The organism is Myxacorys chilensis, assembly GCF_059505265.1.
In genome coordinates this window covers 1-57,671 of record NZ_JCACKG010000213.1, presented here as the reverse complement: position 1 = coordinate 57,671, position 57,671 = coordinate 1, and the positions used below count along the sequence as shown (strand labels likewise).

Annotated in this window: 55 protein-coding genes (1 of these 55 running past the window's edge); 25 read left to right on the top strand and 30 right to left on the bottom strand. The window is 48.9% G+C overall.

Features of this window, described 5'->3' with window-relative positions; genetic code table 11:
- From AC5JLB_RS21325 to AC5JLB_RS21300, 6 genes are all read right to left on the bottom strand, one after another.
- Positions 1 to 233 carry the 5' portion of a hypothetical protein gene (locus tag AC5JLB_RS21325; protein WP_495875831.1) on the bottom strand. The gene continues 13 nt to the left of window position 1, outside the view, so the window shows 233 of its 246 coding nt (coding positions 1-233); the start codon lies at positions 231 to 233; its stop codon lies off the left edge, out of view.
- 99 nt (positions 234 to 332) lie between these two features.
- Positions 333 to 842 carry an NUDIX hydrolase gene (locus tag AC5JLB_RS21320; RefSeq protein WP_495875830.1) on the bottom strand — a complete coding sequence of 170 codons (510 nt, stop codon included), beginning with the start codon at positions 840 to 842 and terminating at the stop codon, positions 333 to 335.
- 78 nt (positions 843 to 920) lie between these two features.
- Positions 921 to 1,379, bottom strand: a complete 459-nt coding sequence (gene bcp, locus AC5JLB_RS21315; RefSeq protein ID WP_495875829.1) for a thioredoxin-dependent thiol peroxidase — start codon at positions 1,377 to 1,379, stop codon at positions 921 to 923.
- Between the two features lie 7 nt (positions 1,380 to 1,386).
- The gene (gene argH, locus AC5JLB_RS21310; protein ID WP_495875828.1) at positions 1,387 to 2,796 is read right to left on the bottom strand and encodes an argininosuccinate lyase; all 1,410 of its coding nucleotides are present in this window, start codon (positions 2,794 to 2,796) and stop codon (positions 1,387 to 1,389) included.
- Positions 2,797 to 2,911: 115 nt separating this feature from the next.
- Positions 2,912 to 3,160: a hypothetical protein gene (locus AC5JLB_RS21305; RefSeq protein WP_495875827.1), complete on the bottom strand. Its 249-nt coding sequence runs from the start codon at positions 3,158 to 3,160 to the stop codon at positions 2,912 to 2,914.
- 126 nt (positions 3,161 to 3,286) lie between these two features.
- Positions 3,287 to 4,015: a response regulator gene (locus AC5JLB_RS21300; RefSeq protein WP_495875826.1), complete on the bottom strand. Its 729-nt coding sequence runs from the start codon at positions 4,013 to 4,015 to the stop codon at positions 3,287 to 3,289.
- 276 nt (positions 4,016 to 4,291) lie between these two features.
- On the opposite strand from AC5JLB_RS21300, the gene AC5JLB_RS21295 reads away from it, so the two are divergent.
- The gene (locus AC5JLB_RS21295) at positions 4,292 to 5,836 is read left to right on the top strand and encodes a dolichyl-phosphate-mannose--protein mannosyltransferase (RefSeq protein ID WP_495875825.1); all 1,545 of its coding nucleotides are present in this window, start codon (positions 4,292 to 4,294) and stop codon (positions 5,834 to 5,836) included.
- A gap of 16 nt (positions 5,837 to 5,852) precedes the next feature.
- On the opposite strand, the gene trmB is transcribed toward AC5JLB_RS21295, so the two are convergent.
- A complete protein-coding gene (gene trmB / locus AC5JLB_RS21290; protein WP_495875824.1) occupies positions 5,853 to 6,497 on the bottom strand; it encodes a tRNA (guanosine(46)-N7)-methyltransferase TrmB in 645 nt (214 codons plus the stop codon).
- A gap of 35 nt (positions 6,498 to 6,532) precedes the next feature.
- Positions 6,533 to 7,801, bottom strand: coding sequence for an FIST signal transduction protein (locus AC5JLB_RS21285; RefSeq protein WP_495875823.1), 1,269 nt, complete (start codon positions 7,799 to 7,801; stop codon positions 6,533 to 6,535).
- 427 nt (positions 7,802 to 8,228) lie between these two features.
- On the opposite strand from AC5JLB_RS21285, the gene AC5JLB_RS21280 reads away from it, so the two are divergent.
- The 5 genes from AC5JLB_RS21280 (at position 8,229) to AC5JLB_RS21260 (ending at position 12,081) form a co-directional block, all read left to right on the top strand.
- Positions 8,229 to 8,456, top strand: coding sequence for a Calvin cycle protein CP12 (locus AC5JLB_RS21280; protein WP_495875822.1), 228 nt, complete (start codon positions 8,229 to 8,231; stop codon positions 8,454 to 8,456).
- Between the two features lie 122 nt (positions 8,457 to 8,578).
- Positions 8,579 to 9,415: an ATP-dependent sacrificial sulfur transferase LarE gene (larE, locus tag AC5JLB_RS21275; protein WP_495875821.1), complete on the top strand. Its 837-nt coding sequence runs from the start codon at positions 8,579 to 8,581 to the stop codon at positions 9,413 to 9,415.
- A 32-nt stretch (positions 9,416 to 9,447) separates the two neighbouring features.
- Positions 9,448 to 9,927: a GNAT family N-acetyltransferase gene (locus AC5JLB_RS21270; protein ID WP_495875820.1), complete on the top strand. Its 480-nt coding sequence runs from the start codon at positions 9,448 to 9,450 to the stop codon at positions 9,925 to 9,927.
- Positions 9,928 to 10,219: 292 nt separating this feature from the next.
- A complete protein-coding gene (locus AC5JLB_RS21265; RefSeq protein ID WP_495875819.1) occupies positions 10,220 to 11,320 on the top strand; it encodes a tetratricopeptide repeat protein in 1,101 nt (366 codons plus the stop codon).
- A gap of 179 nt (positions 11,321 to 11,499) precedes the next feature.
- Positions 11,500 to 12,081 carry an Npun_F5749 family FMN-dependent PPOX-type flavoprotein gene (locus tag AC5JLB_RS21260; RefSeq protein WP_495875818.1) on the top strand — a complete coding sequence of 194 codons (582 nt, stop codon included), beginning with the start codon at positions 11,500 to 11,502 and terminating at the stop codon, positions 12,079 to 12,081.
- Positions 12,082 to 12,180: 99 nt separating this feature from the next.
- On the opposite strand, the gene cysE is transcribed toward AC5JLB_RS21260, so the two are convergent.
- The gene (gene cysE, locus AC5JLB_RS21255) at positions 12,181 to 12,996 is read right to left on the bottom strand and encodes a serine O-acetyltransferase (protein ID WP_495875843.1); all 816 of its coding nucleotides are present in this window, start codon (positions 12,994 to 12,996) and stop codon (positions 12,181 to 12,183) included.
- A 65-nt stretch (positions 12,997 to 13,061) separates the two neighbouring features.
- On the bottom strand, positions 13,062 to 17,267 hold the full coding sequence (locus tag AC5JLB_RS21250) for a DEAD/DEAH box helicase (RefSeq protein WP_495875817.1): 4,206 nt from the start codon (positions 17,265 to 17,267) through the stop codon (positions 13,062 to 13,064).
- Positions 17,268 to 17,446: 179 nt separating this feature from the next.
- On the opposite strand from AC5JLB_RS21250, the gene lnt reads away from it, so the two are divergent.
- The gene (gene lnt / locus AC5JLB_RS21245; protein WP_495875816.1) at positions 17,447 to 19,027 is read left to right on the top strand and encodes an apolipoprotein N-acyltransferase; all 1,581 of its coding nucleotides are present in this window, start codon (positions 17,447 to 17,449) and stop codon (positions 19,025 to 19,027) included.
- On the opposite strand, the gene AC5JLB_RS21240 is transcribed toward lnt, so the two are convergent.
- The 4 genes from AC5JLB_RS21240 to AC5JLB_RS21225 all read right to left on the bottom strand — a co-directional run bounded on the left by AC5JLB_RS21240 (position 19,001) and on the right by AC5JLB_RS21225 (position 22,597).
- Positions 19,001 to 19,909, bottom strand: coding sequence for a bestrophin family protein (locus AC5JLB_RS21240; RefSeq protein ID WP_495875815.1), 909 nt, complete (start codon positions 19,907 to 19,909; stop codon positions 19,001 to 19,003). The two genes, lnt and AC5JLB_RS21240, sit on opposite strands and share 27 nt — an antisense overlap.
- Positions 19,910 to 20,072: 163 nt before the next feature.
- A complete protein-coding gene (locus AC5JLB_RS21235) occupies positions 20,073 to 20,525 on the bottom strand; it encodes a hypothetical protein (protein ID WP_495875814.1) in 453 nt (150 codons plus the stop codon).
- An 89-nt stretch (positions 20,526 to 20,614) separates the two neighbouring features.
- Complete coding sequence (locus AC5JLB_RS21230; protein ID WP_495875813.1) at positions 20,615 to 21,841, bottom strand: hypothetical protein; 1,227 nt, start codon at positions 21,839 to 21,841, stop codon at positions 20,615 to 20,617.
- 39 nt (positions 21,842 to 21,880) lie between these two features.
- Positions 21,881 to 22,597: a precorrin-2 C(20)-methyltransferase gene (locus tag AC5JLB_RS21225; protein ID WP_495875812.1), complete on the bottom strand. Its 717-nt coding sequence runs from the start codon at positions 22,595 to 22,597 to the stop codon at positions 21,881 to 21,883.
- A 56-nt stretch (positions 22,598 to 22,653) separates the two neighbouring features.
- On the opposite strand from AC5JLB_RS21225, the gene AC5JLB_RS21220 reads away from it, so the two are divergent.
- Together AC5JLB_RS21220 and AC5JLB_RS21215 are read left to right on the top strand one after the other, a co-directional pair.
- The gene (locus AC5JLB_RS21220) at positions 22,654 to 23,370 is read left to right on the top strand and encodes an esterase/lipase family protein (RefSeq protein ID WP_495875811.1); all 717 of its coding nucleotides are present in this window, start codon (positions 22,654 to 22,656) and stop codon (positions 23,368 to 23,370) included.
- A 241-nt stretch (positions 23,371 to 23,611) separates the two neighbouring features.
- Positions 23,612 to 24,262, top strand: a complete 651-nt coding sequence (locus AC5JLB_RS21215) for a cytochrome b N-terminal domain-containing protein (RefSeq protein ID WP_495875810.1) — start codon at positions 23,612 to 23,614, stop codon at positions 24,260 to 24,262.
- 14 nt (positions 24,263 to 24,276) lie between these two features.
- Here AC5JLB_RS21215 and AC5JLB_RS21210 read toward each other — a convergent pair whose 3' ends face one another.
- Complete coding sequence (locus AC5JLB_RS21210) at positions 24,277 to 25,254, bottom strand: tetratricopeptide repeat protein (RefSeq protein ID WP_495875809.1); 978 nt, start codon at positions 25,252 to 25,254, stop codon at positions 24,277 to 24,279.
- 9 nt (positions 25,255 to 25,263) lie between these two features.
- Positions 25,264 to 25,509, bottom strand: coding sequence for a glycosyltransferase (locus AC5JLB_RS21205; protein ID WP_495875808.1), 246 nt, complete (start codon positions 25,507 to 25,509; stop codon positions 25,264 to 25,266).
- Between the two features lie 265 nt (positions 25,510 to 25,774).
- On the opposite strand from AC5JLB_RS21205, the gene AC5JLB_RS21200 reads away from it, so the two are divergent.
- Complete coding sequence (locus tag AC5JLB_RS21200) at positions 25,775 to 26,680, top strand: tetratricopeptide repeat protein (protein WP_495875807.1); 906 nt, start codon at positions 25,775 to 25,777, stop codon at positions 26,678 to 26,680.
- Between the two features lie 228 nt (positions 26,681 to 26,908).
- Here AC5JLB_RS21200 and AC5JLB_RS21195 read toward each other — a convergent pair whose 3' ends face one another.
- From AC5JLB_RS21195 to AC5JLB_RS21140, 12 genes are all read right to left on the bottom strand, one after another.
- Positions 26,909 to 27,436 (bottom strand): YqeG family HAD IIIA-type phosphatase, encoded by a 528-nt coding sequence (locus tag AC5JLB_RS21195; RefSeq protein WP_495875806.1) that lies wholly within the window; start codon positions 27,434 to 27,436, stop codon positions 26,909 to 26,911.
- 219 nt (positions 27,437 to 27,655) lie between these two features.
- Entirely contained in the window at positions 27,656 to 28,777 is a 1,122-nt protein-coding gene (gene mltG / locus AC5JLB_RS21190; protein ID WP_495875805.1) for an endolytic transglycosylase MltG, read from the bottom strand.
- Between the two features lie 161 nt (positions 28,778 to 28,938).
- On the bottom strand, positions 28,939 to 29,499 hold the full coding sequence (locus tag AC5JLB_RS21185) for a DUF3727 domain-containing protein (RefSeq protein ID WP_495875804.1): 561 nt from the start codon (positions 29,497 to 29,499) through the stop codon (positions 28,939 to 28,941).
- Positions 29,500 to 29,646: 147 nt separating this feature from the next.
- Positions 29,647 to 30,129 carry a Holliday junction resolvase RuvX gene (gene ruvX, locus AC5JLB_RS21180; protein ID WP_495875803.1) on the bottom strand — a complete coding sequence of 161 codons (483 nt, stop codon included), beginning with the start codon at positions 30,127 to 30,129 and terminating at the stop codon, positions 29,647 to 29,649.
- Positions 30,130 to 31,353 (bottom strand): GNAT family N-acetyltransferase, encoded by a 1,224-nt coding sequence (locus tag AC5JLB_RS21175; protein ID WP_495875802.1) that lies wholly within the window; start codon positions 31,351 to 31,353, stop codon positions 30,130 to 30,132.
- A 122-nt stretch (positions 31,354 to 31,475) separates the two neighbouring features.
- Positions 31,476 to 32,678: a F420-0:Gamma-glutamyl ligase gene (locus AC5JLB_RS21170; RefSeq protein ID WP_495875801.1), complete on the bottom strand. Its 1,203-nt coding sequence runs from the start codon at positions 32,676 to 32,678 to the stop codon at positions 31,476 to 31,478.
- A 136-nt stretch (positions 32,679 to 32,814) separates the two neighbouring features.
- Positions 32,815 to 33,750 (bottom strand): NAD-dependent epimerase/dehydratase family protein, encoded by a 936-nt coding sequence (locus AC5JLB_RS21165; RefSeq protein WP_495875800.1) that lies wholly within the window; start codon positions 33,748 to 33,750, stop codon positions 32,815 to 32,817.
- A 65-nt stretch (positions 33,751 to 33,815) separates the two neighbouring features.
- Positions 33,816 to 34,112 carry a hypothetical protein gene (locus tag AC5JLB_RS21160; RefSeq protein ID WP_495875799.1) on the bottom strand — a complete coding sequence of 99 codons (297 nt, stop codon included), beginning with the start codon at positions 34,110 to 34,112 and terminating at the stop codon, positions 33,816 to 33,818.
- Positions 34,109 to 34,516, bottom strand: a complete 408-nt coding sequence (locus tag AC5JLB_RS21155) for a Uma2 family endonuclease (RefSeq protein WP_495875798.1) — start codon at positions 34,514 to 34,516, stop codon at positions 34,109 to 34,111. The genes AC5JLB_RS21160 and AC5JLB_RS21155 overlap by 4 nt, the downstream gene beginning before the upstream one ends.
- Before the next feature lie 62 nt (positions 34,517 to 34,578).
- Positions 34,579 to 35,952, bottom strand: a complete 1,374-nt coding sequence (gene mnmE, locus AC5JLB_RS21150) for a tRNA uridine-5-carboxymethylaminomethyl(34) synthesis GTPase MnmE (RefSeq protein WP_495875797.1) — start codon at positions 35,950 to 35,952, stop codon at positions 34,579 to 34,581.
- Entirely contained in the window at positions 35,952 to 36,518 is a 567-nt protein-coding gene (rimJ, locus tag AC5JLB_RS21145) for a ribosomal protein S5-alanine N-acetyltransferase (protein WP_495875796.1), read from the bottom strand. Before rimJ ends, mnmE begins: the two co-directional genes overlap by 1 nt.
- Positions 36,519 to 36,533: 15 nt before the next feature.
- Positions 36,534 to 37,961 carry a protein adenylyltransferase SelO gene (locus AC5JLB_RS21140; protein ID WP_495875795.1) on the bottom strand — a complete coding sequence of 476 codons (1,428 nt, stop codon included), beginning with the start codon at positions 37,959 to 37,961 and terminating at the stop codon, positions 36,534 to 36,536.
- Between the two features lie 222 nt (positions 37,962 to 38,183).
- Between AC5JLB_RS21140 and AC5JLB_RS21135 the strand changes: the two genes are divergently transcribed.
- Positions 38,184 to 40,001: a ShlB/FhaC/HecB family hemolysin secretion/activation protein gene (locus tag AC5JLB_RS21135; protein ID WP_495875794.1), complete on the top strand. Its 1,818-nt coding sequence runs from the start codon at positions 38,184 to 38,186 to the stop codon at positions 39,999 to 40,001.
- Here AC5JLB_RS21135 and gloB read toward each other — a convergent pair.
- A complete protein-coding gene (gene gloB / locus AC5JLB_RS21130; RefSeq protein ID WP_495875793.1) occupies positions 39,998 to 40,768 on the bottom strand; it encodes a hydroxyacylglutathione hydrolase in 771 nt (256 codons plus the stop codon). The genes AC5JLB_RS21135 and gloB overlap by 4 nt on opposite strands.
- A 186-nt stretch (positions 40,769 to 40,954) precedes the next feature.
- Here gloB and AC5JLB_RS21125 point away from each other — a divergent pair, with 186 nt between their 5' ends.
- From AC5JLB_RS21125 to AC5JLB_RS21080, 10 genes are all read left to right on the top strand, one after another.
- Complete coding sequence (locus tag AC5JLB_RS21125; protein WP_495875792.1) at positions 40,955 to 41,239, top strand: hypothetical protein; 285 nt, start codon at positions 40,955 to 40,957, stop codon at positions 41,237 to 41,239.
- A 43-nt stretch (positions 41,240 to 41,282) separates the two neighbouring features.
- A complete protein-coding gene (locus AC5JLB_RS21120) occupies positions 41,283 to 42,635 on the top strand; it encodes a glycosyltransferase (protein ID WP_495875791.1) in 1,353 nt (450 codons plus the stop codon).
- A 51-nt stretch (positions 42,636 to 42,686) separates the two neighbouring features.
- Positions 42,687 to 43,838 (top strand): glycosyltransferase family 4 protein, encoded by a 1,152-nt coding sequence (locus tag AC5JLB_RS21115; protein ID WP_495875790.1) that lies wholly within the window; start codon positions 42,687 to 42,689, stop codon positions 43,836 to 43,838.
- Between the two features lie 3 nt (positions 43,839 to 43,841).
- Positions 43,842 to 44,027: a hypothetical protein gene (locus tag AC5JLB_RS21110; RefSeq protein ID WP_495875789.1), complete on the top strand. Its 186-nt coding sequence runs from the start codon at positions 43,842 to 43,844 to the stop codon at positions 44,025 to 44,027.
- Between the two features lie 111 nt (positions 44,028 to 44,138).
- Complete coding sequence (locus AC5JLB_RS21105; protein WP_495875788.1) at positions 44,139 to 45,947, top strand: ABC transporter ATP-binding protein; 1,809 nt, start codon at positions 44,139 to 44,141, stop codon at positions 45,945 to 45,947.
- A 42-nt stretch (positions 45,948 to 45,989) separates the two neighbouring features.
- A complete protein-coding gene (locus AC5JLB_RS21100; RefSeq protein WP_495875787.1) occupies positions 45,990 to 46,949 on the top strand; it encodes a glycosyltransferase family 10 domain-containing protein in 960 nt (319 codons plus the stop codon).
- A gap of 24 nt (positions 46,950 to 46,973) precedes the next feature.
- Positions 46,974 to 47,945 carry an Npun_R2821/Npun_R2822 family protein gene (locus AC5JLB_RS21095; RefSeq protein WP_495875786.1) on the top strand — a complete coding sequence of 324 codons (972 nt, stop codon included), beginning with the start codon at positions 46,974 to 46,976 and terminating at the stop codon, positions 47,943 to 47,945.
- A 2-nt stretch (positions 47,946 to 47,947) separates the two neighbouring features.
- The gene (locus AC5JLB_RS21090; RefSeq protein ID WP_495875785.1) at positions 47,948 to 48,826 is read left to right on the top strand and encodes an Npun_R2821/Npun_R2822 family protein; all 879 of its coding nucleotides are present in this window, start codon (positions 47,948 to 47,950) and stop codon (positions 48,824 to 48,826) included.
- Positions 48,826 to 49,863: an Npun_R2821/Npun_R2822 family protein gene (locus AC5JLB_RS21085; protein ID WP_495875784.1), complete on the top strand. Its 1,038-nt coding sequence runs from the start codon at positions 48,826 to 48,828 to the stop codon at positions 49,861 to 49,863. The genes AC5JLB_RS21090 and AC5JLB_RS21085 overlap by 1 nt, the downstream gene beginning before the upstream one ends.
- Before the next feature lie 100 nt (positions 49,864 to 49,963).
- On the top strand, positions 49,964 to 50,914 hold the full coding sequence (locus AC5JLB_RS21080) for an NAD-dependent epimerase/dehydratase family protein (RefSeq protein WP_495875783.1): 951 nt from the start codon (positions 49,964 to 49,966) through the stop codon (positions 50,912 to 50,914).
- A 22-nt stretch (positions 50,915 to 50,936) separates the two neighbouring features.
- On the opposite strand, the gene AC5JLB_RS21075 is transcribed toward AC5JLB_RS21080, so the two are convergent.
- On the bottom strand, positions 50,937 to 52,028 hold the full coding sequence (locus AC5JLB_RS21075) for an ABC transporter ATP-binding protein (protein ID WP_495875782.1): 1,092 nt from the start codon (positions 52,026 to 52,028) through the stop codon (positions 50,937 to 50,939).
- A 181-nt stretch (positions 52,029 to 52,209) separates the two neighbouring features.
- On the opposite strand from AC5JLB_RS21075, the gene AC5JLB_RS21070 reads away from it, so the two are divergent.
- The 4 genes from AC5JLB_RS21070 (at position 52,210) to AC5JLB_RS21055 (ending at position 57,617) form a co-directional block, all read left to right on the top strand.
- Positions 52,210 to 52,617 carry a response regulator gene (locus AC5JLB_RS21070; RefSeq protein WP_495875781.1) on the top strand — a complete coding sequence of 136 codons (408 nt, stop codon included), beginning with the start codon at positions 52,210 to 52,212 and terminating at the stop codon, positions 52,615 to 52,617.
- Between the two features lie 189 nt (positions 52,618 to 52,806).
- Complete coding sequence (locus AC5JLB_RS21065) at positions 52,807 to 53,604, top strand: endonuclease/exonuclease/phosphatase family protein (protein ID WP_495875780.1); 798 nt, start codon at positions 52,807 to 52,809, stop codon at positions 53,602 to 53,604.
- Positions 53,605 to 53,606: 2 nt separating this feature from the next.
- Positions 53,607 to 55,034, top strand: a complete 1,428-nt coding sequence (gene cls, locus AC5JLB_RS21060) for a cardiolipin synthase (protein WP_495875779.1) — start codon at positions 53,607 to 53,609, stop codon at positions 55,032 to 55,034.
- Positions 55,035 to 55,097: 63 nt separating this feature from the next.
- Positions 55,098 to 57,617 carry a U32 family peptidase gene (locus AC5JLB_RS21055; protein WP_495875778.1) on the top strand — a complete coding sequence of 840 codons (2,520 nt, stop codon included), beginning with the start codon at positions 55,098 to 55,100 and terminating at the stop codon, positions 57,615 to 57,617.
- Positions 57,618 to 57,671 lie beyond the last annotated feature (54 nt).

Below are 57,671 nucleotides of genomic sequence, written 5' to 3'. Positions count from 1 at the left end.
CAACCTGGAAAAATGTGATGCAACTGGTCTTCCAGATTCCATCCTTTCGGGCGCTGCCGTTCATCGAACCAAGGTGTTCCTTTTTTTAGCCACTGCTCACGATACGTTGGAGTGTCATCGTAACCATATTCACAACCACAACAGTTGCAAATTTCGTAAGAGTAGCGAACCTTTTCTTCATCGACGCCTTCTCGCCAAGGTAAACCGCAAATTGGACAGTTAAATATTCTCATAATGTAAGAATTGCTTGGTTCTTAAGCATTTGCTTGTCCCCTCACAAATAGCTTTGAAATATAACCCTCACCATTTATCTCAAATCGCCCAACTAGAATTTAAGCAACTGTTGTCAACCCAGCAAAGTAGTCTTCCAACTGTCGCTGATGGTCGTGTGAGAGCCGACCTTCCGGTAGCTGTCCCGGCGGAAATGCTTGCACATCAATCACTTCTAGCGGATCTGTGACTTGCATCATGCCCCTAGCTTCAACCTCAACCACGATGCAAATTGAATGCATTCGCGGATCGCGATCAGGCGCAGAATACACCCCAACCAACCGCCGAATTTTCGCTAACTCTAGCCCGGTTTCTTCTGCAAGCTCGCGCGCGATCGCAGTGGGCAAATCTTCGCCCCAGTCCACAATGCCGCCCGGAAGACCCCACAACCGATTATCCCGTCGTTGAATTAAAACAAGTTTCTCATCCGGTAAAATCGCAATAATACTCGTTCCGGTCACAGGATGCCGAAGGACGACACCCAAAACGTTTTGGAAAAAATGCCACAACCAACGCATAAATTCAGGGAGCAACACCACACTCAAGACCAATGCTTCAAAGCGTGCAGCCAATCAGTCCGAATGCGAGGAACATCTATATCAACCGCAACTTTGATAGAACACCACACGAGCCGCTAAACATTCAAGCCCTTAAGTTAGATCTTGCAGAAGTTGCGCTGCATGAAGTTCAGGCTTAACTTTCTTGTAGATTTTTTCAATCGTACCATTTGGGCTAACCACAACCGTATTTCGGCTAATGCCCACGTATTCTTTGCCCATAAATTTCTTCAGTCCATAGCTATCGTACCTCTCGGCAACTTTTCCACCTTCATCTGACAAGAGTGGAAAGGGCAAGTTGAGCTTGTTGACGAACTTTGCGTGAGATTTAGCATCATCGGTGCTGATGCCTAAGACAACGACATCCTGAGCTTGAAAGTCGGCGTAAGCATCGCGAAAGGCACACGCTTCCTTAATGCATCCCAGCGTGTTGTCGCGTGGATAGAAATACAGAACGACTCGCTTACCTTTGAAGTCAGCAAGATTGACAGGCTGACCGTAGGTATCGGGCAGGATGAAGCTGGGAGCAGGGTCGCCAATTTGAAGAGGCATAAGAAAATTAAGAAGAGGCTAGACGTTGTTTTGCAGATTCTAGAGCGCGGTGGATTTGGTCAAAGCCTGTGCCGCCGAAGCTATTGCGAGCGGAAACCACTTGTTCTGGTGCGATCGCGGCATAAATATCTTCTTCAAAGGCGGGATGGAGTTCCTTCCACTGCTCAAGCGTCAGATCTTTTAGGAGTTTATTTGCCGCTAGAGACGTTTTGACGACCTTACCGACTAAATCGTACGCCTCACGAAAGGGAACGCCTTTGGCGGCTAAATAATCGGCAACATCGGTCGCGTTTGAAAAATCTTCTGCCACCGCTTCTTGAAGCCGCGCCATTTTGAACTCCAATCCTTCGCGCAACAAAATAGTCATCGCTTCTAGACAGACCTTTGTGGTTTTTACAGCGTCAAACAAGGCTTCTTTGTCTTCCTGTAAGTCCTTGTTATACGCCAATGGTAAGCCTTTCATTAGCACAAGCATGGCTTGCAAGTGCCCAAATACTCGACCTGTTTTGCCACGCACCAATTCGGGCACATCGGGATTCTTTTTCTGCGGCATGATGCTAGAGCCTGTCGCGCAGCTATCTTTGAGCGTTACAAAGCTAAATTCTTGAGATGCCCATAAAATGACTTCCTCAGACAAGCGGCTCAAGTGGACCATGATCAGACTTGCCGCGCAGAGGAATTCGATCGCGAAGTCGCGATCGCTAACGCCATCTAAGCTATTTTCATAAACGCTGCTAAACTCCAGCAATTGCGCTGTGTAATGCCGATCGATCGGAAACGTCGTCCCCGCTAACGCTCCAGACCCAAGGGGCGATCGGTTCACCCGCTGGTAGATTTCACCTAAGCGCTGCCAATCTCGATCCATCATCTCAAAATAGGCGAGGAGATGATGCGCCAAACTGATTGGCTGCGCCCGTTGGAGATGGGTGTAGCCTGGAATCAACGTTTTGACGTTCTGTGTGGCTAAATCTAGCAACACGGTTTGAAAGCCTCGGACGCCTTGACGGATCTGCCCAATTTGATCGCGCAGGTAAAGGCGCGTATCGGTTCCAACTTGGTCGTTGCGCGATCGCGCGGTGTGCAGTTTTTTCCCGACATCGCCCACAAGTTCGGTCAACCGCCGCTCGACCGCAAAATGTACATCTTCAGCATCAATACCCGGATTAAACTGACCCGCCTGGTATTCCTGCCGAATCTGCTCTAGCCCTTGCACCAGTTGTTCACCCTCTTCGGGAGAAATAATTCCGGTTTTAGCGAGCATTTTCGCGTGTGCCTGAGAGCCAGTGATATCGTATTCGATTAATTCGATGTCAAATTCGATGCTGGCGTTAAACTGAGCGATCGCAGGATGCAACGCGGTTTCAAAGCGCTGACTCCAGGTTTTTGACAGTCCATCAGAAGCTTGCTGTTGACTCAAGAGAACCTACTCCGAGGAAGGGATAAATCACAACTCCTAAGCCTACAGCAAACTAGAAATCTAAAATGGCACATCGTGAACTACAAACGGCAAATTTGCTCTCACCAAAATCGCTCTAACCGTAAGACGTGAGCGCTCTTGCCAAGTAGCCAACTACTAAGCCGACTAACAGCGCCCATACTTGCCCGGTCTTTACAAATTGACCCCAACTCTTTCCCACTTCTCCAGTAATATCGGTTTCTTTAAATTGCTGAGCTAAGACAATCCAATCGTCTGATACGTGCCAATGAAACGATTGCAAAGCGCTGCTGGCATGGGATACATTCGCTGCCCAAGTCGGTAAATCTACTAGTACGTGAGTCATCGTCAATCTCCGCTAACACCTGAAAACAATTGCTTATGTTGCTAGAATCTTGTAACACAGAAATCAAAGAGTGACTGATTTTCGGCAACGCAATTGATCTTCAGGTTTGCTTATGGCATTAGCGATCTAAAGTAACGACATGACCGAGTTAGCGACGATCGCCGCTTGTGTGCGATCGCGCAAGTTGAGACGACCTAAGATACTCGCCACATGATTTTTCACCGTTCCTTCAGAAATATCTAGCGTTTGAGCAATTTCGCGATTACTAGAGCCTTCTGCAATCAGCTTCAGCACCTGACGTTCACGTGCTGTTAGCTTCAGAAATCCGATGGGAAGGTCAGCCTCTGCCGCCCGTCGCTGAGCCAAGTTAAACGGCAGAACGTTGTTTAACGACTGCGCTGGTGGTGTATCCGCAAAGTATCTTGGCGCTTCGCTTGCAACTTCAACAGGACTCATGACCTTCTGCAAAATGCCTGGACTGAGTTGAGTAAAGCCTTTGTGGGCCGTCCGGACTGCATTCGCCAGCTCATCTGGAGACATGTCTTTAAGCAGATATCCTTGTGCCCCCACTTGTAGCGCTTGCTTAATCGAGTCCGCATCATCAGAAGCTGTCAGCACTAACACCCGAATATCAGGGAATCGTTCACAGATTGTTTGGGTGGCGGTGATTCCGTCCATCTTGGGCATGGTCAGATCCATCAACACCACATCTGGCTGCAACGCTTCTACTTTTGCGATCGCGTCGCAGCCGTTGTTCACATCGGCAACCACTTCCAAATCAGGCTCCTGCTCTAGCAATGCTTTCAGTCCTTCTCGAATGAGATTTTGATCATCCGCTAGGAGTACGCGAATCATGGGTTAGATACCTCCAAATGTGAGCCGATAGAACGGGAGTGAAACGAGAAGAGCTAGGTTTTATGAGTGAGGAGCAATCTGAGTTAATCGGAAATGGAATGAAATTGCAAAACGTTACTCAAGAACTTACGTTGTTCTGCGACACATTCATCAACTTCGGTAGATCATTTTTTAACTATACTCGTAGATTAATCAAGTCTCAAAAGACAGAATTTTCTTTCGATTCGAGAAGAAGGTCAGTATGCTTTAAGGTTGAACTCGATTGGTTGAACTCTTATGCGGGTGTCTCAAAAGGTAGCACAGCGAAATTGGTGGTTCTGGGGTGGACTCACGGGGATCTTTCTAGTTTCTCTGAGTTTGAGATTTTGGGGACTAGGGCGCTTTAATACGCTGGTATTTGATGAAGTTTACTATGCAAACTTTGCTAATAACTATCTCACGCAAAAAAGGTTTTTTGACGGGCATCCACCATTAAGCAAATATTTGATTGCGATCGGCATTTGGATCGCTCAGTCTCTCCCCTTTGGCAAAGACACGATAAACTCGCTGACTGGCTCACCTTTAAGCACTTGGAGCTACCGCTGGCTCAATGCCTTGACTGGTTCATTCATTCCACTTGTTGTAGCTGGAATTGCCTATCAGCTTAGTTTCCGCCGCCGATTTGCCTTGATTGCTGGGTTGTTTGCGGCACTGGATGGCTTGTTTTTGGTTGAGTCTCGCTACGCCTTGAATAATGTTTATCTAGTTATCTTTGGTTTGTTGGGATTGCTACTTTTCTTGTTGGCACTGCATGCTTTATCGCGCCAAAAACAACTGCTTTGGCTCTGTGGATCGGGTGTATTTTTTGCAGCTTCAGCATCGATTAAATGGAACGGACTTTGGTTTCTATTCGGCGTTTTTTTGCTGTGGATCCTCGCATGGACTCTGCGATTTTTGAGTTCTATTCAACACACTAATTCTTCAGTATCAAGATCCTTTTCATCCCTGCAAAGTCCACCTTTGGAGGACGCTCGATCAGCGCAGGACGCAATCCTGACAGAAGCATCCCCTCCATTTTTTCCCCTCTATCGTCTGACTCAAATCAATCTGCTCTACCTATTGCTGTGTTTTGGCGCTATTCCAGCCCTGTTTTATTACCTCATTTGGATTCCTCACATTCATCTCAATCCTGAGTTCAATTTTGTAGAAGTTCAACGACAAATTTTCGCCTATCATCAGCGTGTAGGTAGCGGTTCTAACATTCATCCTTACTGCTCAACTTGGTATAGCTGGATTCTCATGCTGCGTCCGCTTGCGTATTTTTACCAAGTTACTGATAGCGGTGCTCCGCTGCCTACTAGTGGTTCGACGTTAGCACTGACCCCAGGACGAGTTGTTTACGACGTTCATGCGATGGGCAACCCATTTTTGTGGTGGTTTTCGTCGGGCGCGATCGCACTTCTGATCTGGGTGCTCATCGAAAATTGGAAGGCGCTTCCAAGTCTAGCGACCCCCAATGTCTCAAGAGTTGGTCTGCTTCCCGCGCGCGACCTGTGGGTAGGCGTATTTTTATTTGTCAATTACATGGCGAATCTGTTGCCGTGGATGCCCGTGTCGCGATGTGTATTTCTGTACCATTACATGGGGTCATCTGTGTTTGCGACGATGGCGTTAGCCTGGTTTGTCGATCGCTGGCTTAGAATTTATCACCTCCGATTTGCAGCCATGTGGATTATCATCCTTGTCGTAGCCGCTTTTATCTTCTGGATGCCGATTTTCTTGGGATTGCCACTATCAGCTCAGGAATATCAGATGCGAATGTGGCTGCGATCGTGGATTTAAACATTGGGCATTACAGCTAGACGTTGCCCTTGTGCTTTTGAAAGACAGCCCGATAAACCGGATTGTTAAGAGACAAAACCCCTACCTCTCGCTCGGTTGGAACTTCAAACGGATTTGTTGGCAACCAATCTGAGTGTTGACGCGCAAAGGCAGGATGCTCAGAAAACCGATCGACCATTTCTTGTGCCACATCTAGCACATCAGATTGTACGAAGACGGTGCCACCCGAAATCAAATACTTTGAGAGTTGATCGACGATTTCTGGCTGCACGACGCGGCGTTTCTGATGCTTGCGCTTAAACCACGGATCAGGAAACTGGATGCTGATACGGCTCAGGGTTTGAGGCTCCAGCGATGCCAAGAGCGGATGAATTGACGTATTAATGTTACAAAATAAATAATGCAGATTTCTCAACTCTAGTGCATCACGACTTGCAAGCGCTTGATGCACTAACGGCTCTCGAATCTCTAACCCCAAAAAATTCCAGCTTGGTTCGCGTTGTGCCATTTCTAGCGCAAATTTTCCTCGCGCACATCCAATATCTAAGTGCAACGGTTGGGTTGCATTTCCATACACTCGACCCCAGTCGGGCATGGCGACTGGATTTTGGTACTTTCGGCTGAGGGGATTAACATGCTCACGAACTCGGACAAGCGCCATAGATAATGTCAGTAAAAGATTTAAATTCTATCAGCTCACTCTTTTGCTCGACAAATGCCAAACACAGAGGTGTAGCCGTGCAGAAAGGTGTTGCTTCCGACAGGCCCAATTTCGCCATTGCAGAAAAATCCACTGACTGGCACGCTGTTCACGTACTCATGAAACAGTTGCGAATCGAAATTCGGTTCTCCGTAGAGAGCTTCCCCCCGTCCTAAACAGGCAAACATTAGCGCTGCCGCAGGGGATGGATTGGATGGCACCGTTTGCTGAAAGCGCTCTAGCAGCATTTCTAAATCGTCTGCTGACGTTTCCGAATCGCGCAGGTGAAACTGAATCCGCTGTCCCGGACGAATGCGATCGCCAATCGCGATCGCACCCAGCCGAGGATCAACGCCCATTAGCGTCCGAATTAGAAAATCTCCCTGATCGAGCGTTTGCTTAAACTCATTCTGAGCGATCCCAATAAAAATCCGATTTTCTTGTGTGGCTAACTGGCGATCGTCTTCGTCTAAGCTCTGAATCAAGCCTTGCAAGAGTTCTAATGGGGATCGGCTCCCAGGACAAGACACGGTGACATCCCCCGACCCATCATCTTCCTTGAGCGCCAAAATAATATGACGTTCTCCTTCAGTCACCCAGTAGGGCTGACCAATAGGGCGACAGCCCTGCGCCACGATCGTATCGATCGCAATATTTCCGCTCAAGGCAACGCCGACTGTACCTTCCCGGTAAAATCGATTGTCGCAAAACAAGCCAGATGACCCGCCCATCATCCCAGAACTCGCTAAGCCACCAATCTTTGCCGCTGTGGGGTAAGCGTAATCTAACCCTTGAAGCAGGTCATTGATTCGAGCCGAAAACGGATCAGCAAATAAAACAAGCTGCGGCTGATCTGCGATCGCCACTCCAATTAACTCTGCCCACGCCTGAGGCGAACCATCGAGATCAGGCAGTTCATCGCCAATAATGTGAAAGGGCTTCACCTGCACATCCGGTAAATGCGCCAATGTCAACCCCAACGCAGGCTCCCCCTCAACTTCTAGCACTTTTTCTCGCGAGGTCACCCCAATCACCCCGCCACCACTACAGCCCACTAGGGGCACCCCCGGAAGCTTCTCTTGCAGCAACGGCAGCAGCCGGGAGTACTCACTGGCAAACGCGGAGGAAATAAAAATAAATCCTAAATTCGCCTCTGCCTGTAACCTTTCTTGGGCTTGCACTGTAACCTCTTCAACGGCTGCCTCTAGAAAAGGACGAGTTGACAAGGCGCTTGCCCATTTCATGGAGTCGGAGCTTGGTGGCATGGTCTTTATTTCCGCTAACGGTGGACGAGAGGCTGTGAGGAGGTTGCGCTCGTCATGATCTAGTGTACTAAACCACGTTAGTTATGAATGGGCAAGAAGGGCAGAAGTACAGACTAATGGGTACGTCTCTTATGGATGAAGGGATGGAAGGCTACTGTCAATGAAGGACATGGGTCAATCAGGTTGATGGTGAATCAGGTTAATATAGAGCAATATCGTGATTCAAATCTTAATCAGCAAGACGGTTGCCTGACTTACAGATCCTCGAATCTTAAGAGTTTAGGGTTGGTTTTGGAGAAGTGTAGTCAACCTCGTGTATCACAGAAATAGTGATTTTAGGTGGGTAGCCGTTGAGGTCACGATGACCTACTCTCTCGAATTCTTTTAGGATTCAAGCTAACTTCCCTTCAACAAAGGATGAGGACCTATGACAATTAACAATATCGACAAGAAAATTGAAGAAGAGCGTGATAATGCGCGTTCGGTATGCGACCTAAGCGGCGCATCATCAGGTGAGTGTGCGGCAGCTTGGGATGCTGTAGAAGAACTCCAGGCTGAAGCGTCTCACAAGCGCCAAATTAAGCCCAAAAACTCTTTGGAGCAATACTGTGATGACAATCCCGATGCGGCTGAGTGCCGCATCTACGAAGAATAAGGCTCAACTGCCAAATCACTAAATTTGGAATTTCTTTGGCCGCGAGGCTCTGAACCTTACAGAGCGATCGCGGCTTTTTTTCTGCGCTACCTTAGATATCGTTGCTGCTTATGCTGACCCTCATGCTGCAAAAACTTGACCACCTGAAAGCGTTGTTTGCTGATCTGGACAAAGCGCTAATTGCCTACTCGGGCGGCATTGACAGTGCGTTAGTCGCGAAGCTCGCCTATGACGTGTTGGGAGACCGCGCGATCGCGCTCACTGCCGAATCGCCCTCACTTCTGCCTGAAGATCTTGAAGATGCCATCACTCAGGCGGCCCAGATCGGCATCACTCATAAGATTGTTCAAACTCATGAATTAGAAAATCCGAATTACGCCTCAAATCCGGTCAATCGCTGCTATTTCTGTAAAAGCGAATTACATGACACGCTAAAACCTCTAGCGTTGGAGTGGGGCTATCCCTATGTCGTGGACGGGGTCAATGCGGATGATTTGCATGACTATCGACCGGGCATTCAAGCCGCAAAAGAGCGAGGCGCACGATCGCCCTTGGCTGAAGTGGGCGTGACGAAAGCCGAAGTACGGGAGATTGCTAAATATTTGGGACTACCCTACTGGGATAAGCCTGCTCAACCGTGTCTTAGCTCCCGGTTCCCGTATGGCGAGGAGATTACGATCCCCAAACTTCAGCGCGTCGGTCGAGCCGAGGTGTATTTGAGAAGGCTGGGTTGGAAGAATATTCGCGTGCGATCGGAGGCAGACACCGCTCGAATTGAAGTACTGCCTGACCAGGTGAAAGAGTTTGTGCTGCAAACCGACTTACCAACGCTGATAGATACCTTCAAAGCTTACGGATTTCTGTATGTGACGCTGGATTTAGAAGGGCATCAGAGCGGTAAATTGAACCAAGTTCTTCAAGTTTCTGTCAAATCAAGAGATAATTCCGTACTGAAATAACTTCTTCAAAACTTTGATGTACAGCAAAGCCAGTGGTTGAGATTAGACCAATCCAGCAACATCAGATCGAACAAGCCAAGCAAATTGTTGCGGCAGTTTGCCTAGAGATCTGGCAAGGCGTACTGACCGAAGAGGACTTGAGGCGCTATGATTCGATGTCTGATATTGAGAATGTGCGATCGCACTATTTCGACAATTCTGGTACGTTTTTGGTCTTGGTCGATAATGAACAAGTTGTAGGTACTGGGGCAATTCGACGACTTGATGATGAAATCTCTGAACTCAAGCGAATGTGGTTTCTAAAAGAGTATCGAGGACTGGGACTTGGTTGGAAGATGGCTCAAATGCTCTTCGATTTTGCACGGCAAGCAGGGTATAAAAAAATCAGACTTGATTTGGCTAACAATGAGCGGCAACCAGAAGCGCTCAAACTCTATAGGAGACTTGGTTTTTACTTAATTGAACGATACAACGATAGTCCATGCACTGTATTCATGGAAAAGGTTTTGTAACAGCAGAATCAGGAAGGGTAGTCAAGCAGCCCAACACAGCATTAAAGCTGAACGAGAGAGGAGCTTATCGGTTATCGGCGTCGGCTAAACTCTGCCGTTCGTAGCGCCAGAGAGGCTGATTCGATTCAGTACACCAATTAATTAGTCAGCGATGCAGAGATAGTAGTCAGTCGCCAGAATTTGGGCACTTTACCTAGTAGTTCGCCCCATCAACTCCAGTGGGGGATATGGTTTTCCCGTGCAAAGCGTTGCCAAAGGCGTCTCTTCCCTTAACTACCATCACATCACACCTATGGCTCAGACTGAAAGTGGCACGGCTAACAGCTTGTTTCAAAAAGGGTTGGAGTTTAGTAAAGTTGGGGACTATGCCACCGCGATCGCGTATCTTGATCAAGCGATGGCACTCCAGCCCAACCATTTTGACGCCCTCAGCGAAAAGGGAAATGCGCTGGTGAGCCTAAGACAGCATGAAGCTGCGATCGCTTGTTTTGAAATTGCGATCGCGCAGTTTCCGGCATCGACTTATTTTCACTACAGTCGGGCATGGGTGGCCTTTGTCGCCGGACATCACGACCTGGCGCTGCGAGGATTTAACAAAGTCATTGAGCTACAGCCAAGTTACCCAAACGCTCAGTACAGCCAGGGACTCACGCTCTATAAAATTCACTGTTACGAAGACGCCATTCCCTACTTTGGTAAAGCGTTGGAAGAGACGCCTGAATTTGCGGATGCCTGGTATATGCAAGGCATATCGCTCTACGTTACTCGCCGGTTTGAGGGCGCAATCACCCATTTCAATCAAGCGATCGCACTCCGGGCGGATTATTCAGAGGCGCTGATTGGTCGCGGGCATGCGCTGCTGTGCGTCGGTGACTATGAAGCTGCGATCGCGAGTTACGACAACGTATTAGAACTCGATCCACAGGCGGCGGAGATTTGGCTCTATCGCGGGCTTGCCTTAAAGCAACTGAACCGCCATGAAGCGGCGCTCCTCTCCTATCAAAAAACGCTCGAATTTAGCCCAACTCATCCGGGCGGATGGTATCACCAGGGCGCGTCTTACTTAAAATCGGGTGAGTTAGACAGAGCGGTCGCGAGTTTTGACCGAGCCGTTCAGCTTCAGCCCAATTACTACGAAGCCTGGTATAACCGGGGTGTAGCACTCAAACTGACGGGACAGCTTGAAGGCGCGATCGCGAGTTATGACCGAGCGCTTGAACTGCGACCAAGCGATTTTCGTGCTTGGAACAATCGGGGTGGAGCTTTGGTGAGTCTAGGACGATTTGCGGAAGCAGTAGAAAGCTATGATCGAGTGCTGGCGCTCAAGCCCGACGATCCGGTCGCTCAGCAGAATCGCATGGTAGCCCTGAAGAAGGTGAGAGCGATCGCATAGACTATCAGTAATCAAAATCGTATAGGCTGGCAGCAACCAAAGGTCAACGCCCGCGATTCAAGTAGTGAATAGAATGAGACGTGCGACACTGTAGACCGATAGATTTCTCATCAAATCAGCTTCGATCTGTTTATTTGCCTTCACCCGTCTTTTGCTTTCACCCGTCTTTTACTTTCACTATGTCTTTAGCTCCTTGGCGATCGCACCTTGCTCATGCGTTACATCGCAATCGCTCTTTGCCCTACGCTCGCTATGCTCAACTCGCAACTGTTCGCCTTGATGGGAAGCCTGCCAATCGAACGATCGTGTTTCGCGGATTTTTAGAGGATACTGACCAATTAAAATTCATCACCGATGCTCGCAGCGAAAAACTGGAGCAAATTGTGCAGTTTCAGTGGGCAGAATTATGCTGGTATTTTCCTACAACTCGCGAGCAATTTCGGCTCACCGGAACACTAAAGCTAATCCGAGACACAGAACCCGATGAAAGCCTGCGGAACGCGCGTCAGCGAATGTGGCAAGACTTATCTGATCAGTCAAGAATTCAATTTGCGTGGGCAGATCCAGGCAAGCCAAGAGCAGATGCATCGGCGTTTTCTCCTCCGTCTCCAAACGAAGTTGAGCCGTTGTCTAATTTCTGTTTGCTGCTACTAGAACCAACTCAGGTTGATCATTTAGAATTGCGAGGCGATCCACAGAATCGATGCATCTATCATCGTAGTGAGGATCGAGAGTGGAACGTCGAGACAATTAACCCATAGCTTAAGCAAAAATCGCTGTAGGAAGACATTAAACATTAACGTCTTCCTACAGCGACCAAGGCCAGAATTAACGCAAAGCACAACAATGCGGAAAACGCATTAGATACCTGCACCATCGAGGAATTCCCCGATGATGTGATCGCTAATTCGGCAACTGTCTGACGAACGGTGGTTAGACACCGAATCTAGCTCCGCTCTCTTCGCATTGCAAGATTCAGTAATAGCTTGTGCGATCGCTTCTGGATCGACCGCCGCCATCGCATAGCTTGCCGCTAGCGATTGACGAGATTGCACCATTTCAAGCTGTTGCTCTAACAATTCAATCCGATCGACGAGTGCCCGAATCACTTGCGCTTCAGAATCTGGCAACCGTCCATGCTCTAGAGGATCAACTCGTTCTCCGGCGCGATACACAATTCGTCCTGGAATACCGACCACGGTACAATCGGACGGCACATCGCGCAGCACTACAGAACCCGCGCCAATCCGAACATTGTTACCGATTTGAAGGTTTCCTAACACCTTTGCCCCGGCCCCGACGACAACATTTTCGCCTAAGGTCGGGTGGCGTTTGCCGCATTCTTTACCCGTTCCGCCGAGGGTGACGCCTTGATAGATCAGCGCGTAATCCCCTACGATCGCAGTTTCTCCGATCACAACACCCATACCATGATCGATAAACACGCCTTCCCCGATCATTGCCCCTGGGTGAATCTCGATTCCGGTGAAGAACCGGGCAAGATGGGAAATAAACCGAGGCACAAAGGGCAGCCCCAAGGCTCGTAGCCAGTGGGCAAACCGATGAAACATCAATGCTTGTAGTCCTGGATAGCAGAATAAGACCTCTAGCCAGTTGCGGGCGGCAGGGTCACGCTCAAAAATGATCTTGAAATCAGCAATCAGGGCTTTCAGCACGATCGGCATCCCTTTTAGCTCAACAAACCAATTTTTATCTTAGCTCGCTACGGGAGTTGAAGGGGCTAACTCATTTGGATTAATTTTAGGAGATCGTCTGTGGAAATCTTGCCGCTTGCCTCTGTCCCTTCAAGTAGACTGTCCGCTAAATCCCGCTTGTGTTGATGCAACTCGACAATTTTTTCTTCGATCGTGTCTTTGGTGATGAGGCGATAGATTGTCACGGGGCGCTGTTGACCAATGCGATGGGCACGATCGCTGGCTTGATCTTCCACCGCTGGATTCCACCACGGATCCATATGAATCACATAATCTGCGGCGGTGAGATTGAGTCCGGTGCCACCTGCCTTGAGGCTAATCAGAAACACATCTCCGTCTCCCGCTTGGAAGGCATCGACTCGTTTTTTGCGATCCTTGGCGGGGGTACTGCCGTCAAGATATTGGTAAGCGATCGAGCGCTCATCTAAGTAGTCTCGAATGATGTGCAGGTGATCGACAAACTGACTAAACACCAGCGTTTTGTGATGGTTTTCTAATAATTCGTCTAGCACTTCGCCAAAGAGCGCGAGTTTTGAGCTGTTGAGCGGGACATCGGGCATCACCAAACTGGGATTACAGCACAGACGACGTAGTTTCATGATCTCAGCAAGGACTTGCAGGTGTTTTGCGCCTGCTGTCGCGTCACTATTCGAGAGTTTCGCGATCGCGTCTCGCCTCAGGGCTTCGTACATTGCCCGTTCTTCTTGGCTGAGATCCACATAGAGCGGAATTTCGGTGCGCGAGGGCAGTTCTGCCAACACTTGAGTTTTGGTACGGCGCAAGAGAAAGGGTTGAATCAGTTTTCTCAGTTGAGCGCTGGCTTGCTTATCTTGAAATCGCTCGACCGGAATCGCAAATCGTTCATTAAACCGCTCCATAGAACCCAGTAAACCGGGATTAATGAAGCGAAACAGATTCCACAGTTCTCCCAAATGATTCTCGATCGGCGTTCCGGTAGTGATCAGCTTAAAGTTGCCCTGCAGGTTCATCGCGGCTTGCGATCGCTTGGTTGCACTATTTTTAATCGCTTGTGCTTCATCTAACACAATCGTCTGCCACTGTACCTTAGCCAGCATTTCTGCTACGTCGTCCTGCTGAAGCAAGCCATAGCTACAAATCACCATATCGAAGGGCTGAAGCTGGTCAAGCAACGCTTGGCGGTTGCCGCTCCCCAATTGCAGAATGTTGAGCGTGGGGGCAAAGCGTTGAGCTTCGCTGATCCAATTCAGACAAACCGACGTGGGCGCGAGAATCAGGGTGGCTCCGTTGGGCGCACGAGTCAGAATCAGAGCCAACGCCTGTAAGGTTTTTCCCAATCCCATATCATCGGCTAGGCAGGCCCCTACACCCCAGTGAGCTAACCGAGACAGCCAGTTAAATCCATCAACCTGATAGTCGCGTAGCTCAGTCTGAAGTGTGGAAGGCACTTTCGGCTGTAGGGTTTCCATCTCCTTCAAGCGCTGAATATGCTCTTTCCAATGTTTATCCGCTTTTAGATCGCCCACTTCATCGACAAATTCTTCTAGCGCCATTGACGCAAGCGGATGAAATCGCATTCCCTTACCGTGTTTTTCGGCATAAGTTCGCAGTTCATCTAAGCGTTTGCGAAACGACTGCGTCAGCGCTAGAAATTGACCGTCTCCGAGCGGCACAAATCGGCTATTGCTCTGATTGAGGAGTTCCATTAACTGCTGCATGTTCAGCACCAGATCATCGTTCAGTTTCAGTTCACCACTGGCTGAAAACCAATCGTTTTGACGCTGAATCGCTAAATGGAAATCGCTCAGTCCGGCTTGGTGAGCCACCCGCAGCTTTTCGCCTTCGGGCCATTCGATCGCAACTGTATCAGCGATTTCTTGCAGGTCAACGAGCAACTCTAAACACTCTTCCGGCTCTTCAATAATCCATTCGCCATCTTCTTCGGGCTGATCGCGTAGAATCGGACACGCCGCGATCGCGGCTTCTGCTCGCTTTTTTTCTTCCTTCAAGTCGCGAGTCGTTTGCAGTCGCTTGCCATCAATTTCGGCAACCACCATCGCGCCGCCTGCTCCGGGTTGGTAGTAAGAGCCTCCCACCGCAAACGGACGGGATAGCACCGCTACTTTTAGCCCTTGACCCGCAGGCAAAAGATGAATGTGCGGCTGAGGATCTGCTGGCACTTCTTCGGCATTCGCTACGCCGCCGCCAATGTCAGACTGCACGGTAACGATTCCAGACACAGCATTGATCGCCGCCAAGACGCGCTCTTTTGCTGCCGTGGGCACCTCCAGCCGATTTTGCTTGCCAATAATATCGGCAATGCGGCGATGTTCGGCTTCAATTTCGATGACTTTAATGCGAGTCGGCGTCTCTTTGATCAGCAGAATGTCGCGATCGCCTTTGATCGGCGGAGAAAATTCTAGAATCAGCCGATCTTGCTTGCCTTTGCGGACTAACAGTTCCGGTTCGCCTTTTACGATATCTACCCGAATCGTTGGCGTCTCTTCCCAAAACACGAGGGGATGCCCAATTAGCTCGACGATGGCGCGATCGCCAAATTTATAGTCCGTTTTGCCGTAATATCCTGCCGAGTAGTAGGACTCGATTTGAGCGCACACGCGCAGATCTTGGGGGGTAAGATACTCAAATTCGCTCGGTTTAACGCTGAGCCGTTTGAGCGCGATCGGGCGACCTTTGCCCCAAGTTCCATTGGCGTTTTGTTTTTGTTCGCGGGGTTGAATGAGACATCCACTTGGATAGAAGGTGATAAACCAGACCAACCGCTGGTTGCCCGTCGCACCGTTAGATACCGACGGCTCTTTATGCAAACTAGTGAGAGCGTTGAGGCACAGTTCCCAGGGTTCTTGCGATCGCACCAAGTCCACAAGCGGCGTCTCGCCAGTTTGACGCCATGCGGCTATCTCAGTCTGATCGACGCTGCGAGGTTTAAGCCGGGATAGCAGTTCTGCCGTTTCTAGAGCGATCCAGTAATAGCCAGAAGTTTTGGCAGCTTGATAGAGCGGCTCCAAAACGTTCGGTAATCTCTTTTTAGCGATGCCAGCATCCATCCAATACACGCACAGAGCGCTGAACAAGGTTTCTAGGCTATGCTCCTCGGTGTGAAATGGCACAGACGGATTCAAAAATTCTTTCTGAGACAGGTCGCCCTGCTGAAGTTTCAGCACGCTATGTAAGCGATCGTAGATTGCTCTGAGCCAGTGCTGTTGGCGACTGATCAGGTGAGCATAGCCTTCCGCTTCGCGCAGTCGTTCCGGGGAACCTTCTTTTAGTAGCGCTAAGACAAAGAACAATCCTCCGATCGAGTTGAAATACGTCTGACGCTTGCGAGTGGCTTTTCGTAGCGACTTGAGCGCAAAGGTGTAATGCGCGATCGCGCCCTCATTATCCCCCTGCAAAAAGCTGAGCCAGCCCCAAAATACGCTGGCGGTTTCGCTGTAAGCGTCTGAGATCTGCTCCAACATCTGCTGGGCCTCTGAGAGGCGATTCCGCAACAAAAACTGCTCGGTTAGCAGGAGCCGAAAAAAGTCCGAACCTTGTCCGCCTTCAGTCGTACATTCTTTCTGAAGCAAGGCAAACGGCTCATCTGCTTCAACACAATAAAGGGCGGACACCGCTAGAATGCTCGCCAACCCGCTTTCATACAACTGCTGAGGCAGCGTCCGAATCCACTCAGCATCAAACGGATTGTTGCACACCTCTTGAAAAATTTCGTCCATCGAAATTCTGTCCGAGCGGTAGCTGTACTTTTGATAATCCTCAAACTGCTTTTCAATGTAGGCGACATCGCGACGATAAATGCCGATTCGCACTTCTCGCACAAACTGACCTTCGCTACTAAACGAGCGGGGTCCGCCTTTCCAACTGGCGCGAACTGGAAAACTCCGCTGTACCGAGTCGACTAACGTTTCAAACGTGCCTGCTGCGATCGCATCGCGAGTCACGATCTCAACAATCAGCGGATGACATTGCGGACCTTGCCCCCGTTCTTGAATCAGTAAATTGGCGGCTAACAACCGTTCGATTCGATTTCTCAGGGTGCTAACTCCTAGCGGCTTACCCTGCTCGTCCCGCGTGCCTGTGCGGTTGAAACACTCTAAAAATGCAGTCCGATTCACAGGCTCGTAAATCACCGAGAACAGGTGAAGCATCTGCTTTTCTAGCGCTGATGCATTCCCATAGATCTCAATTAGACGTGTACGAAGTGTTTTAGAATCAGTGTAAGAACGGTTCATAATTGTAGATTCAGCCGTTTTTCCATAGTACACGGTCAGTCTGAGTACACGATCAGTTTGTAGACTACTAGGATTTGCGCATCGGGTTGAGGCTCATAGATTTGATCGTCAGAATTGATTGTCGCTAGTGACCTCTCAATTTGAGTAGAGTGGTCAGTATGCCGATTTGAGAGAGTCAATTGGAAATTTTGAAAGATCATCGTTGGCGCAGTCTTGCGTTTCCTGTGGTGTTGCGCCCTGCGTTTATCGCCCTCTTGAGTGGTGTATTGATGAGTTTTGCCGCCGCTCCGTTTAGTCTATGGGGATTAGCATGGGTTGCGCTCGTCCCGTTATGGGTGATGTCGGTACGCAATACAGAACTTAAGCTGCGTCCTCTTCCTTCCGTGATGCATCCCTTTGTTCTGCCGCTCCTATGGGGGATTGCTTACCACGGCTCAACTTTATTTTGGCTGACGGGCTTGCATCCGCTGACCTGGCTCGGCATTCCTTGGGTTGCGAGTGTGGCGATCGTGGCCTTTGCGTGGAGTTTTATTACCCTATGGGGAACGGCCTGTGTTTGCTTGTGGACATGGGGCATGCGGTGGATAGGGCGCTTTGGCATTCCACCGGGTCTCAGAGTTTTGGTAGGCACAGCCCTTTGGTGCGCCTTAGAAACGATTCGACAATGGACGCCGCTTGACTGGACGGCGCTCTCGTTTACTCAAAGCCCTCACAATTTAGCGATTCTTCATTTGGGGCAAATTTCAGGGTCAATGATGGTGAGTGCCGCGATCGTAGCGGTGAATGGATTGCTAGCAGAAGCTTGGATCGGCAGGAGAACTGGGGGAAATTCCAGGTTGCTATTCGCGAGTGCGATCGCAGTATTTTTAGGATTGCATCTCGTCGGATTCACAATGTATAGCCATGCGCTTAACGAATCATCCGCCATTAAAGTTGGCATTGTTCAAGGCAATGTACCCACTCGCATTAAATTATTTAAAGATGGATTAAAAAAAGCGTTAGACGGATATTCTACGGGATATCGAAATCTGGTTGCTCAAAATGTTGATGTTGTTCTCACCCCTGAAGGGTCGCTGCCGTTTCTTTGGGAAGGCATCAATCAACAAAATTCAGTCTACCAAGCCGTGTTAGAGAAGCGTGTTCCCGCTTGGATTGGAACGTTTCTAAGCGAGGGAAGCCATTACACTCAAAGCTTAATTGCAGTTGCACCAGAGGGTGAAACAATCGGGCGATTTAACAAAGTGAAGCTGGTTCCACTGGGAGAATACATTCCATTTGAATCGACGATCGGCAAACTGATCGGTCGGCTGTCTCCGGTACAATCTTCGATGCTGCCAGGGCAAATTGACCAACACTTTGAGACCTCCTTCGGTCGCGCTGCGGTTGGAATTTGCTATGAATCCGCCTTTCCTCAGTTGTTTCGATCGCAAGTGGCAACCGGAGCGCGATTTTTAATTACAGCCTCAAATTTAGATCCCTACAGCACTGTTTTGATGGAGCAGCATCAAGCCCATGATGTGATGCGAGCGATCGAAACCGATCGCTGGATGGTTCGCGCCACCAATACGGGCTACTCTGGCATTGTCGATCCTCACGGACGGATTCAATGGCGATCGCAGCCCCATCAATACCAACTTCATGCAGGCGTCATTTACCCCCGCCAAACCCAGACGCTCTATGTCCGATATGGAGATTGGCTAACGCCGACATTGCTAATCGGCAGCGCGATCGCATTAGGATTCCATCGATCGCGTCGTTGAAAGACTGGGTCGCAAACTTACAAGATCTTGAATGTTCCGGCTCATGGTCTCGCAAATCGTATCTAATGGCAAATCATTTTTATCTCGCCCAAACGGATTTTCAATTTCAATCCCGATCGCTTCAATGCCAAACAGCGTAAAACTAATCAAAACCACAACGGGAGCCGTCCACCACACTAGATCTTTCACCATTTGAAACGGCAGCGATAGACAATACAGCAACAGTAACTGTTTGAGATGAATCGCATACGCTAATGGCATCGGTGTTTTGAGAATTCGCTCACAGCCGCTCAACGCTTCGATTAAATTATCTACAAGTTTGTGCATCGCCGTGAGTTGATGAATGTTGAGGCGATCGCGGTGATATTGCAACTGCAAATAGTCTCCGATCCAAAACGCCACTTCAAGCGGCGGATTGTTCATAGTTTGCAGTTTGGTGTATTGCTCACCCGATAAAAAATTCTTTAATTCTGCACCAATTGGTTCTTGTCTAAGATGAAATTTGGTTGTGACCGCAAACGCGACAAGGAGATTTAGGGCTATTAATTTATCCGCTCGATCTTGCTCCCCTTGTTCTGCGATCGCAACCCAAATCTGCCGCGCCAAATTTCTAACGCTGACCACCACCATACCCCAGCATTTCCGCCCTTCCCAATAGCGCTCATAGGCAGTGTTGGTGCGAAACACTAAAAGCAAACCTAAGACAATGTTAGGAATTAAACTCGCGAGAAAGGGAAGCGAAACGGGAAGCCCATAAAAATAAAACACGGTAATGAGCAGACCGAAAAACCCACAGAACAGCGATCGCGGCAACACGTCAGGCACAATCGATCCTTCAAGTTGCAGTGCCACTTGAAACCAACGACGCTTTTCTAAACTCATAATTTCCGGGGCGACAGAACCGTACCTATTATGCCGTTCGTGATTCGGTTTAGAAGAATGAATTTACACTTGCGATCAGGATTTATCTTCACCTCAATTCTCCCCCATAGAAGAGAGCTAGAACTCGTGTTCTCTCTTTTGCGCAAAGGGTGAGGGCAACAGATTATCGTCTTACGGTTCCCGTAAATCCTGCCGCTTTGAATTGCTTGAGCTGAAGCGGAGTCGGCTGATTTGCTGGGACGCTGATTCTCAACTCAAACGTACTTTTACCAGGCGGAACTTCTTCAATCGATCCGAGACGGGTGCGGTTTTGCATCACGGAGTCGTTGTTGGCATCGAAGATGCGCCCAAAGATATCTGCATTCACGATCAGTTTATCGGTCGGGTTGGTTGCCGTTCCGGTCACGATGTAGCAGCTTGCCGCCTGTGACGTGCCACTGGTCACGGTTCCGGCTCCAACCTCTGCCGAACACTCGTGATAAGACAAGTCAGATAGTTTAATCTGCGTTAGCGCCAGCGCATCGGGGGGAAACAGCCCCGTTAACATCCACATCAGCGCCGAAACCGCCACTACAACCAAGGCTCGAACCTGCATAATTACTCTACGCTCTACCATTAGGTTTTAGTGTAACGCGAATGAGCGATCGCTCTGCTAGGCTCTCAAGGGGTTCCCTAGGCGAAGCTTCTGATTTGCCAAAACCCTGCTTAGCTGACCGCTTGGCTTTTTGGCGGCGCATATTTGAACACAAATCGGTGAACCGTCGGTTTCTCAGGAGCAGGATAGGTTTTGACTTGCTCTTTCACGTAGCGAATCGCTTCTCGATCTAACGCGCCGTATCCTGACTTGCCAAGCAAGACTGGCTCTCCTATTAAATTTTTATCGGTTCCAACGGTGGCGGCAATCACAATTGTATTTTGCTGAAACCGAGGAATGGCGAAGGAAATGGGATATGGCAGCACTGGAATGCCTTTTTCTAACTCTTCCTCTTTGGTCGGATGCTCGACTAAAGCCAGTTCCTTGCGATCGAGCTTTTCTTGAATATTCTCGGTTTTCCAAGCGACCCAGTTTTGATCGGGTGCTTTGAATCCAGATTTTGCAAACCGTGGATCAGCATCTGTATCCGATCGGTTGTAAGCGTATAGCTGGCGCTGTTCTTCTAACAGTCTCGCGGCATAAGGCGTTGCTGTCGGTGAAGGCGTTGCTGTCGATGAAGGAGCAGGCGTTGCAGGCGTCGAGGCGGTTGGAGATGAGGGCGTGGTCTCACCCGGAGGGAGGGGAGTCGGGCTGGATGGGGCTGGGCTAGACGACTGTTCAGGTTGTGGCGGCTGTTGTCCTTCAAACCTGAAGTTTGCATTTGGATCGTCAGGATTAACAAAGGGAATTTGAGCATTTGGCGCATTGTTAATCGCCTTTGCGATCGCTTCCGACTGTGGATCGGGGGTTTCAGGTGTATTCGATTCCGGTTGCGTCTGGCTCGGCGTGAGATTTTTTAACTGTTCGCGGCGGCGTGCAATCGCCGCATTTTGCTCAGCGATATATTTTCTCAGCAGTGCGTTTGAGTCCGAGGATTGAGCTTGCGGATCGGGCAAGATCGGAGTGCTGAGGCCAGGAATGTCGTAGAGTAGCGGATTGTTGGGAACCGGAGTTGTCTGATTTTGAGGCGGTTGGAGCTGAGTATTTGGCGGTTGCTGTAGGGGAGATAGACCGAGCGAAGAGCCTATTTTTGGCAGGCGGCTTTGTTGCTCTGGCGATAATTCAACCACATCTACGCGCCGCAAGGGATCGGTCTGATTTTCCTGAGAAGAGGTGAAGGCAGGCAAGGAGGCGAAAAAGAACGCATGAGCCGAAATCGATCCTAAAAGTGCGATCGACGCAGGTTGCTGAATATTCTCTGGCAGATTACGGAAGAAGGCAGAGAGAGCAGAAGACATAGCAATGAGTAAGGCGTAATTCGCAGTCGGAGGACAACGTTATGCTTCGACGTGGATAATCAGGATGGCAAAGTAAGGCAATTCTAACGTAGGACAGTTGATTAAATCCGAATGAATTTTCTGGTGTTGGGACGTAGCGCGTTCAACGACATAACTCCGCCCTAATAACTGATGCTGCTCCAAAATTTTCCACACTTGCGGATAAACAGAGCTTACTTTCATTAGAACAACAACCTCCGCCCACCGAAGCGCTGTTTCTAATTCTGATACGGTGTAGAGGGCGGGCAGAATAGCGAGTTTTTGATGGCGAATGGTCAGCGGAATGCCAAGCGCTGCCGCCGCCGCTAGTGGAGAGCAGATCCCTGGAATTGTTTCTACCTTAACCTCTGAATGCTGACGTTGCAGCGTTTGAGCTAAATAGGTGAAGGTGCTATAGAAACTCACGTCACCTTCTGAAACAAACACAACGTCTTGTCCTTGGTTGAGGTAATGCCAGACCTGTGCGGCTCCCGCGTGCCATGCTTCTGAGAGAACGGCTTCATCTTGAGTGTAAGGAAACGCGATCGCAACCCGAGTTTGTTCTGCCCGGAGATAAGACGCTACGATCGCTTCTGCTGTGCCTTGCTGATTCCCAACGCCTGCTGGAAAGGTCACCACCGGCGATCGCTGCAAAATTCGCAATCCTTTCAGCGTAATTAATTCTGGATCGCCCGTGCCAATACCAACGCCGTATAACGTCCCTACTTGATTCGCCATCAGAAACCCAGAAACAGTGCTTTAAGATTCTATAAGCATCTTCATCGTTTAGTTTTATGCCATTGCCGAGTGTTATTCTTCCGGGCTACCTTGCAGGCGCGATCGATTACCAACAAATGCAGCAAACCCTAGTTGAAATGGGGTTTCCCACCGTGACCGTGCCTCTTAGAAAGCGGGATTGGTTCCCCACCTTGGGAGGGCGCTCCATTCTGCCCATTTTGGAGCGGTTAGATCAAACGGTGCAGCAAGTGAGGCAGCAGTACGGCGTCGAACGCATTAATTTAATTGGACATTCGGCAGGCGGTTGGATTGCCCGGATCTATTTGGGGGAAAAGCTCTATGACGTGCATGGCATGGTGGACAACCGCATTTATGCTTGGAGTGCACATCGCTATGTTGCGAATCTCGTCACATTAGGCACGCCCCAAACCAGCTACGAACGCTGGACGCTGAAAAATTTGAACTTTGTGAATCTCACCTATCCAGGCGCATTCTACCCAAATGTGCATTATCTGTGTGTTGCCGGGAAATCGGTGTTTGGAGTGCGCCGCCCAGGGAGTTGGTTAGCGTACAGCAGCTACCAATTGACGGGCGGCAGAGGCGACTGTTGGGGCGATGGCATTACCCCGATCGCGGCGGCTCATTTAGACGGGGCAGAAAACATTACCTTGAAAAACGTTTGGCACTCACCGCGCTCTCCTGGAGACTGGTACGGAACGCCTAAAGTGGTCCATCAATGGGCAAGCCTTCTTCGCAATTCTGAGGCGGATTAAGGAGCGAAGTCTACGTTTGGGAGGAGTTGAGCCAGCCTAAAAGTTCATACATTGTTACATAACATTGAGAGCAGCGAGTTAACTTGAAGGGTTCGTAATTATTCAGGCTTACTGAGGTTGCTTGCCGAACGACACGCTCTGATGGACAAAGAAATAATTGAGGAAGTTCACAAACCTTTACATTGCGCTAAGATAAAACTTAACGAAGGTACACATACTCCTTACAAATGGTGTACGACTTATGAGCAACACTGCGTTTTATCTCAGACGGTTATCGACAATTCTTGCGGTTACGATTTTGACGCTGACCTTGATCGGCGTGACATCTGGAATCTTACTGGCATTCTACTATCAGCCTAGTGCAGGCGGGGCTTATAGCTCCTTGAAAGATATTGACCAAACCATTCCCTACGGTTGGCTGGTTCACACGATGCACAACATTTCGGGCAACCTTCTAATTGTGATTGCCTTGGTTCAAATTGTCGTCATGTTTCTGGGAGAGCGATTCCGTCGCAGTTGGCTTGTTGGGTGGATTAGTGGAATTTTTCTGACCTTATCAGCCATTGGCTTAAGCTGGACAGCGATGATTTTAAGTTGGGATCAGCTTGGGTTCTGGCGCTTTAGAATCGAGCTTGGCACGATCGAAGCCTTGCCTCTGATTGGCCCGCAATTGCGAGATGCCCTAACTGGGGGAGCCGTTAGTACTATTACCGTTGAGCATCTTTATACCCTGCATAGCTACCTAATTTCGGTTGGCGCGACTGGACTTGCGATCGTGCATCTCCTCGGTCTGCTGTTCCAGGAAAAAGAAGTTCAGGAAGAAAAGCTCGCGATCGCGGCTCAAGCCCAAAGCGACTCAACCGAAGAGCAGAACGCTCAACTAACGGCATAGTTCTTTGACAAGATTTAAACCTGGAAGCCCATAGCATATAGACCTTGCCTCAGCCGTTCAGCCTCCGACGACCCTTGCTGCTGATAGAGCGCGATCGCCCGTCGAAATGCCTCTAAGCTCTCCCTCACTTGTCCCACTTTCATCAGAGCTACACCAAGGTTTTGATGAGCTTCTGCATAATCCTGATTCAGGGCGATCGCGCGTTGATATTGCGCGATCGCAGGAGCCAATTGTCCCATTGATTTGAGCGTCACACCCAAGTTGTGATAGCCGACTGAAAAAGTTGGATCGACGTGTAACGCTTGCTGGTAGAGTGCTGCTGCGTTATTCAAGTCCCCTTTGTCTTTGAGAAGATTTCCTAGATTGTTGATTGCTCCTAGCTTCAGTTTGGCAGGAATGGGTTGCTGAATGGCGGCTTGGTAGTGTTGCTCTGCTTGATTGAAGTGCTGTAATTCAGCGTAAGCACTTCCTAAATGATAGTGAAGCTCATAAAGTGTTGAAGTGTTGTGGAGAGCATTTTCTTTAGCATCGCTGTGAATCGATCGCAGTCCTCTTCTCAGCAACTCCAATCCTGTTTCTCGTTCTCCTATCTGGACGTAGAGCGCGCCTAGCTTGCTACATACATATGGATCATTCGGATGCGTTGCTAGAAATCCCTCCATCGTGTGACGCGCTCGATTAAATTTATCTCGCCTTGCAATTACATCAGATCGATATTCTTGATGTAAAACCGCCACTTTTGGTAAGTGTCCGATCCGCCAGTGAGGTTCACGGAGTAGGAGTTCGCTGACGCGATCGTCGATTATTGCGTGGTAGGGACGGGTGAACTCGATGTCAGGATGCCGTCGAAACAATCGAGATAGCAGTGAGTAAGGAGATTGGGCAGTCCCTATCTCATGGCGCAACAAATTAATCACCAACTGTTGCTCGCTCTGAACTCCTTGTTTTAGGGCAGGAATGACATCAGGAACTAAGACTTCATCTGCATCCAATACTAAAATTCAGTCCCCTTGAGCATGTCGCAGGGCCTCATTTCGAGCTGCCGAAAAGTCGTCGCACCACTCGAAGGAATAGACCGATGCACCATACGTCTTGGCAATATCGATGGTGCGATCGCGCGATCCTGTATCGACCACAATCATTTCGTCTACTGCGCTGCGTACGCTCTCCAAGCAGCGTGGCAACTGTTCCTCTTCATTTTTGACAATGATGCAGAAACTAATCTTGATTGTTTTTTCATCGCTCATTCTTCATCCCTCCTTGCGAAGCAGGTCGAAGGTTTCCCTAGTTTGACGAAGCATAAGTCCATACGGACATAACTGCTCAACAAATTAAATGCTCAACAAATACTGTGGATTTTACTGCGATCGTTCGACGGCTGACTGGGCACTACTAGATAACTTCTCTATTTGTAATTTTGAGTGAGCGTCTAAACGCACGAATGGAGTTGCAAATCGCGAGAAGTGGGTGCGCTTTCAATCGATAGTCGCCGTCTAAACTCAGATTGAACTTATGAAAACCTCTTTGTTGTGCAGGAAAGGAATTCCTGCATCTCGTTTGGCTTGGCATGTCGCTTGCCATAGTGTTGCCATGCTGCTGCTTGGTCTATCACTTCCCTCGGCGGCTCAAGCTAGTTTACCAGTTTTAATTCAAGAGCAAACTCAGAGCAGCCATGTGTTTTTTGAGCGGGGATTACAAAAGCTTAGAGCTAAATTCTATAAGGGTGCGATCGAAGAATTTAACCGTGCCATTAGCATCGATCCAAAATTTAAGGAAGCTTATAGTGGCAAAGGATTTGCTTACATGCAGTTAGGAGATTTGCAAAATGCGATCGCCAGCTATAACCAAATCCTCCGCGTTGATCCAGATTCTGCCAGTGCTTATTCAGGACTGGCGCTAGTGCGTCAGCGATTGGGCGATTTTCAGCAGTCGGTGACCGATTCTCAGAAAAGTACATCCCTGCAAGTTCTCCAAACGGCTCGGCAAATTTATCAAGGTGAGTTGAATCTGTTAGAGCTGAATCAAGTCCAAGGACTACAGGGAACGCGGGAAACTGTTTGGCAACTGATCGAGAAAGGATATCAGAAGATTGCTGCCAAAGACTATTCGGGGGCAGTGGAAACGTTTACTCAAGCGACTAAAGTAGCTCCTGAAGGCGAAGGTCGTCCTTATCTCGATCGCGGTGTCGCTTATTTCTGGCTACGCAACTACCGCTCTGCAATTCAAGACTTCTCGACCTCGATTCAGTTCAATCCTCAGTCGGTTAAGTCCTACGAATACCGTGCCCGCGCTTACGAGGAAGTTGGCGATCGTCAAGCGGCTCGGTCTGATCTTAAGAAAGCAGTCGAACTTGCCCGTCAGTTTGGAAGTCAAAATTATGCTCAAGTTCTGTCTGGCAAACTGCAACAGATTCGATGAGCGGTAATTCCTGTTCAAAAGATGGTGGTTCAGAAGCATGCATCTGTAGAGGCACGGCACCCGTGCTCCTTAACGGACGAAGCGCCAATCTTTTTCAAGGTTGACGCTTTGCCTGGTATTCATAGCGATTTATGAGTCGGGCCTTTATTTTCGCTGGCTCAAATTTATCTCTACCAAGAATGCCAGAAGTTTCTGAAGAACTCATTGGTTCTAATAATTTTTTAAGATTTAGGGCTTGTGCGGCGTTAGCGTAGCTCCTAGAGCTTGAGATAGCCAAAACTCAAACGTATGAATTGGATAGCGTCTCGCTGTCGCAATCGTAGGATCGACCATTGGTTTCACCAGAATGGTATACATGCCTAAACGGTTCCCCGCTAAAACATCGGTAAACAAGCGATCGCCTACCATCCCAACTTGCTCTGGTCGCAGCCCCATTCCGTCCACAGCCCGTCTAAGCTTACGCCGCGAGGGTTTTCTGGCTCCAGTGATGTAGGGCACATTTAATGCCTTAGCAATCCGGCTGATGCGGTTTTCTTTAATGTTGTTGCTCACCAACCAAAGTTGGGTGACTTGTCTGACTTGCTCTGCCCAAGGCAACAACTCTTCCGAAGCTTTTGCGCTAGTAATTGGGACAAGCGTTTCATCAACGTCTAGAACTAGACCCTTTAAGTGGTTCCGTTGAATCAGTTCAGGAGTCAGTCCTAAAATTGTGGTTTCTAGGAATAAGTCGGGTTGAAGAAGTTTGCCCCAAGACATATCGTATGCAGCCAAAAGGATAAGATGGTTCGGAGGAAAGGAAGCACTGGATCAAGACCTCAAAAACCAGTGACAGTCCAAAAGATCCCATTCAGTAATACAAGAAATCAGAGCGTCGTCCGTAGAAAAGAACGCTACGAATGATCGCGGCTTCAGGTTACTTCCTTACCAGTTTAAAGGGATTTGAGACAAATCCAAACCTCAGCGATCGTAGACACCTCAGTTTTTGGAGCTAGACGGCTGTTGACCCTTTTCTTGAGCTTGGTTTGCCTTTGCATCGACAGAATCTCGAATCGAACCTTGAGCCGATTCGTGTTCTGCTAGGGTTTTGCTAAACACGTGAGTGCCGTCATAGCGAGCGACAAAGTAGAGATAATCGGTCGCTTCTGGGTTGAGAGTGGCCTTGAGGCTAGCAAGTCCAGGACTCGCGATCGCGGTCGGCGGTAATCCTGCATTGATGTATGTGTTATACGGCGATTGGGTCTCGACTTGACTCAACGTCAGCGGATTTTCAGGCGTTTGGGTGACGCCTAGCGCATATTCTACCGTTGGATCAGAGCCTAACGTCATGTTTTGCTTCAGGCGATTGGAGAACACCCCAGCAATCAAAGGACGCTCGCCCGGAATCACGGCTTCCTTTTCTACAATGCTAGAGAGCGTCACCCATTGAGCCAGAGATAACGCCGTGTTACCCCGATTTTGGTTGTAAATCGGCAGAGCAATCTGCTCAAATCGGCTGAGCATCTGGTCAATCACTTGCTGAGGCGTAATGACATCTCCTGCGGCGATTTGATAAGTATCGGGATACAAGAATCCTTCTAAGTGAGGCGCATCTTTGGGCAACCACGGAAAGCGGTCTACCGGAATTTGCCGCGCCGCTGCCCGAAAATCGTCTCCTTGAAAGAATCCTTGTTGCTCAAAATAACTCGCCATCTGCTTGACCGACCAGCCTTCAGGAATGGTGAAGCTACGTTGTGCAACCTGACCTGACCAAATTTTTTCGGCGATCGATTGCAGTGGTTCGGTAGTCGAAAGCTCATAATTTCCAGCTTGAAAGCCCCCATCGGGATACTTCCACGCCAACCAGCGCGACCACAGTTCCCACGCCTTGGCCGACCGAATTAAGCCTGCTGCTTCCAGTTCTTGACCAATGCCTTGAGCCGTCGTGCCTTGAGGAATTTGAATAATTACCCGCTTACTTTGAGCAGGCGCTGAGGCAGGCGTAATCGGCGCACTTGCCTGACTCCACCAAGCCTGTGCTCGCCACGCCGAGAAACCAAGGGCAGAACACACCAAGACGAGAAAAATAGAGAACGATGCAAAGCGCTGGGCTAGTTTCATGGCGATGTTGTAATTCGGGGATCAGCTATTGCCTTTGCCAAGAAACAAATATTAATCGTCTTCGCCTATTAGTCAACATTTATTAGAACTCTTAATAAGCAAAAAAGGGAGAAAAAAACCAGATTGGCAATTTTTCTCCCGTCAAATTTGGGCTGTATTGCCTACTCCATCTCATCAAACAATTGATCTTCGAGCATTGGCAGCATCGGCTCAATTTTCTTCAACTCTTCTTGAGACAGGAGATGGGGCCGTCCGTCACCATCCAATCTTGCCAAGATGAAATATGGGTCAAGGGGAGTATAAATGGCGAATTCTTGCTCTTCATGCCAAAAGCTGGCGAGCAACTGTAATTCTTCTTGTTCGTCATCTGAGTCAGATTCGACTCCTGCCCACTCTTCGTCTTCGTCTAGGTCGGGCAAGTCGCCTTCTACCGTAAGCACCACAGCCGTTCGTTTGAGCGCTAGATTTTGTTCTTCTAAAACCGCTTTCGCGATCGCAAAGACTTGATCCAGCGTTTCCTGGTCTTCCACCAAGACGGCTTCGTCTTCGTCACCGTTTTCTTCCCATGCAAAGATTTCGATGGGGGAGTCAACGGGCAGTAGCAAGACGTACTCCTGTTCATCCACGTCCAAGGAATGCTCGATGTAGCAGGTCAACTGGAGTCCGGCTTCATCAGTTAGGGTGACGGTGGGGGTATCCATATCTAAGCTGTCGTCTTCCATTGGACTTTCTCTATCTCGATTCATTGGCAGTTCTGGAGCTTCCTAACGAAGTTGCGGTTCGTCTTCCAAAAAGTAGTATCTCGTGAAATGGACACGGAATGACTTTGGAATTTGTAGTTCGTAATCTCTAATTGAAAAAATAAGGCATCAGACTTGAATTCCGCTGTTTCCTAAGTTCTCTAATGTCTCGGTTTCGGGCTTTTTCAAGTCTTGGCGGCGCTGGTCGAGCCATTGTTGCAAAATGATGGCGGCAGCTTTGCGATCGATCAGTCCTTTGTTGCGCGATGGAGCGATTCGCTGGGCATGCATCATTTGTTCTGCCTGATAGCTCGTGAGGCGCTCATCCATGTACTCGACGGGCAGATTCAGCGCCTTAGACAGCGATTTAGCAAACTTCCGAACTTCTTTTGCCTGAGATCCAATCGTGCCATTCATGGAATAGGGAAAACCCACGACGAGAAGCTGAACATCTCGTTCGAGAACCGTTTGCTGAAGAATCTCTACTACCTGCCCAAACGATTTGCGCTCAATGGTAAACAATCCGGTCGCAATCAGTCCGGTTCCATCACAGCCAGCGACACCAATTCGTTTGCGACCAACATCTAGTCCTAGCGCCGAAAGTTTTGCCATTTAGCAATAGCGATCGCCGCCATGAGGATCACCGCCCTTAGAGTCTTTCTTGGGCTGAGGGGGAAGCGGCTTCACCGACTTTAGCATTGAGATTCGACCTGGAACGGGTTTTCGAGCAGGCTGTAAGCCTTGCAGCATTTCTGCAATCTGGAGTCCTTCTGTGATCGATTTCGTTTCTCGGACTTTGTGCCATACCGAGCGCGACATCAGCAGCGTGTGTCCAATTCGGCTTGCTCCGATCAGCTCTAGATAATCTTCTCGTTCGGGCTGATAGTCTGGAGACACCATTTGCAGCGATTGAGCGGGCACTTCTCGCGTAATGCGCGCCATTTGCGCCATTAGCTCAGGATAGAGCCAGGTGTAAGCAGGATTGACCGTTAGCTGCGCGTTGTGCGGCTGCGACCCATCGCGGCACAACCGGACTTGAAAGTGCCCGATCGCGGCTTTTCGCTGCGGCTCGAATACGTAGCCGCTCACACACTCTGTTCCGGTGATCCATTGCTTCGCCCAATCAATCAGAGAACCGAACAGACTCGTTTTAAAGTCTTGAATATGACGATCGAAGACCTGCCGTACGAGTGGCGGCATTGCCATCGTATCGAGTTGGTAGAGCAACTGAGCGTCTGCATTGCTGACAGGCAGTAGATTCGGCAAATCTGGCTCTCGTTCGGACAGCTCTTGCAACTGCTCTGCCGAAATCGACCAGTAGGTCATATTTGCCAAGGGCTGAAACCCGTTTTGTCGGTAGAGCGCTAACGCCGCTTGATCATTGATGTCAATTTCTAAAATCCAGATTCGCGCTTGCCAAATTCGCTCCAGACAATAGCGCAACAAGAGGGAGCCTACGTCCATCTTGGTCAAAACTGGAGTATCGGTTTGGGACTCATCGCTGTCAGGTTTTGAGGCGGGCGCAACCGCGACGCGATCGACCCGCCACGTGCTACCCGTGCGGTTAAACGGCGACACCTGAATCACGCCTTGAACGCGCTGACCCAGTTCTGCCACATAGACGCAAAGCGAATTTTGAAAGGGATTGGGAAACAGGCTGAGGAGTTTGAGCAGACCGTACCAATGTCGAATCGACAGAGGCTTCTCGCGCACCGTTGAGCAAGCGGGCTGATCGGTATCTGCGGGGTTTGGACAGAGTTGATCGACCGCATCCAAGTCTCGGTACTGAATTTGGCGGATTGCCATTTGAGTATTCTGCGAAGAAGCTCGAAACATAGAACAATAGCGAGGGTCAATCCCAAGGTAAGAATTTAGGGTTCAATTTGGGTCAACCTTAAGAAAGATTCACTCAAAATTGCGTTGTAAACGAATTGTAAACGAAGCGGACGGAGCGGCGATCATTCAATCGGAAACTTGCTTTGCACCCTACCAGTTGATTCGGTGGGGCGAATTAATACAACGGGCGTTTGCTCATTCGCGTTTCCGGCAGGATTGCTGATTAAGGCTTGCTTGAGCAAGTCGTGAGATAAATCAGCAGTCGATGCCAATATCTTAACTGCTTTCAAGTCGTTGACGTCGACAATTGCGGCGGAAAGTCCGGTTTCTTGCTGAATGCGATCGCAGATTTCACGAGGATTATGAGGTCCTAGCACAATGAATTTGTCGTAAGGAGGAATTGTTCCGGTCACGTCGTCGATCAATCGCGCCTGTTCGCCTGCCAGTTGATAGAACACTCCTTTCTTGCCGATCAGTTTTGCCAGCGACCCAACCAAGAACGCGAAGAAGACACGCACAGGTCCAACTAGATCGATCAAGGTTTGCAGTCCGCACGCGGTGGCTAAGCTAGAAGTTGGTAGAAACAGGTAGCACAGCCGTTTCGCTAGCCAGCCCGGTTGAATGCTGCTGGGATGCCGGAATCGCCCTTGCATGATAGCGACGGGCGATTCGCCGAGCGTCACAATATCGCCGGGTTGAGCGTGTGGTAGAACGTAGCGCTTGACGATCGCAGCGGGATCATCTAAATGCGTCAGCAAATGAGTCCGAATGGGTAAAACATCGGCGTTAGCGGCAGGACGCCAGCGACTCGATTCTTCGACCGCCGGAAATTTGAGCGGCACGATCACATGACGCACTTTGGGATAGCGTCCTTCCGGCCCGTAGGTCATGTAGTGGATTTGAATCCAAGCCACTCTGAGTTGACTGAGATCGGGTCCTTTGATGTCGATTGTCACCTCGATCGGATCGTCTTTACCAATTTTGACGATATGGCTTTCCCAGTAGCCATCAGCGCGAACTTCCGCCCCTGTGAACCGAGGTTCAATGCGAGTCGTGGTCGTGATGCCCTCTAAACCCGCGATCGATAGCAGCGTCACCTCTGCCCGAATCTCTGGAACCATTACTTCTAGACGTTCGGTGAAATTGTGAAATTTTAGCTCACCGACTAGAACGTAGTGCTGAGGTTCGTAAACTTCGATCTCCCACTTTCCCGAGGAAAGCTCCATCTTGTTGCCGAGACGCCGCCGATACTGCAGATCCAACCCCAACAGCACCAAGAGTAACAAACCAACTGCAACTGCAATCAGGGCGATTAGAACGTTCACGTCAAATTCCTCTGTCATTGAGAGACAAAGATATCCAGGAGCGGTAACGGCGTCAAGGGGGGGGAAGGGAGAGAGGAGAGAGGAGGGATGAGGGAGGAAAGGGGATGTCGTGGATGTAGAAACTGCTGTGGATTAATTAGAAGGTGGAGAGAATTTGATCGTCTAGGAAAAAGTCGGGGGTGGATTGGTGACGATTAGAGGCTAGATAGTCGTTGTGGAAGGAGTCTTTTAAGCCAGAGACAAGATCGAATTCGGGTTGCCAGTTGAGGTCAGCGATTGCGTGACTGACATCTGTGAAAAAGTGCTGGGTTCTCATGGGGAAGGCTTTGCGCTTGCCAAAATCAAACGCTTTGGGATCGTAGTGGACGAGTTGGAGCGTTGTAGGGTCTTTTTCGGCGGCTTGGGCACAGGCGCGAGCGAGTCCATCGAAGGTGACAGCGCGGTTGTGGGACACGTTGTAGAGTTGTCCGATCACTTTAGAGTTGCCTAATACCTTGGTCATGGCACTAGCTAAGTCCTTCACGTGCCCGAACTGGGTGAAGTGCTGTCCGTGACCAGGAATCGGGACGGTGCGATCGCGGACAATTCGATCGAAGAACCAAGCCTCTAAATCGTTGTAGTTTTGCGCTCCATAGATGTAGGTGGGACGAATTGAGGTGAAGGGCAATCCCTGTTCTGCCAAATAGATTTCTGTGTCGTTTTTGCCTTTGTGACGGCTTTTTGGATCGATGGGATCACCTTCGATATGTGGCATTTGATCAGATTTTTGATAAACGCCTGCCGAACTCATGTAAACAAAATGCTGAACGCGACCGTTGAAAATGTCGGCTAGAGGTTGTGTGTCGCTTAGCTCTCGTCCGTTATTGTCAAAAATGGCGTCAAATTCTAGTCCTGCCAGCTTGTCTTTCAGGTCTGTTGGATTGGTGCGATCGCCCTGAATCTGCTGAATGCCTTCGACGGGAGCGGGCTTGTTGCCGCGATTAAATAACGTCACATCATGACCTTGCTGAACCAATAACCGAGTGAGATAAACCCCAATGAATCGAGTTCCTCCCATGATTAAAATTTTCATGATGCGATCGCTCCTGCTGACAACGATCTTTTATTCTAGAGCGATCGTGCAAGCTTCAAGTTAGGCTAAAGCGCTTCTGGATCAATTCCGAGTTCTCGCAATCTCGCGGCTAAGCGATCGGCTCGTTGACTTGCCTGTTCTGCTCTCAGTTCTGCCTGCTGTCTTGCAAATTCAGATTCTTGATGGCTAAGTAACTTCTTTTGCGTCATTGGATCATAAAAGCGCAATTCTTGATTTTCTAGATGAAGTTCCAGACCCAAAGTTTCACTAAAAATAGAGAGTCCACCATTCTCTAAAGAACGAGACGGAATAGCCGTGTAGTTTCCATCTATCAACTTGAGTCCCTGCAATTGAGGCTTCAAATAATCTCCCGTAGGATCGTACTGAAAATATTCTTGAACGCCCCAGAAGGCGTACAGTCCTTTTTTAGAACTTGGTCTTCATGGACTGTGGATTTCGAGGTAATTTCTAATACAAAGTTCGGGAATTTTCCGTCTTCTTCCCACACTTTATAAGTCCGTCGTTTGCGTTTAGGAAGCCCTAGAACCGCAAAAACATCAGGCGCAAGATATGCCTTTGGATTTCCTTCTTCGTAATAGAAACAGATATTTCCAGACACATAAACGTCAGGACGACTTTGAAAGTGAATATCCAATGCTTCGGTTGCATACATTAGGTAAACACGCTGAAAATCGGTCTCTGCCAACGGTTTACCATCTGATTCAGGATATTCAATTTGGGTGGATTGCCAGTCCGTAGCTGTCATAGCGCTCTTTCGCCCTACGGTTTGGAGGTCTGCCTGAATTTTAGCATGATGGTACTAAAATACTATTTCCCAATGCAGAATCGGCTGAAAATACGATTGAGAACAGATTCGGTTACGTCTTCACCAAGAATTTCACCCAAAGACTGAATGGCAATTCTTAGATCGATCGTCCAGAAATCTAAAGGGAGTTGATCTGCGATCGTACGTTGCACCTGTTGAAGTGCAGTTTTTGCTCTCATCAATGCTGCCGCTTGACGTTGATTAATCGCAACATCGAGGTTAGCCGCTTGAATCTTTCCAGTTTGAACAGTCGATAAAATAGCTTTTTCTAGATCATCGATCCCTTGATTTTGGGCGGCGGCAGTTTGGACAGTTTGATTGATTGATGCGGGATAGTGAGGAATATCAGCAGAACCGATGAGATCAATTTTGTTAATGACCAAAATGAAGGGACGATGGCCTTCATTCACTTGATCATAAATTCCTTGATCTGCATCTGTCCAACCTGCTTGAGCATCAATCGTTAACAGCACCAAGTCCGCCCCTTGAGCCGCCGATCGCGATCGCGCGACGCCAATTTTCTCAACTTGGTCGTCTGTTTCTCGAATGCCAGCCGTATCGAGGACTTGCACCGGAATTCCGCCGACCACAAGCTGAGACTCCACTACGTCACGAGTTGTCCCAGGCAGATCGGTGACGATGGCGCGATCGCTGCGGCTCCAAGCATTCAAAAGGCTAGATTTTCCCACATTCGGGCGACCAACGATCGCCACTTTCAAGCCTGTTCGCAACAATTCGCCCCGATCTGCTGTTGCTAAAATTTGCGTGACATCTTCTAACACCTGAGCCAGTTGCGATCGGATCGCTGGCTCATCCAGCGGAGGCAAATCGTCTTCAAAATCGATTCGGGCTTCCACCTCTGCCAGAATATCCAAGCAAGCAGCTCGGAGTTGACGAATTGGAGCCGCAAGTTTGCCTTGCAAGCCTGCGATCGCGCTTTGAGCCGCTTGCTGCGATCGCGCTCCAACTAAATCAGAAATGCTCTCTGCCTGCGACAAATCTAATCGTCCATTTAGAAAAGCTCGCAGCGTAAATTCTCCCGGTTGAGCTAGTTTTGCGCCCTGTTCAATACAAAGCTGTAGCACCTGTTGGACTGCCATAATGCCACCGTGGCAGTGAAATTCGACCACATCTTCACGAGTGTACGATCGCGGAGCCAGCATCAACATTAACAAGGCTTCGTCAACCATAATTTGCGTTTGGGGATGACGAACAAAACCATATAGAATGCGATGACTTTCCCAGGTCTGATTGCCCGGAGAATGAAAGAGACTTTGGGCGATCGCAACGGCTTCTGCGCCAGACAGTCTAACAATGCCAACACTGCCTTGTTCCGGCACAATTGCAGTTGCGATCGCGGCAATAGTCTCTCTCATCACGTGTCTACCCAATTGGAGTTAATGAGGCTAGTTAAAATATGGTCTTCCCACTTGCCATTAATTAATAAGTAATCTCTAGCGTAGCCTTCTACTACAAATCCTAGCTTCTTTAAAACACCGCCGCTACGCCGATTATGCGGCATATAATTTGCATTAACTCGGTGTAAATTTAATCCTTCAAATAAGTATTGAATTCCAGGTTGCAGCGCTTCTACCATATAGCCGTTTCCCTGTTCTGATTGAGTCAAACTGTAGCCTAAACTGCATGAATAGGAGACTCCCTGAACCATCTGAGTAAAGTTGGCAGTCCCAATAATCTTTTTAGGTTCTGCTCGTGTGAAGATAAACAACCGCAGTGAACGATCGTAGCCAAATTCAATCAAACTTTTCTCAATTTGTTGCGTCCAAAAATCCTTGGTGTAAAAATTTCTCGGTCGAATTGGTTCAAAAGGTTCAAGGAAAGCTTGGTTCTCTTTATAGTAGTGGAGAACCGCAGCTACATCTTGTTGAGATAGCAGCCGCACAACTAGCCTTGAGGTCACAAAAACAGGTGGTTCTAACATGCGTTTAGCGCTATCTTATGAGCGAATTCGATCCAATAAAGCGTAAAAAGGTTGCCAATTGTTCTCTTGTGTAATTGGCTCCCAAATCGCCTCAATTTCTGGTCGAACTAATCCAACTTGTGAGTTGTATTGATGTAAGCGCTCGCGCATCTTGATCAGGTCATCGCTCGACATCAGATTTAAGGCTAAACAATATTTTTCTCGCCACTGATTAAAGAGGTTAAAAAATTCTTCAGGCAGGACAACTTCACCGAAGATATTGCTAGCTTCTTCTCGCCAATCGTCAGAAAATTGCTGAGTCAACTCCCAAAAGAAATCATGATAGTCAACTTGAGATTCTTTTAAGAATTGAACTGTTAGCTTAACCAGTTCGTTCGCAATCGAATCCTCTAGGTGATCAAACCCTAATCGGTAGAGCATTCTTTGCCGATAAGCCGCTTCATAATACGTCTCGAATGCTGATAAGCCTGTTTCCAAATCCGCTAAAGCAATGATCCGCTTCAACGGGGCTTGCAGCATCTTCAAATTCCAATGACAGATGGGGGGCTGATTGGCATAACTGTAGCGCCCAGAATAGTCAAAATAAGCGGCTGTAAATTGCGGATCGTAACTTGGAATAAAGCCGTAAGGCCCGTAATCAAAGCTTTCTCCGGTAATAGACATATTATCGGTGTTTAGAACAGCATGACAGAATCCTGCCGCCATCCACTGCGCGACGAGGGTTGCGGTTCTTTGAACTAGTTCGGCGTAAAAGGCCGCGTATCGATCGCGATCGCTTAGCAAATGCGGATAGTAATACTCAATGACATGATCTAACAGAATGGTGATCAGATCTTTGCGATCGTAGCGATCGAGGCGCTCAAATGTACCAAACCGAATGTGCGATCGACTAAATCGAATCATCACCGATGATCGCGTGGGAGATGGCTCATCTCCGCGCCAAAGGGCTTCTCCAGTTTCGATCAAACTAAGACATCGCGACGTGCGCACCTTCAGTCGATGCAGCATTTCTGCTGCCAGCACTTCTCGCACACCGCCTTTTAGAGTCAGCCGTCCATCGCCGCCTCTAGAGTAGGGCGTTCGTCCCGATCCTTTGGTTCCAAAGTCGTAGAGTTCGCCACTCTTGTCTCGGACTTGACCATATAGAAAGCCTCTGCCATCGCCCAGCGCAGGATTATATTCACCAAACTGATAGCCGTGATATCGCATCGCCAAAAAAGGCTCTCGATTCTGAAACTGACCAAACGCTTCAACAAAATGCTGATCGGTGACGGCCTGCGGATCGAGTCCTAACTGAGCCAAAACATCGTTATTGCGAAAGCGCAGGCTGTGCTGCGGAAACTCAGCCGCTGCAACAGGATCAGAAAAGTCGTTTCCCAAACGCTCAAACGCAGGTTCGTAATTAAGTGTCAATAGCGGATTATGATGATCGGTCGGGGGCATGGAAGGGAAAAGTAGTTTCTTCGATCCTAAAGCTAATTTGTAATTCCGAAATCGCGAGGTGATAAGTTTCGTGCCTGCTTAGGTTCATGCTGACTGAGGTTCGTGCTTATTGAATTGGCATGGAGAGCGGGTATGGAGTGAAATCATCTAGACACCTATCATTCACCACGGCTCAGCCCCTCCGTACTAACCAGAATGGCGCTCGCAGAGTTTGTCTGTATCATGAAAGCGATTTATCTACGGGAAAATTTTTCTCCTCGGGGCGATCGGTTTATGAGTAAATTGATGAATATTCAGGTTTTATGTTGTCTAACTAGTCTAATTGGGCTTTTCATTGCACCCAACGCGATTGGCACGGAGCGCAATGGAGAACCCGCAGAGGCTTCCTTCAACGTCTCACAGACCGCTCCATCTCCAGCCCTGCCAAGAGCCAATCCAAACCCCGATCGCTTTCTCCAACCGATTCCCAACCCGCAGCCCCTGCCCGCAGAAACACCCCTCTCACCGACTCCAGATCCGACTCCAACTCCCGAACCGTCGTCGGTCAACATTCCAGTCCGCAAAATTGAAGTCGTGGGCGGAACGATATTGAGCGCCGACGAAATTGCGCGAATTACCCAGACAGTTGAAGGAAGAACTGTCACTCTTGAAGAGCTGCGAAACGTAGCAGACGCGATCACACAGCTTTATCTCAGTCGTGGTTACATTACCTCCAGAGCGGTTGTTGCCGATCAAGAGATCGTAGATGGCGTTGTGCAAGTCCGAGTGATTGAAGGCTCGATTGAAGCCATCGACATTCAAGGATTAGCGCGGCTCAAACCGTTTTACGTGCGCGATCGCTTACGCCTTGGAACCGCTACGCCCCTTAATAAAGATAAGCTCGAAGACCAATTACGGTTGCTTAAAGCCGATCCGTTATTTGACGCCGTAGAAGCAAGTCTGCGTCCCGGAATCGGTTTGGGACAAAGCATTTTGACCGTCCGGATTGAAGAGGCCCGTGGTCTAAACGGCTTTATTGGAGCGGATAACTATTCTCCGCCCAGCGTCGGCTCCGAGCGATTCGGCGGGATCGTGGGCTACCGCAACCTAACTGGATTGGGAGACCAACTCAGCGCGGCTTATTTTCGGACGGCTCAAGGTGGCTCCAATGCGTTTGATTTTAACTACCGAGTTCCGGTCAATGCGATGAATGGAACGCTGCAACTTCGGGTTGCCCCAAGCCGCAGCAAAATTGTCGAGCCTCAGTTTGCCGCCTTTGGCATCCGCAGCAACACCGATCTCTATGAGCTGAGCTACCGCCAACCGCTCGTCCGCTCGTCCCGCGAAGAATTTGCGCTTTCGTTGGGATTCGCTGCACAAAACGGACAAACGTTTTTGTTTCAAAGCACGCCGTTTCCGTTTGGCATTGGTCCTGATGCCACTGGTAACAGCCGGACTCGCGTTCTCAAATTTGGACAGGATTATGTCAAGCGCGATCTTGAAGGAGCTTGGGCCCTACGATCGCAGTTCAGCTTTGGTCTAGATGTCCTCAATACCACCAAAAATTCAGCCCCAATTCCCGACGGGCGGTTCTTTAGTTGGCTCGGACAAGTTCAGCGGGTGCAGCGACTCGGCGCAAATCATCTCTTGATTGCTCAAGCCGATCTGCAACTGACGCCCAACACTCTATTGCCCTCTCAGCAGTTTGTGATTGGGGGTGGTCAAACCTTGCGCGGCTATCGCCAAAATGCTCGCTCTGGCGACAATGGATTTCGGGTCTCGCTCGAAGATCGAATCGTGATTCAACGCAACGAAATTGGCGCACCGATTCTTCAATTCGCGCCGTTTGTAGACTTTGGCTCGATCTGGAACCGCTCTGGCAATCCTAACCTTCTTCCCGCTCAAACCTTTCTTGCCAGCGCCGGATTGGGCGTTATTCTTGAACCGTTTCCGCAATTTACGGTTCGGCTAGACTACGCGTTGCCATTCTCCGATCTGCGCGATCGCGGTGAAAATGCTCAAGATGAAGCCTTCTACTTTAGCGCCGGATATAGCTTTTAGAAGTTGTCTTTTTTCCGACGTAGAGCCGCGAAGGTTGTAACCGGATCGTGTTGATGCATTGCCTGTTGAATCGGGGTGGTGTCCCAACGCAAAAACGGGTTGGTGCGTTTTTCAAGTCCGAGTACAGTTGGAATCGTGGCTTGATTCTGACGACGCATCGTTTGAACCTCAGAAAAGCGAGCTTGCAAATCCTGATTCTCTGGATCGACGGCGATCGCAAACTTCAAATTGCTCAAGGTGTACTCGTGGGCGCACCAGACTTGGGTTGTGTCGGGTAAGGCTCTAAGCTGACTCAGCGATCGCATCATTTGCTCAGGTGTGCCCTCAGACAATTTGCCACATCCCGCAGAAAATAGAGTGTCTCCGCAAAATAGCTCCCCTGGCTGGGAGCCAGTCGGCGGAAAGTAGTAGGCGATGTGGGCGCGAGTATGCCCTGGGACAAAAAACACCTCGGCTTGACGATCACCCAACGAGACGCGATCGCCCGCCTGTAAAAATACCTGCTGTCCCGGAATTCGTCCGCGATCGTGACTACCTCCATAAACGATCGCATTGGGAAACTGGCGTAAGAGCTGCGTGTTTCCGCCTACGTGATCTCGGTGATGGTGAGTATTAAAGATGGCGACGAGGGTTGCTCCTAATTCACCTAGCTTTTGCAGCACAGGTTCTGCCTCTGCGGGATCGACAACCGCCGCGATTTGGGTTTGAGGGTTGTGCAGCAGAAAAACGTAGTTATTAGAAAGGACTGAAATTCGGTGGATTTGCATGACCTGAAATTTTTTCTTCGTGTTTATTCTGACCTTCAACCTGTCAATACTTAAGTGGCGTGAAGGCGTCAAGTCAGAATTTATGAATTCTTGACCATTTGCTTACCGTACCTTTGCCTAGCAGCGTTAGAAAGGCGCAAAAGTAAGAAGGTCAACATAATTAATGGTATCCATATGAATACCGCTATGATTCGCGACTTGCTGCGGTGCGCGATCAGTCCCCTCGGCAATGAAGCCCCGATAACTTCTATGGTAAAAGCATCCCAAAATCGATTCAATTTGCCCACCAAACGAATTATTGAGCGGATTTTGCAAGTCGGATACCTTAACCGTCAAGAACATCTTCACTTGGCATCCGTGTTACTTGCCAGCCAACGCATTACCGAAGAAGAGCGGCGGCAGATTAATCGCATTTTTGACGATATTCAAAGTGGTCGAATCAAATTGGTGGATAACCAGGATTTGATTTAACGCCTACGGATTCTGTTTTTGTTCCACGCTATTTTTTTTGCCCATGAAGCTGATTCAAACCAGTGCTTGGTATCTTCCTGACTCGTCAGGAGGCGTGGAAGTCTATCTAGACGGATTAGCTCAAGATTTAAAGCTGTTGGGCGTTGAGTGCGTAATTGGTACGCCGCTTAAACCTGAGAAAACTTCTCCACTGACCCTTTCTCAGACCTACTCTCCGACAGATCACCACCAGACATATCACCACAATGGCATCGAGGTGTATCGCTATGCGTCGTTTGCCGCCTTTAAAGGCTGGCTGCAAGCGAGTCAAAGCAAGATTTATCACCAGCATACGGTGCGCGATTCTGAAGGAAGCCCACTGCGAGGTGGATGCGGCATTCCTCATCTTCGTCTCGCGCGTGAATTGGGCATGAAAACGATCCTAACCGTTCACATGCCAGAGGTGGTTTGTGTACGCGGCACAATGATGCAAGCCGGACAAACCGCCTGCGATGGGCAGATTAATGTGACTCGATGTGGTCACTGTTTAGGCGTTTCAAAGCGCGTTCCGCCCTGGATTGCCGAGCCGTTAAGCCAACTGCCGCGATCGCTGATCACCGCAAGTCACGATCGCCTGCGTCAATCTAGCGATGTCCGATTCCGCCAATTGGGAACGACACTGAGGACTCCGGCTCAGGTGCGCGATCGCGCTCATCAACTGCGAGAAATTGTCCAGCTCACCGATCGAATCGTTGTTGTCTGTCAATGGCTCTACGATGCCCTTGTGGCCAACGGCGTTCCTGAAACCAAACTCCTCCTTAGTCGTCACGGCGTCTCTCCGACATCTCACCTTTCACGCCCTGTCTCCCACGCCTCACTTAAGATCGGCTTTCTCGGTCGTTGGCAAGAAACAAAGGGCGTTCAAATCCTCGTTCAAGCGCTTCAGCACGTGCCGCGATCGCGACCTGTCGAACTGATCATCCATGCCACTCACGCCGATGAGCATGGACAGGCAAACCGCGACCGAATTCTTGCGATCGCAGCCCAAGATTCCAGAATTCAGATTCGAGAGCCGTTAAGTCGTGCCGATGTGCCGGGTGCGATCGCTCAGTTCGATCTTTTAGCCGTTCCTTCACAGTGGCTAGAAACGGGGCCTTTGGTTGTGCTAGAAGCTCATGCTGTTGGAACTCCAGTCATTGGTTCGGATTTGGGCGGCATCGCTGAACTTGTCAGTCATGGCAAAGATGGCTGGTTGATTCCAGCAACAGATCCCCAAGCTTGGGCAAACGCCATTGAGCATTTGGCAGAACATCCAGAAGTTGTGGCGACGCTCAAGCAAGGCATCCAACCTGTAAAGACAGTCCGTGAAGTCGCGGAGGAGATGGTAGGGCTTTATGAAGAACTGATAGAGGATTGAGGGTACTTTTAGTCAGGACTCTGGCGCACTCTTTGTTGTGAAAGTTTCGTTATGAAAGTTTCTATTTTGACTCCCAACTTTTCTAAAGGTGGCGTCGATCGCGCTTATCTTTTAGCGCAAGTGCTGCGATCGCTCAATCACGACGTCGAAATTTTGGGATTTTTGTTTGGCGAAAAAATCTATCCAGAACCGCCGCCAGATCTGCCAATTGTGTGTTTACCCGGAAATCAGCCACCTTTGTTTGCTTCGGTTAGACATCTGCTCTCCAGAATTGATGGTGGCGTGGTGTATGCCGTAAAGCCTAAGCCCGCGAGTTTTGGCGTCGCGTTGCTCAAAAAACTTCAGATGCGATGTCCCGTCATTCTAGACATTGACGATTGGGAAATGAGCTGGATGGGCGGCGACGAGTGGCGCTATCGTCCGGGACTAAAGCAATTTGCGCGGGATGTATTGAAATCGGATGGCGCGCTGCGATCGCTCGATCATCCTCTCTATCTTCAAGCGATGGAAAAACTGGTGTCTCGTGCGGATGCCATCACAGTTGACACGCAGTTCCTAAAAAATCGCTTTGGCGGCGTGTATCTACCTAATGGCAAGGACACGAGTATGTTTGATCCGCAAAAACACGATCCAGAGGAGAGTCGTCGTAAATACGGATTATCCGATTATCGGGTGCTGATGTTTCCGGGTGCGTCCCGTCCTCACAAGGGTTTAGAAGACGTTTTGGTTGCTCTCGATCGTTTAGACCAGCCTGATCTGAAGCTGGTAATTGTGGGTGGTAGTCCTTATGACGACTACGATCGCCACCTGATCGAAAAGTGGGGACGCTGGGTGATCAAACTCCCACCTGCTCCCTTTTGGCAAATGCCCGAAATTGTAGCAGCCGCCCATGTTGTAGTCGTTCCCCAACGGGACACGGTAACTGCCCAAGCTCAGTTTCCAATCAAACTCACCGAAGGAATGGCGATGGCAAAGCCAATTCTTGCCAGCCGAGTCGGGGATATCCCGGAGATCTTAGGTAACACTGGATTTCTTGTAAATCCCGGATCACCAGAGCACATTGCAGAAAGAATTAGTGAGATTTTTCAAGATTGGGATCTAGCTCAAGACCGGGGACTTCAAGCCAGAGAACGCTGTTTAGCTCACTACAGCGTGAATGCTATGGCTCCGATCGTCGAAAATCTCCTGTCTCAACTGCGCTAGTGGTTGCTGTCATTAGCGATCGCGCTCTTTCTAAAAACGCTGGGAGGGCGCGATCGCACAGTTAGCCGCACATCCAGACGTAGTAGAAACCTGCGTCAAGGAATTAAACCCATCCGTACGTTTGATGCCGTTGCCGATGAGATGAAACTGCTGTATCAGCGTATCCTGATTCAGAACACCCCTGCCTAAGATGCAAATCACCCTGTCTAAGTGTTTCCTGCACTAGGCAAGCGGGATAACTAGAAACAGTTCTTTGTCGTCGCTTGATGTGCCCTGATCGTCGTTTGTCTAGAACATTCCATGTCGCCTAACAAGCTCCTCCTTCAATTTGCCTTGCGATATCCCCGTTGGATCGTCGCAACAGTGGTTCTGGGCTTTTCAGGAGCCTTGTTTAATGGCGTCAGTACGATGCTGATTGTCCCCGTCGTTCTTGGGTTTTTGGGACAGGATGTGAATCTCAAGGGGATTCCTCCAGTGTTGCAAAAAGCCTTCTCTAGTGTGGATGGTCAAGCGGGAGACACCCGATTGCTCACCATGATGGGCGTTGTGCTCTTGGCAATTTTGCTCAAAAATATTACTAGCTATGTCAGCACTCTATCGTCGAGTCATTTATCGCGATCGCTAGTCAACGAGATTCGCAAAGATGGTCTCAAACTCTTACTCGACGTAGATTTAGACTTCTACGCTAAAACAAAAATTGGAGACTTAATCAATCGTTTAGGTGGAGAAGTCGGCTCAACGGCTGCCGCGATTCGGATTGCAATTCAGATGATCACGACTGTGATCACGGTCTTGGTGTTTGTAGCGCTACTACTCGCGATCTCTTGGCAACTGACCCTAGCATCTACTGTACTATTGCTATTTGTTTCGATCGCAAATAACTATTTTGTCAAACGAGCGAAGCAATTTGGGCAGAAACTCTCGGATCAGTCGCGTGATTATTCGGTAGCAGTGCTGGAGATGCTGTCAGGAATCCGATTGGTAAAATCGACGGGCAACGAACGGCAGGAATATCACAAGCTCGAAACGTTGATTGATGCGCGAGAACAAGCTGATTTTCAATCCCAGGCAAATGCGGCCCTAATTGGCCCCGTTAATGAGATGGCAGGCATCTTGACGGTGCTAGCGATCGTGGTTCTCGGTCGGGTTTTCTTTGCCACCGAACTCGAATCACTCTCAACAGTTCTACTCACGTATTTGCTGATTTTGTTTCGCCTGTTGCCTTTTGTTGGGCAACTCAACGGCGCTCGTGGTGCGTTTGCAACGATGGCTCCTAGCGTTGCCGTTGTAAACGAATTTCTGCGACGTGACAATAAACCGTTTATGAGCAAAGGCAATCACACCTTTATTGCCCTAGAAAACGAAATTCAATTTCAAAATTTATCCTTTTCGTATCCAGGATATGATCGTCAGGTGCTAGATCGCGTCAATCTATCGCTACCCAAAGGAACCACTCTCGCATTAGTTGGTTCTTCCGGAGCGGGCAAATCGACGATGGCAGACTTGTTGCCTCGATTTTACGACCTAACCGACGGACGGATTTTGATCGACGATCGCGACTTGCGCGACTTTGATCCCCAATCGTTGCGTCGAGCAATGGGCATCGTTAGCCAAGATACGTTTTTGTTTAACGACTCCGTTCGCAACAATATTGCGTATGCGTGTGACTCTGTAACAGACGATCAGATTATCGAAGCGGCGAAACGTGCCAACGCTTACGAGTTCATCGTGAATTTACCGCAAGGATTCGAGACACTGATTGGAGATCGCGGCGTGATGCTCTCGGGTGGACAGCGGCAACGCCTCGCGATCGCGCGTGCTCTCCTGCGCGATCCAGACATTCTGATTCTTGATGAAGCCACCAGCGCACTTGATACCGTTTCTGAACGGGTCGTGCAGCAAGCAATTGATGAACTGAGCCGCGATCGCACCACGCTCGTCATCGCTCACCGTCTGTCCACGGTGCAAAACGCTGATCAGATTGCCGTTCTCGATCAAGGTCAAGTCGTCGAACTCGGAACTCACACTGAGCTTCTCAAAAAAGGCGGTCTCTACGCTCAGCTTTATTCCCTGCAATTCTCACACGAAGAACAACCCGTCGGACTTTAGAAATCTCGTATCAGAAATCTCGCATCAGAAATTTCGCATCTTATGACTAAGAAAACGATTGGAATGGTCAGCAGCTACGTCGGTCTTAACCCAAGCCCGATCGATTGGCTATGGCAGCAGTCGCCCTACCCGTTTGGACAGTGGAACAATATTCAAATCGAAGCATCGGCAGAAAACCCCGATTTTCTACTGTTGTATCAGTTTGATTTTCCGCGTCCGTCTCAGCCGAAAAAATCGTTGCGGTCTATGCTGCGTAAACCTACGCCACTGCCCGATATTAGAGAACGGTTTCGCGGAGTTCCCCACGATCGCGCCATTTACTTACTTCGAGAACCGCCGCTTCCTGAAATCGTAGACATTACCAAAGCCAATTACGCCAACGCCAGCCAGTACTGCGCTCATGTTTCAGGCCCCGATGACTTTGCACCTGTCCCCGACTACATGCCTGCCATCTGGTATTTGGGCAATTCGTTTCGCGAACTGAACGACATGCCCCCACCCGAAAAAGTCAAAACCTGTAGCTGGATCACCTCTGGCATTAGCCGCACGGAGAATCATCGTAAGCGATTGGCGTTTCTGAAACTGCTGCAAGACAATGCCGTAGATTTCGATCTCTATGGGCGAGATCTCCCACCTTGGTCGCACAACAGAGGCCGGATGAACGGCAAGTGGTACGGCCTGGCTCCGTACTATTACAACTTGTCCATTGAGAACTACGCTGAGAACGATTGGTATGTCACTGAAAAACTTTGGGATGCTTTGCTGTCCTGGTGTTTGCCGATCTACTATGGCGGCTCTGCGGCAGACAAGCTGTTGCCTCCAGGAAGTTTTCTACGGTTACCGAGCTTGGATGAAAAAGGCTTGAAGTATATCCAGGAGGTGACGGCAACACGGGACGCTTGGCACGAGGCGAAAGCCGCGATCGCAGAAGCACGTCAAGTCATTCTGCACAAATTGAATCTAGTCAATTGGCTCTCCGAATATGTTGCTCGCTTCGATTGAAAGACGCTCTCTCGATAAACCACTATGAACGGAATTTGTACCCTCGCAAACGATCGTGTGTATGACCAACTCATCGCCTTGCTCAACAGCATTGAGGTGGTGATGGGTCAAACGCTGCCAATTTGCATTTATCCCTTTGATGATCAGTGCGATCGCATCCGGGCAGAAATTCGCAATCGCCCAAACGTTACGATCTACGACGATCAAGACTCGATCCGGCGTTGGGACACGTTTATGCAACGCATTGCCCCAGAGCGGTTAAATCACAAACTCCGGTTATATGGAGCGCATCGGCGGTTCTGCGCGTTTGATGGCCCGTTTGATAACTTCGTCTATATGGATGCAGATACGCTGGCGATGAGTCCGCTCGATCGCGTGTTTGGCATGTTAGATAAATTCGATTGGGTCGTTTACGATTACCAATTTCTCGATCCGAGCAAGATTTATAATGTCAATTCCCCGAAGCTCTATGACGTCTTTTCTGACGAACGGATTCGCAGCGAAATCTTTTGTTCTGGATTTTTTGCCGCCAAGCGGGGACTGTTTGGAGAGCAACAACGCGAAACTTTGATTGCGCAATTGCAAGCGGGCGATAAAGAGATTTTGTATGGGGGAGCCGGAGAGCAGCCTGTGCTGAATTACATGGTGATGCGCTCTGGGCTGAAAAGCTGTAATTTAGGGTCCTATTTGCCGTCTGACAAATCGACTGGATGTTCTGTCACCTCAAAGCATTTTGAAGAACGAAACCATATTCTTTACGATCGCGGTACTCGGCTGACCTATCTGCATTACATCGGCGTCAAGCCGCAATTGATGGAGCAAGTTTGCGCAGGCGAGAATGTCATGTTTCCCTACCGCAACTTATTCCTGCACTACCGCTTTTTACATGAGCCTCAGAAGCGTCCTGTGTTTCTCGATCCGCCGCCTTCTGAGCCTAAAACACTTTCTCCCAGTTTCGTTAAACGAGTTCTAAAAAAATTGAGGTTAGCTTACTAACAATGAAAGGAATTTATATCGTCGCAAACGATAAAGTTATTGATAATGCGATCGCATTGCTCAACAGTATTCGCCGCTGCGATCGTGAGGTTCCGGTCTACCTGATTCCGTTTAACGATGACTATCAAACGGTTCTCACAACGCTAAATCAATTACACAACGTTCAGCTTTTTCCTGACTTAGAGTTGCTGGAACGGCTCACTCGTAACGTGGGTGAAATCTTCGATCGCGACTTTCTAGCCTTGCCTAACAAAATGAGAAAGTTAGCCGTTTGGTTTGGTGTGTTAGATGAGTTTCTCTACATTGATACAGATATTGTTGTTTTTGAGAAAATCGCAGATCGATTAAATCGGCTTTCTGAAATAGATTTTTTTTGCAGCGACTATCACTTCTCTAGTGAAGGATTGCGAAACATATTTTCACCAGTTGTTCGTGAGCAAAACATTTTTACTGACGAACAACTACAAGATGTATTTAATAGTGGTTTTTGGGGATCGAAAAAAGGCGTAATTACTGAGGAGAAATTGTACAATGTGTTGCGAGAATGCTCTCAGCATCGAGAATATTTCGATTTTACTCAAGGCGTTACGGATCAACCTGTTCTAAATTACCTTATTCTCAAGTGTTTTCATAAACGAGAAAATTTGGTTAAAGCATCAGACAAAATACCTGGTAGTTGGGCTGGTTCTAAACACTTTGAGAATCGAAACTCTGTCCTGTACGACAAAGACCAGCCGCTGCAATACATTCATTGGGCAGGCATCGCCATGCATCCTAGCGCACCTTACTGGGAAGTATGGCAGCACTACCGTTATATGCATGAACCTAATAATTTTTGGCGTAAAGTATCTCGTTTAGTTCCTTTTGTGAGTGCAAGGTAATGAATGGTATTTACATTCTGGCAAACGACTATGTTTATCATCAGCTTGTGGCGTTGCTGAACAGTATTGAGGTAAATATTGGTCAAGATATGCCTGTGTGCATCATTCCTTATGACGATCGTTTAGACCAAGTAAAAGCTGAAGTTATTCGTCGTCCTCAGGTCACATTGTTTGAGGATCAAGACTCGATTGAGCGTTGGGAAGCATTTGCGACGCAAGCCTGGGAAGCCCACGATCGCGCGCAGAAAGAATGGCGCGATCGTGGGCTTCCCGAAACTTATCGTCTCGCCATGCACCGCAAATTGTGCTGTTTCGACGGTCCGTTTGATCAATTCATTTATTTTGATGCTGATACCCTAGCAATGGGATCAGTTGAGCCTATTTTCCAACAGTTAGAGCGGCACAGTTGGGTCACAAATGATTATCAGTACTGCTCAGATGTGAAGTACATTTTTGACGCATCTGAAGAAGATTTATCCAAGGTTTTTACTCTCAATAAGCTTAATCATATCTTCTGTGCGGGCTGGTTTGCTTCTAAAAAAGGTGTATTTACTGCTGACATTCTAGAGCAATTGCTACATCATCTTCGTGCAGGAGAAGCTGATCTAATGGCGCTTTGGGGTCCTGATCAATCGCTTCTAAATTACATGGTTTTGCGGAGCGAAATTTCGTACTATAACTTTGCAGTTCGAGGCGAGGCAACTGGTTCTCATTGGTCGTCTAAGTTCGATGAGATTGAGCATGTTTTGTATGACAAAGGGCGTCGATTAACTTACATTCATTACATGAGTGTTGCGTCATCTAAATTTAATCGTTTGTGTCAAGGCATTGCTGTAGAAATTCCTTATCGAGATTTGTTTTTGCATTATCGATATCTCAGTGATCCGACTCAGAAACCCGTGTCGTTTTTGCCAGAAACAGATAAGATTTCTGCCACTAATTTCGGCGCGATCGCAAGCTCAATTGCATCATTTATTAAGCGAAAAAATGGCAACTTGCAGCACAAGTTTCGTCGGCTCAAAAGCAGTTTGAGTTAGTAGTTTGCAGTCTTGACTGTTTAAGAACGAGAGAAGCGCATCTCCTAAGGAACCGCAATCAGGTAAGATCGTCAGATCGTTGGAGTCTGTTCTTATTTGTATGCCGACAAGCGTTGTGACTGGTGCTGCGGGGTTTATTGGGTCTCATCTCGTTAATGCTCTTTTGAGCCAAGGCGAGCAGGTGATCGGCGTCGATCAGTTTAATGAGTATTATGATCCAGCACTGAAGCGGAAGAATATTGCTCACGTTGCTCAGCATCCTAACTTCAAATTAATCGAGGCTGATATTCAAACTTTGGATTGGACAGCGCTGCTGGCAGACGTGGATGTTCTCTACCACCAGGCGGCACAAGCAGGCGTGCGATCAAGTTGGGGCACAGGGTTTCGCACTTATACCGAGCAGAATGTGAATGTGACGCAAATTCTATTAGAAGCGGCGAAAGAATCGAAGCGGCTTCAGCGGTTCGTATTTGCGTCGAGTTCGTCTATTTATGGTAATGCTGAGGCGATGCCAACGTCGGAAACGCTTTGTCCTCGTCCAGTTTCGCCTTATGGAATTACAAAGTTAGCGGCAGAACAACTCTGCGGACTGTATCACCAAAATTTTAGGGTTCCGATCTGTGCGTTGCGCTATTTCACCGTGTATGGGCCGCGCCAACGCCCCGATATGGGATTTCACAAATTCTTCAAAGCTGCTCTAGACAATCAGCCGATCGACATCTACGGGGACGGGCAGCAAACGCGAGATTTTACCTATGTTAGCGATGCGATCGCAGCTAATCTCGCCGCCGCCACCGTTCCTGAAGCGGTAGGAGAAATCTTCAATATCGGTGGGGGAAGCCGCGTAGCGCTAACTGAAGTGATTGATACGATGGCTGCGATCGCAGATCGACCTATTCAACGAAACCATATCGAGACGGCGATCGGGGATGCCCGTCACACGTCGGCAGATGTGTCGAAAGCGCAAAGAATTCTCCGCTACCAACCGCAAGTCAAGTTATCTGAAGGCTTGCAGCAGGAATGGGAATGGATTCGAGCGTTGTATGCGTGAAGTCGATTCATCACAAAATTCATCATAAAATTGGATAGATCCGCGTTCCAGTGGCAGGATCAAACAGAAAAATCTGATTTAAATCTAGACTGACGAAGATTTGCTCCCGCGATCGCAAGTTTAAATCCGGGCGAATCTGCACATTCAAACTCGGTTGCAATCCGCGGTTCTCATTCGGCAGCACAACCCGCACTAAGACTTCTCGTCCCAACGGTTCGACAACGCTCACTTCTGCTCGGAATTGCCCCGACTCGCGGCTCACCTGCACATATTCAGGTCGAATGCCCAAGTCAAACCTTGCTCCAAGCGTATACTGAGGCTTCCATTTGGGCGGGAGTGGAATGCTTTGTTCCCCGATCTGAAACCCTGTTCCGGTGAAGGTGACGGGCAGAACATTCATCGGCGGGTTCCCTAGAAACGTCGCGACCATGCGATTGACGGGACGATCGTAAATCGTTTGCGGCTCACCAATTTGCTGAATCGCCCCGCGATCGAGAACGACAATTTGATCTGCCAACGTCATTGCTTCGACCTGATCGTGAGTGACATAGATTGTCGTAATTCCTACACGTTGATGCAGTTGCTTTAATTCAGCCCGTGTATCGTCTCGCAGTTGAGCATCTAAATTAGAAAGCGGTTCATCGAGTAGAAAAACCTGCGGTTGTCGTGCGATCGCGCGTCCCAAGGCGACTCGCTGCTGTTGTCCGCCCGAAAGCTGTCGCGGCTTGCGATCGAGCAGATGAGCAATATCAAGAATGTGCGCGACGGTTTCGACCCGCTCTCCAATCGTTTTCGCATCTGCTTGCCGCATCTTTAAGCCAAAGGCAATATTTTCTGCCACCGTCATGTGGGGATATAGCGCGTAGTTTTGAAACACCATAGCGACATCACGTTGACGCGCAGGCACATTATCCACCAGCGTTTCGCCGATGTAGAGATTCCCAGAGGTTGCGGTCTCTAGCCCCGCGATCGTTCTCAAAATGGTCGATTTGCCGCACCCAGACGGGCCGACCAACACCCAAAATTGTCCTTCTGGAACGGTGAACGAAATATTATCGACTGCTGCAAATTTGCTGAACCGTCGTGAGATGCCGTCTAGTCGAACGCTTGCCATAGCCTTGATCTAAGCTTGTCAATTCTTACCCATTTTAGACTAGAGCTTTTTGATCATAGAAAATTGGCTGGTATACCTGAAAAGAGGCTTCAGGTCGATATCGGATGCAATCAATCTGAAGAAATGCTATTTTAATACAATTGAAGATTAAATTGTTTAGCGTGGTTCCACTGCATCAATTTTGTCCAGCCCGCCCCCAGAACTAACCCCTTTTCGAGTCCTCGTGGTTGAGGATGAAGCCGTCACCCGGACAGCACTAACACTTCTACTAGAGTATCAGGGAGCCGCCGTAGTTGATGCTGGCTCGGTTAAAGAAGGAATCCAACTGTTAGAGGGTGGGTTTCAGCCTGATATTTTACTCAGTAATATTCGTCTGCCTGATGGAACGGGTGCTGCTGTGCTTCAGTATTTGCGGCATCAAGACTCAATGCGACAACGACAAACGCCTGCGATCGCGCTCACAGGAGAAGATCTAGAAACGGTGCGAGAAGACCCAGAGTTTGCCGGATTTCAGCTCTACCTGTCCAAACCGTTTGACGCACGAACGTTGGTGGATGCGATCGTGACTTTAATTAAACGCTTTGATTAAGCAACTCTGATTAAACAACTCTAATTAAACAACTCTGATTAAACAGTAGCGGCCTTCTAAGAACAGGTTGCTCAATGCGAATGTCCCGTCAATCTATTACTATCAGATAGACAGAATTCATGCGATTGCTCCGCAAGCTTCCGAAGGAATCGCACAATCCTCGAAGCTTAGCAAAATCAATCGCAATCAATGCTAAAGACCTTCCTGCCATCTTATCGATTTGTTCGGACAGATGAAACGATTATTCATCGCGTTCATCATGATCCGTTGCCCCTCTGCGGCAGATCGATTCGAGTTCTCAATTGGAACATTGCCAAGAACAATGGAGATAACGCTTGGCTCAGCGATTTCGCAAAGATTCTAGAACGCTACACCCCGAATCTGATTTTTTTACAAGAAGTGCGGCTTTGTGCCGAAGCCAAGTATTTGAGCGAATTGACCGAGATGGGATGGAGCTTTGCGCCCAACTTTATTGATACTTATCACAACAGTTATGCAGGGGTGTTAACGGCGGCGAGAGCCTCTTCTCTAACTCGCAAGGCAGTCATCACCGAGCATTACGAACCCGTGACTCAAACGCCAAAAGTGTCGCTTGTGGTTGAATATCCGCTACCTAACACTGATAGAACGTTGCTTACCGTTAATTCTCATTTGATTAACTTTGTCGAGTTGACCAAATTTAAGGCACAGTTGCACGAGCTAGAATGCGCGATCTCGGCTCATTCTGGGGCAGTAATCTTTTCTGGAGACTTTAATACCTGGAATCGATCGCGGTGGGTCATGTTGGCAGCGATGGCGCGGAGACTCGGACTAACGCGGGCCAAATTTCCTCCAGAGGATGCCCAAAACATCAAACGTTTTTTACTGTCACCGCCACTCGATCACATTTTCTATCGAGGATTTAGTCAAAATTTTGTGGGAGCAAAAGTTCTCAATCATGTGGTTTCATCGGATCATAAACCTATGATTGTTGAGTTTTTGGGCTAAATGTGGATAAAGTATCCGTGCTGAGCATCCTGGTTTTGTTGGTGCAAGTGGGGGGCGTTGCGAGTGCTGCCCATGCGGTGATGAATGTGCGATCGTCGCGGGGGGCAGTTGCTTGGAGTATTTCACTCGTCACCTTTCCCTGGGTTACGATTCCTCTCTACTGGGTGTTCGGTAGAAATCAGTTTCAAGGGTATGCAGAAGCATTGCGGGGTGCGTTTGGTGAACATCAAGACTTAGTGCGTCAGGCATACCAAGAACTGCGGAGTCAGATCACTCCGCTACCAGAACAGCTTGCGCCTTTAGAAGAACTCGCCGATCGCCTTGCCGCCATTCCATTTACCTCTGGTAATCACGTTGAGCTGCTGATTAATGGTGAAGCTACATTTACAGCAATGCTAGCGGCAATCGAAGCAGCAACAGATTATATATTGCTGCAAACTTATACGCTGGGTGATGATCGCGTCGGAAATGAGTTTCGTCGAGCGTTAATTGAGAAAGCGCAGCAGGGCGTCAAAATTCATCTGCTTTATGATGGCATTGGCACTCGAAGGTTGTCACACATGTATCGGCGATCGCTAGAGCGCAGTGGCGTTCAGATGAGAGTGTTTAAGAGTACGAAAGGCAAGTGGAATCGTTGGCAGGTGAACTTTCGCAATCACCGCAAGATTTTGATTGTCGATGGCGCGATCGCGTTTGTGGGGGGTCTCAATATTGCAGATGAATACATGGGCTATAAGCCACGGCTCAGCCCGTGGCGGGACACCCATTTAAGAGTCCGGGGTGCATCTGTGCAGTGTTTGCAGGGCAGTTTTTTAGGCGATTGGTATTGGGCAACCCGAGAAGTTTTAGATGTGAATTGGGATGTGCAACCCAGTCTAGAAGCCGATCAAACAGCATTTGTCCTACCGACTGGGCCTGCCGATCGCTTGCCCAATTGTATTTTGTTTTTTGTGAATGCCATCAACCAAGCGACCGAACGGCTATGGATAGCAAGTCCTTACTTTGTGCCCGATGATTCGTTTCTCACAGCATTGAAATTAGCGGCGATTCGCGGGGTTGACGTCCGCATTCTGCTGCCCGATCGCCCGGATCACTTTTGGGTTTACTACTGCGCGTTTTCCTACTACAAAGAAATGCAAATGGCAGGCGTTAAATTCTATCGCTATGAACCAGGATTTTTGCATCAGAAAGTGATGTTAATTGACCATGCGATCGCGTCGGTGGGCACGGTCAATTTAGACAACCGCTCGTTTTTTCTCAACTTTGAAGCCTCGATGTTTGTCACATCGCTACCGTTTATTCAAGCGGTTGAACAGATGCTCCTAGCTGATCTAAAAGAGTGTCGCCTCGTCGAGAGTTCGGAGGAAAAAGAACCGTTGTGGCTCCGATTTACAGCAAGAGTTGCCCGATTGCTGTCTCCGGTTCTCTAATTTGTCAGTTAAATTGCTACGATCGCTAGTGCCCTTCTGTTAACCGATTTCATGAATGCCACCGTGACTACTCGACCCGAATTGCTGGCTCCCGCGGGACATTGGGACTGCGCCAAAGCCGCTGTCGAAAATGGTGCAGATGCGATTTATTTTGGGTTAGAGCGCTTCAATGCTCGAATGCGAGCACAAAACTTTACCGAAGCTGATTTGCCCGAACTGATGACGTTCTTGCATCGTCGCGGCGTGAAAGGTTACGTTACGCTGAATACGTTAGTGTTTCCCAAAGAACTCACAGAAGCAGAACACTATCTTCGGACAATCATTGCGGCTGGTGTTGACGCAGTGATTGTGCAAGATATTGGCATTTGTCGTTTAATTCGACATTTATCCCCTGATTTTCCGATTCATGCTTCGACTCAAATGACCGTTACAAGCGCCGCTGGAGTGGAGTTTGCAAAGTCGTTGGGCTGCCAGTTAGTTGTACTGGCGCGAGAGTGTTCGATCCAAGAAATTAATAAAATTCAGCAGCAGATCTATGATTCGCAAAGCGAAGCTCCGAAGGACAATGCGGCACTTCCGTTAGAGGTGTTTGTGCATGGAGCGCTCTGCGTTGCCTACTCTGGACAGTGTTTGACGAGTGAAGCGTTGGGCGGGCGCTCAGCCAATCGAGGAGAATGCGCTCAAGCCTGTCGAATGCCTTACGATCTGGTGGTAGACGGCAGAGTAGTGGATTTGAGCGATCCAGATCAAGGCGCAAATCGTCGATATTTACTCAGTCCTCAAGATTTGGCAGGACTTTCGGTATTGCCGGAGCTAATCCAGTCGGGCGTCGCCTCTCTCAAGATTGAAGGACGGCTGAAAAGCCCGGAGTATGTGGCGAATGTGACGCGAGTTTACCGGGAGGCGATCGATCGAGTTGTGAATGCAACGTCGAATAATGTAGGACGTGACGGTTCCGCTTCGGGCGATCGCTACAAGTTAGAAATGGCATTCTCGCGGGGACTCCACACCGGATGGTTTGAAGGCATCAACAATCAAGCGCTGGTTCATGCCCAATTTGGCAAAAAGCGGGGCGTTTATTTGGGCGAAGTGAAGTCTATTCGCAACGAGCAACTCGCGATTCGACTGCAAGCTCCGCTCAAAGCTGGAGACGGCGTTGTGTTTGATAGTGGACACCCCGAAGCCAAAGAAGAAGGCGGACGGGTCTACACGGTCGATCAGCGCGGACAAGACTCGATTCTTACCTTTGGCAAACGCGATCTAAACTGGCGTCGAATTGAAGTCGGCGATCGCGTCTGGAAAACGAGCGATCCAGAACTTGATCGACAGTTGCGCCAAAGTTTTGCAGGCGATGCTCCCAAGTTTCAACGCCCAATTTCAGTTGAAATTCATGGCGAAAGCGGACAGCCATTGGTTGCGATCGCCCGCGATGAACAGGGGCATATTGCTCAAGTTGAATCGTCCATTCTCCTCACCGAGGCTCACACACAGCCACTCACAACCGAACGATTGCAAGACCAGTTCGGGCGGTTGGGTAATACTCCGTTTCGGTTAGATAGGTTGACTAATCGGCTTGGGGATGGCGTGATGCTACCGATTAGTGAACTAAATCGGGTGCGACGAGAGATGGTTGAGCGATTGGACATCCTGAGATCGCAGCCAAAACGCTGGCAGCTTAACGAAAAAGCAACACTCCAAAATTTGGTACTCGAAAATTTGGTTGTGCATTCAGATTCCGCAATCGTGGATCAGTCTCCAGAGCTAATCGTTTTAGTTCGTAATTTTCAACAATTGAAAGCAGCGCTTCAATCAGGAATTAAAACCCTGTATTGCGAATTTGAAGATCCTCGTGCCTACGGTCAAGCTGTTGAACTGGTTCGCCAATCTTCCTCATCTGTCTGGGTGGCACCACCTAGAATCACCAAACCAGGCGAGAATTGGATTTTGCAGCAGGTGCGTCAATCTGATGCAGATGGTTATTTGATCCGAAATTATGATCAGCTAAAGTTCTTTAGAGGCGATCGCTGTATTGGAGACTTTTCATTCAATGTGGCGAATCACTTAACGGCAGATTATTTGAAGCAAACGTTTGCGCTAGAGCGATTAACAGCGTCCTATGATCTGAACATGGAGCAGTTAACGGATCTACTAACGAGTACATCACCTCATACATTTGAGATCACGATTCATCAGCATATGCCAATGTTTCACATGGAGCATTGCGTGTTCTGCGCCTTCTTGTCTGATGGGACGGACTATAAAAACTGCGGTCGCCCCTGTGAGAACCATGACGTCACCTTGCGCGATCGCACCGGGACGGAACATGTTCTACATGCCGATTCGGGTTGTCGAAATACGGTCTTTAACGGCAAGGCTCAGACGGGGGCAGAATACATGCAGCATTTAGTTCAATTGGGAGTAAGGTACTTCCGCGTTGAGTTTGTCAACGAGTCTCCGCGCGAGGTGATACAGACGATTGATCGCTATCGTCAATTGATGCGGGGCGAAATTACCGGAGCGCAGTTGTGGCGAGAATTGAATTTGCAGAATCAACTGGGTGTGACACGAGGAACATTGAGCTAGGTAATGTCTCAGACATGTTGTTTGGGTCTAAATGACTAGTCCAAAGGCGATTCG

Coding starts and splice junctions, on each gene's coding strand:
- bcp (WP_495875829.1), bottom strand. CDS start 1,379: ATGCCTCTTCAAATTGGCGACCCTGCTCCCAGCTTCATCCTGCCCGAT.
- AC5JLB_RS21305 (WP_495875827.1), bottom strand. CDS start 3,160: ATGACTCACGTACTAGTAGATTTACCGACTTGGGCAGCGAATGTATCC.
- AC5JLB_RS21300 (WP_495875826.1), bottom strand. CDS start 4,015: ATGATTCGCGTACTCCTAGCGGATGATCAAAATCTCATTCGAGAAGGA.
- AC5JLB_RS21295 (WP_495875825.1), top strand. CDS start 4,292: ATGCGGGTGTCTCAAAAGGTAGCACAGCGAAATTGGTGGTTCTGGGGT.
- trmB (WP_495875824.1), bottom strand. CDS start 6,497: ATGGCGCTTGTCCGAGTTCGTGAGCATGTTAATCCCCTCAGCCGAAAG.
- AC5JLB_RS21285 (WP_495875823.1), bottom strand. CDS start 7,801: ATGCCACCAAGCTCCGACTCCATGAAATGGGCAAGCGCCTTGTCAACT.
- AC5JLB_RS21280 (WP_495875822.1), top strand. CDS start 8,229: ATGACAATTAACAATATCGACAAGAAAATTGAAGAAGAGCGTGATAAT.
- larE (WP_495875821.1), top strand. CDS start 8,579: ATGCTGCAAAAACTTGACCACCTGAAAGCGTTGTTTGCTGATCTGGAC.
- AC5JLB_RS21265 (WP_495875819.1), top strand. CDS start 10,220: ATGGCTCAGACTGAAAGTGGCACGGCTAACAGCTTGTTTCAAAAAGGG.
- AC5JLB_RS21260 (WP_495875818.1), top strand. CDS start 11,500: ATGTCTTTAGCTCCTTGGCGATCGCACCTTGCTCATGCGTTACATCGC.
- AC5JLB_RS21250 (WP_495875817.1), bottom strand. CDS start 17,267: ATGAACCGTTCTTACACTGATTCTAAAACACTTCGTACACGTCTAATT.
- AC5JLB_RS21240 (WP_495875815.1), bottom strand. CDS start 19,909: ATGAGTTTAGAAAAGCGTCGTTGGTTTCAAGTGGCACTGCAACTTGAA.
- AC5JLB_RS21235 (WP_495875814.1), bottom strand. CDS start 20,525: ATGGTAGAGCGTAGAGTAATTATGCAGGTTCGAGCCTTGGTTGTAGTG.
- AC5JLB_RS21230 (WP_495875813.1), bottom strand. CDS start 21,841: ATGTCTTCTGCTCTCTCTGCCTTCTTCCGTAATCTGCCAGAGAATATT.
- AC5JLB_RS21225 (WP_495875812.1), bottom strand. CDS start 22,597: ATGGCGAATCAAGTAGGGACGTTATACGGCGTTGGTATTGGCACGGGC.
- AC5JLB_RS21220 (WP_495875811.1), top strand. CDS start 22,654: ATGCCATTGCCGAGTGTTATTCTTCCGGGCTACCTTGCAGGCGCGATC.
- AC5JLB_RS21215 (WP_495875810.1), top strand. CDS start 23,612: ATGAGCAACACTGCGTTTTATCTCAGACGGTTATCGACAATTCTTGCG.
- AC5JLB_RS21205 (WP_495875808.1), bottom strand. CDS start 25,509: ATGAGCGATGAAAAAACAATCAAGATTAGTTTCTGCATCATTGTCAAA.
- AC5JLB_RS21200 (WP_495875807.1), top strand. CDS start 25,775: ATGAAAACCTCTTTGTTGTGCAGGAAAGGAATTCCTGCATCTCGTTTG.
- AC5JLB_RS21195 (WP_495875806.1), bottom strand. CDS start 27,436: ATGTCTTGGGGCAAACTTCTTCAACCCGACTTATTCCTAGAAACCACA.
- mltG (WP_495875805.1), bottom strand. CDS start 28,777: ATGAAACTAGCCCAGCGCTTTGCATCGTTCTCTATTTTTCTCGTCTTG.
- AC5JLB_RS21185 (WP_495875804.1), bottom strand. CDS start 29,499: ATGGAAGACGACAGCTTAGATATGGATACCCCCACCGTCACCCTAACT.
- ruvX (WP_495875803.1), bottom strand. CDS start 30,129: ATGGCAAAACTTTCGGCGCTAGGACTAGATGTTGGTCGCAAACGAATT.
- AC5JLB_RS21175 (WP_495875802.1), bottom strand. CDS start 31,353: ATGTTTCGAGCTTCTTCGCAGAATACTCAAATGGCAATCCGCCAAATT.
- AC5JLB_RS21165 (WP_495875800.1), bottom strand. CDS start 33,750: ATGAAAATTTTAATCATGGGAGGAACTCGATTCATTGGGGTTTATCTC.
- AC5JLB_RS21155 (WP_495875798.1), bottom strand. CDS start 34,516: ATGACAGCTACGGACTGGCAATCCACCCAAATTGAATATCCTGAATCA.
- mnmE (WP_495875797.1), bottom strand. CDS start 35,952: ATGAGAGAGACTATTGCCGCGATCGCAACTGCAATTGTGCCGGAACAA.
- rimJ (WP_495875796.1), bottom strand. CDS start 36,518: ATGTTAGAACCACCTGTTTTTGTGACCTCAAGGCTAGTTGTGCGGCTG.
- AC5JLB_RS21140 (WP_495875795.1), bottom strand. CDS start 37,961: ATGCCCCCGACCGATCATCATAATCCGCTATTGACACTTAATTACGAA.
- AC5JLB_RS21135 (WP_495875794.1), top strand. CDS start 38,184: ATGAAAGCGATTTATCTACGGGAAAATTTTTCTCCTCGGGGCGATCGG.
- gloB (WP_495875793.1), bottom strand. CDS start 40,768: ATGCAAATCCACCGAATTTCAGTCCTTTCTAATAACTACGTTTTTCTG.
- AC5JLB_RS21125 (WP_495875792.1), top strand. CDS start 40,955: ATGATTCGCGACTTGCTGCGGTGCGCGATCAGTCCCCTCGGCAATGAA.
- AC5JLB_RS21120 (WP_495875791.1), top strand. CDS start 41,283: ATGAAGCTGATTCAAACCAGTGCTTGGTATCTTCCTGACTCGTCAGGA.
- AC5JLB_RS21115 (WP_495875790.1), top strand. CDS start 42,687: ATGAAAGTTTCTATTTTGACTCCCAACTTTTCTAAAGGTGGCGTCGAT.
- AC5JLB_RS21105 (WP_495875788.1), top strand. CDS start 44,139: ATGTCGCCTAACAAGCTCCTCCTTCAATTTGCCTTGCGATATCCCCGT.
- AC5JLB_RS21100 (WP_495875787.1), top strand. CDS start 45,990: ATGACTAAGAAAACGATTGGAATGGTCAGCAGCTACGTCGGTCTTAAC.
- AC5JLB_RS21095 (WP_495875786.1), top strand. CDS start 46,974: ATGAACGGAATTTGTACCCTCGCAAACGATCGTGTGTATGACCAACTC.
- AC5JLB_RS21090 (WP_495875785.1), top strand. CDS start 47,948: ATGAAAGGAATTTATATCGTCGCAAACGATAAAGTTATTGATAATGCG.
- AC5JLB_RS21085 (WP_495875784.1), top strand. CDS start 48,826: ATGAATGGTATTTACATTCTGGCAAACGACTATGTTTATCATCAGCTT.
- AC5JLB_RS21080 (WP_495875783.1), top strand. CDS start 49,964: ATGCCGACAAGCGTTGTGACTGGTGCTGCGGGGTTTATTGGGTCTCAT.
- AC5JLB_RS21075 (WP_495875782.1), bottom strand. CDS start 52,028: ATGGCAAGCGTTCGACTAGACGGCATCTCACGACGGTTCAGCAAATTT.
- AC5JLB_RS21065 (WP_495875780.1), top strand. CDS start 52,807: ATGCTAAAGACCTTCCTGCCATCTTATCGATTTGTTCGGACAGATGAA.